Consider the following 57387-nt stretch of genomic DNA (forward strand, 5'->3'; position numbering starts at 1 on the left):
ATACCTAACGTACGGGGGCTGCTGCCTCTTTTCAACGTTCCAACCAGGCCGGTGATACCGAGCCCACGTGTCACCTGATACCCCCACTCCTCAAGCTTTCTCGCTACCAGATCGGCGGTTTGTCGTTCCTCGAATCCCAGTTCAGGGTACTGATGAATATGTCGACGGAGGGTTTGGCTTTCATCGGCATAGGGTTGGAAGGTCTCTAAGTTCGGCTCACGGTGCGGCATGTTCATTACCTCCTGTCCTTGGGATTGATGTCTTGGCGCTGAAGCGGCGAGTTGATACTGCGGGTTTCTCCGCTGACGCAGTCAGATATTCAGATTGATTGTTAGTCAAATATACCGTCTTCTTTGCCGCTGTCCGTGGGATTTTTCGTGACCAATACCGCAAAACAAACACTTGATTAACTTATAATTAACAATTAATAGGTATTGCGGAGGTGTTCGAAAGGAAGGGAATTTTTGGCGGTGCAGCCATAAGGCTGCGTCTGATTGACGCAGCCTTATGGAGTCAGACTTTGCTTTGACCTTTTTTCATGGTGTCTTTCAACTGGTTAATCAATTGACCACGGAAGTCACCCAACTTTGGCTTATCGCCTTCTAACCAGGGTAACGGGCGGCATAGTTCCATCGCCTTGATGCCCAACCGCGCCGTCAACAAACCGGCCCCTATCCCCTGTGCGGCCCGTGCAGACAACCGCGCCGCAATATCCTGCGACATCCAATCCATGCCCACTTCCCGCACCAGTTCAGATGCGCCAGCAAAGGCGATATTCAGCAACACCAGGCGGAACAGACGGATGCGGCTGAAATAGCCCAGTTCAATGCCATACAGGGCCGCAATGCGGTTAATCAGGCGGATATTGCGCCAGGCGATAAAGGCCATGTCCACCAAGGCCAGCGGACTGACGGCAATCATCAGCGTCGACTCTGCCGCCGAGCGGCTAATTTCGCGCCGCGCCTGATTATCCAGCACCGGTTGCACCAGCTTGGCATACAGCGCAACCACTTCGCGGTCGTTCTGGGTTTCGTGTAATGAAGCCTGCCAGCGTTGCAATGCGGGGTGCCCTTGATCCAAGCCGGCCTGACGCGCCAGCTTTTCACAAAACTCGCGCCCTCTCCCCAAGCCGTGGCTGTGCAGCAGCTCCCGAGCTTCGTCACGCTCCTCTGCACGTTGGCGTAGGCGGTATAGTCTGCGCCATTCCCCCACCACCGAACCGATACCGGCGAAGACGATCAGCCCACCGGCGATCCCGCCACCCAGCGCAATCCAATCCTGCTGCACCCAGGAGGTATGCACCCACTGGACACCTTGAGCCACCACGCTGACGCCAAACAGCATCAACCCGGCGTTAACCATTTTGCGCCACAGGCTGCGCTTGGGTTTCAACGCGGCGTTAACAATGCCTTCCGCGCGCCCTTCCTCTTCTTCCTGCTCCATCTCTGGCGCTGCCGGATAGAATTTCTCGGCCTGCTGTTCGTCAAACTCCAAGCCTGCGCGCAACACCGGTTCCTGTGGTGGCTGCAAAGGCTCGGCAAAATCGATACGCGGTTTTAACGGCTCGCTCATCGCAATTTATCTCCCAATAAAAACTCCATCACCGCGTCCAGACGGATATGCGGCAACGGACTATCAACGCTCATCATGCGTGGGCGGAACTGGTCAAAATGGAAACCTTGTTGCTGCCAGAACGCCGGGCCAGGCAGGCGCGCAGGTACTTCGCCAGGGAAGACCGTCAGTGGTGCGCCATCGTCCAGGCGGTGGCCTTTCAATGCCGGAATAGGCTGCCCATGATGATCGACAATGCCGCTTTCGGTCGCCTGTACCGAAGCCAGGCCGACACAGTCCATACTGATGCCTTCAAACGCGGCGTTCTGCCAGGCTTCCTGCACCAGTTGCTGTAACAGCGAAACCAGATTGGCGTGCTGGTCGGCGGTGATATGGTCCGCCTTGGTTGCCGCGAACATCAGTTTGTCGATGGTCGGCGAAAACAGGCGGCGGAACAGAGTGCGCTTGCCGTAGTGGAAGCTTTGCATCAACTGGGTCAGCGCCAAACGCATATCATTAAACGCCTGCGGCCCGCTGTTAAGCGGTTGCAGGCAATCCACCAGCACAATTTGGCGATCGAAACGCACAAAGTGCTCTTTATAAAACGCCTTGACGATCGACTGGCAGTAATAGTTAAAACGGGCGCGCAACATGCCCGCATTGGTATGTTTGTCCGCCTGTGCCAGGCGCGATTCCCCTGCCGCATCGACGTTTGGCCACGGGAAGAACTGCAACGCAGGCGCACCGGCCATATCACCAGGCAGCACAAAGCGCCCAGGCTGGATAAAGTGCAGCCCTTCGGCCTTACAGCGCAGCAGGTAGTCGGTATAAGCCTGGGCGATCGCCGCCAGCTTGTTTTCATCCGCCGGGGCCAGCGGATCGAGATCTTTGCACAATGCCAGCCAAGGCTCGGCCCAGCGTGCACGGTCGCCCTGCAACAACCCAGCCATCTGACGTGACCAGGCCAGGTAGTCCTGTTCCAGCATCGGCAAATCCAGCAGCCATTCGCCCGGATAGTCGACGATTTCCAGATACAGCGTGGAGGTTTCTTTAAAATGGCGCAGCAGTGAATCATTGGAACGGTAGCGCAGCGCCAGGCGGATTTCGCTGACGCCACGGGTTGGCGTTGGCCAACTGGGCGGATTGCCATACAGCTGCGCCAGGCCTTCATCGTAGGTGAAACGTTGGATACCGAGGTCGCGCTGAGGAATGCGTTTCACACCCAACAGCCTTTCTTCCCGCACAGGGGAAAACAGCGGCATACGCGCGCCGCTGTGAACATGGAGTAATTGATTGACCAATCCGGTGATAAACGCCGTCTTACCGCTGCGGCTCAAACCGGTTACTGCCAGACGCAGATGGCGATCCATTCCGCGATTGACCAGCGAAGTTAACTCATTTTGCAGTCGTTTCATTGTTCTCCTTGGCATAGCGCCCGAACGCCTTGTTCAGCCCTTTGCGAAACAGCGGTTCCAGCAACAGGGCCAACACGTAACGCAGCGGTTTGCGGCTGACGGTTTTCAGCAACCACGCGGTTGCCCCCGCCGGGCCATAACTCATTAGCGCTATGATGATGACTTTCGACAAGGTCTTCAACAATGCACCTACTCCCCATTTTGGTGAAGCGGTTTTTGGGGCATTAATCGCATAGGTTTTGCTCATGGTCGCTGCCCTCTGGCATATGTTGGGGTAAAAGTCGGTGCAATGCCTGACCTGCGGCGTACGCAGGCCCGTGCATCGTTAAGAGAGGTTACAGGTGGCGAAAGCGGCTCTGCACGCCAAAGGTGTCAGACGTGACGTAGCGTTCGACCTTGCGCAACTGCTGCTCACCACTGCTCAATTCATATTCCAGTTTATCGAGCAACTGGCGCGGTGTGGCCTGATGTTCATCCTGATACCGGCTGGCAGGAGCCTCCTCAAGCACGAAGACCAGGGCGATATAGGCGACCACCGTAATGAAAAACAGCCCGAAGAACAGCGACAGCACGGCAATCACCCGGATCAAACGCACGGGCACGTCAAAATAGTGGGCAAGGCCAGCGCATACGCCCTTCAGCATGCCTTCTTCAGGCACCCGGTACAGTTTTTTACTGCCTAACGTGTTGCCCTTGTATGAACCGCTGTCGTCGTTGTAGTAAGAACGATCGCGACGATCGCCATACTTTCCTCTGTCCTGGTCTCTGCGCATTACGACTGCCTCCAATTCGGGTGTTCCGCATCAAGAATGTCTTCCAACGCCTGAATACGATCGCGCATGCGTGAGGCCTGCTCCGCCAGCTGCGTCAGGCGTTGCATTTCCTGATGACTCAGTTGAACGCCGCTCTGTTGCCGGTTGCTGTAATGCAACCAAAGCCAAATCGGTGCGACAAACAACACAAAGATTGTCAACGGGATGGCAAGTAATAGAGCACTCATCTCAATTCCTTCTTATTGGCCGTAGTGTGGCGGCCACGCTGGGTGGCCGCTTAAGCATTATTCCGGGCGGTTCATCCTGGCTTTCATTGCCGCCAGTTGCTCACTGATGGCATCGTCCGCCTGCAGTTCGGCAAACTCCTGATGCAGGCTTTTCTTTTTGCCAATGCTGACGCTTTCCGCTTCGGCTTCCATATGGTCGATACGGCGCTCAAACTGTTCAAAACGCGCCATTGCCTCATCCAGTTTACCGCTGTCCAGCTGGCGACGCACATCCCGTGAAGAAGAAGCCGCCTGATGGCGCAGCGTTAATGCCTGCTGGCGTGCACGGGTTTCGGTCAGCTTGTTTTCCAGCTCGCCAATTTCACTCTTCATGCGGGCCAGCGTCTCTTCTACGGTAGCCACTTCCTGGCTCAGTGTAGCAAGCAGATCGGCCACTTTCTGTTTTTCGATCAACGCCGCACGGGCCAGATCTTCTTTATCTTTACGCAGCGCCAGTTCGGCTTTGTCCTGCCAGTCATTGATCTGGTTTTCACCCTGCTCAATGCGGCGCAGCAGCTGCTTTTTCTCCGCCAGGGCCCGCGCAGAGGTGGAGCGCACTTCAACCAGCGTGTCTTCCATTTCCTGGATCATCAAACGCACCAGCTTTTGCGGATCTTCTGCTTTATCAAGCAGAGTATTGATGTTGGCGTTCACGATGTCGGCAAAACGAGAAAAGATACCCATAATTTACTTCCTCTTGGTTCTGAAGGCGTCTGAAGCGCCGAGTTAAGTTATACAACTTGCCCAAAGAGTTAATCAAGAAGCGTGCCAACTTTTATTTCATTGAAATACAAAGACTATTTATTTTTGACTCTCACCACGCTTGCTGTAGAGTGAGTGTTTTCACCAAACATTGGCGAATTTCATCATGAGCGAACCGTTAGAGAACCTGTTGGGCGAGGCCAACGCCTTTGTGGAGGTGCTGGAGCAAGTTTCACAGCTAGCCAAGCTCAATAAACCGGTGCTGGTGATCGGTGAGCGCGGCACCGGTAAGGAGCTGATCGCCCATCGGTTGCACTATCTTTCCAACCGTTGGCAAGGGCCGTTTATCTCCCTCAACTGTGCGGCACTGAATGAAAACCTGCTGGACTCGGAGCTGTTTGGCCATGAGGCAGGCGCGTTTACCGGCGCACAGAAACGCCACCTTGGCCGCTTTGAGCGTGCCGATGGCGGCACCCTGTTCCTGGATGAATTGGCAACCGCACCAATGTTGGTACAAGAAAAACTGCTGCGGGTGATTGAATACGGCCATCTGGAGCGCGTGGGTGGCAGCCAACCGCTGCGAGTGGATGTCCGGCTGGTGTGCGCCACCAATGACGATCTGCCAGCGCTGGCCGCCGCCGGTAAATTCCGTGCCGATCTGCTGGACCGCCTGGCGTTCGATGTGGTGCAACTACCGCCGCTGCGCCAACGCCAGCAAGACATTATGCTATTGGCCGAGCATTTCGCCATTCAGATGTGCCGCGAGCTCTCGCTGCCGTTGTTCCCCGGCTTCAGTGAACATGCGCGGGCGACGCTGCTCGGCTACTCCTGGCCGGGTAACGTGCGTGAGCTGAAAAACGTGGTGGAGCGTTCCGTTTACCGCCACGGTTCAGGCCAGGATGAGCTGGATGAGATCATCATTAACCCCTTTGCCAAGCGCTCAGAGCCGCTTGATGAGGCAACTGTGTCGGCCAGTGATTTACCTGCATTGCCGCTGGATTTTAAAAGCTGGCAGCATCAGCAGGAGAAAAACCTGCTGGAGATGGCCTTGAAACAGGGCCGCTTCAATCAGCGTAAAGCCGCCGATTTGCTGGGGTTGACCTATCACCAACTGCGCGGCATGTTGAAAAAGTATGCTCTGCTGCAAGGTAGCGATGACGCAGAGAAGTGATGCCCCTCACCCTAACCCTCTCCCCAAGGAGAGGGAATCGATCGAGTTCATTGATTTTTCTGCGTAATATCTTGCCTCTCTTTTTTTACTCTCTACTTTCCGCAGACGTACGGGCCAACCACGCGCTTCGGACTGCTCCCTCGCCCTTTGGGAGAAGGTTGGGGTGAGGGGAAAGTTAAACCGACTGGGCGATCAGTTCTCGTAACCATTGATGCGCGGGATCGCGATGCGAACGCTCATCCCACAGCATTGCCAGCTCATAGCCTGGGATCTCCACTGGTGGCTCGGCAATCTGTATTTCAGGGCTATCGCGTACCAGGCGTTCGGGCAGCATCGCCACCAGATCCGTCTTGGCGATCACCGATTTCACAAACAGAAAATGCGGGACGGAAAGTACCACCCGGCGCGAAAGCCCAGCCTGCTCCAGCGTGTGATCGGTGATGCCGCTAAATCCCCCGCCGTTTGGCGAAACTACCACGTGCTCCAGTTGGCTGAATTGCGCCAGCGTCGGGCGAGCCGTCAACGCAGGATGACCGATACGGCCCACCAACACATACCTCTCCTTGAATAACACTCGTTGACGCATCCCTGATGGTGCGCAGTCCTGAGTATGAAAGGCCAGATCGATCTCCCCTTTCTCCGCCTGCCGGGCAATCCTGGTCGGTGCCAGTTCCAACACCGCCAATCGGCTGTTGGGGGCCGCCTGACGAAGCCGTGCCAATGCGGGTAACAGCACCGTAGATTCGCCATAGTCGGATGCGGCAACGCGCCAGGTGATATTCGCGCTGGCCGCCTCAAAAGGGCTGATGGGTGAAACGGTGTGTTCGAGCACTGCCAACGCCTGCCGCAAAGGTTCACGTAAAGCCTCCGCCCTGGCCGTTGGCCGCATTCCTCTTGGGCCAGGTAGCAGCAGCGGATCGTCGAAAAACGCTCTCAGCTTGGCCAGATGAGCACTTACCGAAGGTTGCGACAGCGACAACCGCTCCGCCGCGCGCGTAACATTCAATTCCATCAGCAACACATCCAACGTCACCAATAGATTGAGATCCAGTCTGCCGAAATTACTCATGCAAATACCTGTCATCATCTAAATCAATTTTAACTATACCTGGCGCTAACCTACTCTGTTGCTCTCTTTTCAGCAATGGAACTTAATGATGAATATTCTGCTGGTCTACGCTCACCCAGAAGCCCAATCGCTTAATGGCTCACTAAAAAACTTTGCGGTCAAACATCTGCAGGACGCTGGGCATCAGGTACAGGTTTCCGATCTGTATGCCATGAAATGGAAAGCCTCTTTGGATGGCGAAGACCGTACGGATCGGGATAGCGCTGCCCGGTTTAATCCGGCGATGGATTCCCGGATCGCTCTGGAGCAAGGAACTCAAAGCGCAGATATTGTGCTGGAACAGGAGAAGTTACTCTGGGCGGATACCCTGATCCTGCAGTTTCCACTGTGGTGGTTCTCCATGCCTGCCATCCTCAAGGGTTGGGTAGAGCGCGTGTATGCCTATGGTTTCGCGTACGGCGTCGGCGAGCATTCCGATACGCATTGGGGCGATCGTTATGGCGAGGGTACGCTGGCAGGGAAACGGGCTATGTTGCTGGTTACCGCTGGCGGTTGGGAGTCTCATTACAGCCCGCGCGGTATCAACGGCCCGCTAGAGGATATTCTGTTCCCTATTCACCATGGCATTCTGTATTACCCCGGTTTTGACGTGCTGCCCCCCTTTGTGGCGTACCGCACCGATCGCTTCGACGAAGCAGAATTCCCCAAGCTGTGCTCGGCGCTGGGCAAACGGCTGGACACGCTGGCAAGTACCGAGCCTTTGCCATTCCGTAAGCAAAACTTTGGCGATTATGATATTCCACAGTTGACGCTGCGAGAGGATATTGCCCCTGGTCGCTCCGGTTTTGCCGTTCACCTGAAATAGAGGCAAAAAAAAGCCAGCACCCGAGCTGGCTAAGTAAACACTGGAAGCAATGTGAGCAATGTCGTGCCTTCCACAAAGGGCCACAAGGTGTGGCCTTCCGTGAACTGCCAAATGATGATAATAGTTCTCAGTATCACCTGTAAAGCACTTTGTTGAGAATTTTTCTCATTACCACACTAAGCTTGGGTAATTATCCACCAGCACGCATTTCAGGCGGAGACCCACTCGCCAGAAAACAGCGGCAAGCTTAACCAAACCGCCGAAATTTCAACCATTTTGCTCAAGGAATTGGGCTGTTGGTCAGAGTGCGATACACTATCGTTATTGCTTAATAACCCATGAAGCGTCTATGCGTGGTTTACCTCTTTGGATAATGTCGCTCGGCTGCCTGGCAACTTCTGCCCTGGCCGCGACACCGGCTGTGCCCAGCGCAGCACCACCGCCAGCAGACATCCGCCAGAGCGGCTTTGTCTATTGCGTCAGCGGCATTCTAAATACCTTCAATCCCCAGATGGCCAGCAGCGGTCTGACGGTCGATACCCTGGCCGCCCAGCTTTACGATCGGCTGCTGGATGTTGATCCTTACACTTACCGCCTGATCCCGGAGCTGGCGGAAAGCTGGGAAGTACTGGACAACGGCGCTACCTACCGCTTCCACCTACGCCGGGATGTGCCTTTCCAGACCACCGCCTGGTTCCAACCCACCCGCAAACTGAACGCCGACGATGTGGTGTTCAGTTTTCAGCGGGTGTTTGACCAGAAGCATCCGTTCCACAATGTCAACGGCGGTGAATACCCGTACTTCGACAGTTTGCAGTTTGCCGACTCCGTGCAAAGCGTGAAAAAGCTGGATCAATACACCGTCGAGTTCCGCTTGCAGGCACCGGATGCGTCCTTCCTGTGGCATCTGGCGACCCATTATGCGCCGGTGCTATCGGCAGAATATGCCGATAACCTGGCGCTGGACGGGCTGCAGGAAATGATCGATCGTGAACCGGTCGGCACCGGCCCATTCTTGTTGAACGAATACCGCTCCGGGCAATATATCCGTCTGGCGCGTAATGACGTTTACTGGAAAGGGAAACCGCGTATGCCGCAGGTGGTGATCGACATGGGGGCCGGGGGAACAGGCCGCCTGTCCAAATTGCTGACCGGCGAGTGCGATGTGCTGGCCTATCCCGCCGCCAGCCAGCTTTCTATCCTGCGTGACGATCCGCGCTTACGTCTGACCCTGCGCCCAGGGATGAATATCGCCTATCTGGCCTTCAATACCCGCAAACCGCCGCTGGATAACCTGAAGGTGCGCCAGGCCATTGCGTTAGCCATTAACAACCAGCGCCTGATGCAATCGATCTATTACGGCACCGCAGAGACCGCCGCCTCGATCCTGCCGCGCGCCTCCTGGGCCTATGATAATGATGCCCACGTCACCGAATACGATCCGGCCAAGGCACGAGAAATGCTGCGCGAAGCCGGCGTAGGGCCATTGGATATGAAGCTGTGGGTGCCGACCGCATCGCAATCCTATAACCCCAGCCCGTTGAAAACCGCGGAGCTGCTACAGGCGGATTTGGCTCAGGTCGGCATTAATCTCACTATCGTGCCGGTAGAGGGCCGCTTCCAGGAAGCCCGGCTGATGGAGATGAACCACGATCTGACGCTCACCGGATGGTCAACCGACAGTAACGATCCGGACAGCTTTTTCCGTCCGCTACTGAGCTGTGCGGCAATCCGTTCGCAAACCAACTATGCTCACTGGTGTGATCCTGCTTTTGATGAAAAGCTGCAGGATGCCCTGCTATCGCAGCAGCTGTCGCAGCGTATCGATCATTATCAGCAGGCGCAGAAGATCCTCGAACAGCAACTGCCGGTATTGCCGCTGGCCTCCTCTTTGCGTTTGCAGGCCTACCGTTATGATATTAAAGGACTAGTGTTGAGCCCGTTCGGCAACTCATCATTTGCCGGGGTGTACCGTGAACCGGCGGAGGTCGCGAAAAAGTGATTATCTTTACCTTACGCCGCATCCTGTTGCTGCTGATCACGCTGTTCTTCCTGACGCTGGTCAGCTTCAGCCTGAGCTACTTTACTCCACGTGCGCCGCTAAACGGTGCCGCCCTGCTGGATGCCTATCAGTTCTATTTCGTCAGCCTGCTGCACTGGGACTTTGGCGTTTCCAGCATCAATGGCCAGGCGATCAGCGAACAGCTGCGCGAAGTGTTCCCGGCCACCATGGAACTGTGCATTTTAGCCTTCACGATGGCACTGTTTATCGGCATTCCGCTGGGCATTATTGCCGGTGTGATGCGCGGCAAGTGGCAGGATACCGCCATCAGTACCTTCGCCCTGCTGGGCTTTTCCATTCCGGTATTCTGGCTGGCGCTGCTGCTGATGCTCTTCTTTTCACTGCATCTTGGCTGGCTGCCGGTGTCGGGCCGTTTCGATCTGCTGTATCAGGTCAAACAGGTCACCGGTCTGGCGCTGCTTGACGCCTGGCTGTCTGACTCGCCTTATCGCAACGAGATGATTGCCAGTGCGCTGCGCCATATGGTGCTGCCGATTGCCGCTCTGGCGGTGGCCCCGATCACCGAGGTGATCCGCTTGATGCGCATCAGCACCGACGATGTTCTCAACCAGAACTACATCAAGGCCGCCGCAACCCGTGGCCTGTCGCGCTTCACCATTATCCGTCGTCACGTGTTGCACAACGCGTTACCGCCGATCATCCCGAAACTCGGTCTGCAATTTTCTACCATGCTCACGCTGGCCATGATCACCGAGGTGGTGTTCAGTTGGCCAGGCCTGGGGCGCTGGCTGATCAATGCCATCCGCCAACAGGACTACGCGGCCATCTCCGCAGGCGTAATGGTGATCGGCACGCTGGTGATCACCATTAACGTGCTGGCCGACATTCTGGGTGCGGCGACCAACCCGCTGAAACATAAGGAATGGTATGCCCTTCGATAACGTATACCGCGAAAAGAAAATGCCTAGTCCGCTGCTCTATACCTGGCGGATTTTCTACGGCGACACTTTGGCGATGATTGGTTTTTATGGGGTACTCGGCCTGCTGTTTCTTTCCCTGTTCGGCAGCTTGCTGGCACCTTATGCCCTTGATCAGCAGTTCCTGGGGTATCAGTTACTACCACCGTCCTGGTCACGCTACGGTAACGTGTCGTTCTTCCTGGGTACCGACGATCTGGGCCGCGATATCCTCAGCCGTTTGCTGACCGGTGCCGCCGCCACCTATGGTTCGGCACTGATTGTTACCATCGCTGCCGCCGTCTGCGGCGTGATCCTGGGCGTGTTTGCCGGGGTCACCCATGGCCTGCTGTCTGCGATGCTCAACCATATTCTCGATACCCTGCTCTCAATCCCTTCACTGTTGCTGGCGATTATCGTGGTGGCATTCCTCGGGCCGAAGCTGGAACACGCTATGCTGGCCGTTTGGCTGGCACTGTTGCCACGGATGGTGCGTACCATCTACAGCGCAGTGCACGATGAATTGGAAAAAGAGTACGTGGTCGCTGCCCGTCTGGATGGGGCTTCAACGATGCAGATCCTGTGGTACGCCGTGGTGCCGAACATTGCCGCCGTACTGATCACCGAATTCACCCGCGCGCTGTCGATGGCCATCCTGGATATCGCTGCGTTGGGCTTCCTCGATCTCGGGGCGCAATTGCCTTCCCCGGAATGGGGAGCCATGTTAGGTGACTCGTTGGAGCTGGTCTATGTCGCGCCTTGGACCGTGATGCTGCCCGGTGCCGCTATTCTGATCAGCGTATTGCTGGTTAACCTGTTGGGCGACGGAATACGCCGCGCGATCAATGCGGGAGTGGAATAATGCCGTTACTCGATATCCGCAATCTGACGATTGAATTTATGACCGCCGAAGGGCCGGTAAAGGCCGTCGATCGCGTCAGCATGACACTGACCGAAGGTGAGGTGCGCGGTCTGGTAGGCGAATCCGGCTCAGGAAAAAGCCTGATCGCCAAAGCCATATGCGGCGTGACCAAAGATAACTGGCGTGTCACCGCCGACCGCTTCCGTTTTGACGATATCGACCTGTTGCAGCTCAGCCCGCGTGAACGGCGCAAACTGGTGGGCCACAACGTTTCGATGATCTTCCAGGAGCCGCAATCCTGCCTTGACCCTTCCGAAAGCATTGGCCGCCAGTTGGCCCAGGCCATTCCAGGCTGGACTTACAAGGGCCGTTGGTGGCAGCGCTTTAACTGGCGCAAACGGCGGGCGATAGAGCTGTTGCACCGCGTCGGTATCAAGGATCACCTCGATATCATGGGCAGCTTCCCTTACGAGCTCACCGAAGGGGAATGCCAGAAAGTGATGATCGCCATTGCGTTGGCCAATCAGCCAAGATTATTGATTGCCGATGAGCCAACCAACGCCATGGAACCCACCACGCAGGCGCAGATCTTCCGCCTGCTGGCGCGCCTGAACCAAAACAACAACACCACCATCCTGCTGATCAGCCACGATTTGCAGATGATGAGCAAATGGGCTGACAGGGTTAACGTGCTGTACTGCGGCCAGACGGTGGAGAGCGCGCAATGTGAAGATCTGCTTGCCGCCCCTCATCATCCTTATACCCAGGCGCTAATCCGCGCCATGCCGGACTTTGGCCGCTCACTGCCGCATAAGAGCCGCCTGAATACGCTGCCGGGAGCAATCCCCTCATTGGAGCATCTGCCGATCGGCTGTCGCCTGGGGCCACGCTGCCCGTATGCACAAAAGCAATGCATTGAAACCCCGCGCCTGCGCCCGGTGAAAAATCACCTGTTCGCCTGCCACTTCCCGCTGAACATGGAGGAGCAATAACATGGAAACGCTGTTGGAAGTGCGCAACCTGACCAAAACCTACCGCTACCGCACCGGGCTGTTCCGCCGCCAGCATGTGGAGGCGGTCAAGTCTGTCAGCTTTACCCTGCGTGAGGGCCAGACGCTGGCGATCATCGGTGAGAACGGCTCGGGTAAGTCAACTCTGGCGAAGATGCTTTCCGGCATGGTGGAACCCTCCTCGGGTGAAGTGCTGATCGACGACCATGCGTTGGCCTATGGCGATTATCGCTACCGCAGCCAGCGTATCCGCATGATTTTCCAGGATCCGAGCACCTCGCTCAACCCACGTCAGCGCATCGGTCAGTTGCTTGATGCACCGCTACGTTTGAATACCGAGTTGGAAGCCGCAGAACGGGAGGTACGGATCAATCAGACCCTGCGCCAGGTGGGGATGCTGCCGGACCACGCTTATTATTACCCGCATATGCTCGCCTCCGGGCAGAAACAGCGCGTGGCGCTGGCACGGGCGTTGATCCTGCAGCCAAAGGTGATTGTTGCCGACGAGGCGCTGGCTTCGCTGGATATGTCGATGCGTTCGCAGATCATCAACCTGATGCTGGAGCTCCAGGAAAAACACGGGATTGCCTATATTTATGTGACGCAGCATCTGGGCATGATGAAGCATATCAGCGACCAGGTGATGGTGATGCATGAAGGGGAAATTGTGGAACGTGGCAGTACCGCCGAAGTGCTGGCGGCACCGCTGCACGATCTCACCAAGCGGCTGATCGCCAGCCATTTTGGCGAAGCGCTCACTGCCGACGCCTGGCGACGTGACGGCGGCAGGTTTTAAATAAACCCGTTCAGCAAAACGCCCCTCGCCCTTCCCCAAATGGCGAGGGGTATCCTGTTAGCTCCTGTATCAGTGCCACAGATTAGCTTCTGTACCCGATCACCACACCGAACTGGTTCCCTCCCCCTTTTTTGACGGTTAGGGTGAGGAGAAATAGCGAATACCAAGATCCCATCCTGTTATTAATAAGCACTTAATGCCCAATAAATAACCCGGCACCACCATAAAAATAATTGACATGTTTTTTAAGCAATGATAGCTTGACTAAAAAACAACCAACGGGATTAGGTTTTATACTTAATTACTTACTAGGAATATCCATTCATGATATCAATGTAACGCTGGGGTATTAGTTATTAATACTCCCACAATAATTCGGACTAAATGCTATATGATTGCAGACAAGGTAAGACTAGGTTTTCTGATTATGTTGCCGTTACTTTTCAGCGAAATATCATTCGCCAAAGAGCCAACCCGCATAGAGAGTGAACTAGGTATGCAAAGTACTTTCTCTCTTGGTAACAATGGATTCATTGGATCTATTAGCGAGGCCGAAAAGTTATATCTGGCTATATTACAACTAGATAATGCCCATGAAGCCTTTATGCGGTTAGCAACATCCAGCACATCAACCCCAGAAAGTAAGCTCTACGCAATCTGCGGATTGAAAAAACTGGGACAAGCTCTCCCTACAACACCAGAGTTTAGTGGAAATTCAAGCCGGGAGGTCACCGTGTTAAAAGGAGATATTTTAAGGACAGTCAGATTTAATGAGATATATGACTCGATTAAAGTACATGGTTGTTAAATAACCTTACAAAGGAGTGTGTAATGAAAAATATCAGCGTAGAAGAAATAAGGTTAATCCACGGCGGGATGAATCTAGATGGTGCGCGTGAGTCTACTAACGTGTATGACCAACGTGGCACAGATAAAGGTTCCTATATCGATGCTAACGGTTCCTGTTGGCCTCCTGGCACCAGTTCAGCAACGATGTATCCAAATGGTGGTGGTTCAAATTATACTAGTAACAATCCAAACTACGGTAATTAAGACCTACGCCACTTGCATGTAATTGGTGAGTGGCTTTTTTCCTCCACTAACTCGCAAATGAAAATCGCACTCCTGCCACAGGAAGATATATTCACCTCCATCCAGAAATTAATTATCAATTAACACTACCTTATCTCACTAATCGTTTATGTGAGGATATTATTTATGTTAATCCAGGCAAAGAGCAAAATATCCCACTGATAAAAAATACCCACCACTAACGCTCCTCACGACTGATGATCATCCTGGCCACTCGCTTTTCTGGTCATGGTAATCACAGAGCGTGATAGTGTCAGACCAAGAAATACAGTGTTTCCTGAGTATTCTCAATAAATACCAAGAATCATCCAATTGATTATAAAGCCAGTCTGTTATTATAATGGCACGCTCTTAAGAAATTTATTAAATATCGGTAAGCACGGATTTATTCTCATTAATTACCACAAGGATATATTGTGAAAAAGCTCAATACCTCAGAAGCAACAAAAATTGTTGGTGGCCATCAATACATTTGCACTATTTACTATGAAAAACGGAGTTCCGGGGAGTGTTTTCGCGTAGAGCATTGTAAAGACAAGTTCGGTTCTAACGAGGATCTTATTCATAGTCGCATCAGTTGTGAAAACATGCAGTAATTGTTACTGCTGCACGAATCTCGTGTAATCACTATACTCCTGTTATTATAATAATTTACTGTTATGATCTCGATTGATTATCTGCAATTGCATGGTAATCAATCAAGTACCATTAAGGATATGTTGTGAAAAAGCTCAAGACCTTAGTTGCGTCAAAGATTGTTGGCGGCGTTAGTTATGTTTGCGAAATCCGTAATGTAGCATATACACCTGACATTTGTTATCGCGAAACGACTTGTAAAGACAAGTTCGGTAATATTAAAGATCTTACTCGAGTCGCTATTATTTGCCAAAAACCGTGATAATTGCCAGTAACTGGCACTAATCTAGCGTCATCACTACCATGGCACGGCATCGTTATGCCGTGCCATTATGCAGAATTTTGTCAAGATCATACCATTCCAGTAAACGCCTAATTACCAGCCATGTTATGGGGCAGCGCCAGTTGAAGCCCGGAGGATGGCATCTTGGCACTCATCAACCCTACTGCAATATATTTTATTCCTTTACGCTATTAATTAGCACTTAACATTATTTTATCTCACCAATCAAATCGGTGAGGATATCCACTAGGTTGAACTATGCAAACAACAGGATATCGCGCTGATGAACAATGTCCACCACCAACGCTTCTCGCAACTGATGCTCATCCTTGCCGCTGGCTTCTCTATTTATGGCCATGGCCTATGCAGCCATGACTGACACCTGCTGCGCGGTTTTTTACCCTGCCACCGTTGCCGATTGCAATGGTGGCTTGTTGTATTGATGAAGGATTTTATCCGATGGAACATCGCCTAGCCCCTTCCCTGTGGTACCACGAAACCCAGCGCAGCTCTGGCGACAGTTCGCCACTCGAGCCTGGCGCTGCAAGCCTGCGGGAGCGTTTTTTGTTGGGCCTGGGCACGTTTACCGATGAGGAATTGAATACCACGCTCAGCCATCGCCTTGCCGTTTTTACCGCATCCTCGGCCTGCTATCCGGTACTGTTCCCCGATCGGGTCAGCATTTCGCGTGAAGTGACATTGTCACATTACGATCGTCTGTCGACAGCCTTGACTGTGGCGCAGGTCACCGGCGTGCAATCGCTTTGCAGCCATTACGCCGCTCGCCTCGCCCCCTTGGACAGCCCAGATGCTACGCGGGAAAGTAATGTCCGTCTGGCACAAATCACCCAATACGCCCGCCAACTCGCCAGCCAACCGACACTGATTTGCTCCAAGGCGTTACAACAGCTCGGCGAAGTTGGCCTGAGCACGCAAGATATTGTGACCTTTTCACAAATCATCGGTTTCGTTAGCTATCAGGCACGGGTGGTCGCCGGTATTGCCGCGCTGGCAGGCAGGCCCGCCGTGGTGCTGCCAGGTTTTCCCCAGACCGAAGATGCCGATCCAGCGGGATTTACCTGCACGGAACTGTTATGGCAAGCCCGCCTGCCGCAGATCGTTGTCGAGCAGGCTCAGGCCCGGCAGCTCGACATTCTGGACCAAAGCCACCCTGACGCCCGCAGCGAGTCTTATTACCTGCTGTTGGCCCACGACGCGCCTGCCCTGCATGAACGCAATACGGTATTTAACAGCATTACCCACCACGCTGACGGGCTATCTCCACGCCTTAAGGCTTTGGTTGCTCTGGTGACATCACGCATTAATGGCAGCAATTACTGTGTCGCCGCGCTAGCCAATAAGCTTGCCGATCGGGAGTTGGCACTGGCATTAGTGGCTGGGATTGATAACGCGCTTGAGCTGGCCGACGATCCCGTGGCCGCTGCCGTGATAAGCGTAACGGCCGAACTGACGCGGACGCCTGAGAAATTCACGGCGCAAAGCGTGCAGCCGCTGTTCAACAGCGGGCTGGATCGATCGCAGGCATTGGACGTTATCTTGACTAGCGCGCTATACGCCTGGGAAAACCGGCTACGTTACAGTCTTGGCGATACGGTGGAAATCAATCTAGCGCAATAACCACACCTGAGCCGCATCAAAAAAGTGCTGTGCCAGCGGTGTGGCCCTGGCTGGCTCGGCGATCACCAAGGCGGCATGACGCGGCATCGGCGCAATGGCAATGCTGCGCCGCTGCAACTGTGGCATCATTTCCATCTGCAAATTACCGCCGGGGAACACCCCGCATCCCAAGCCGACAAAAATCCCCTGTAGCAGTTGGAAGATCGAGGTAGTTTCCATCCGGGTATGCAGCGTCAAGCCCGCCTCACGAAACTGCTGATCCAGGTAACGACGGAAGTAACGCGTCGGTTCAGCCAGGCATAAAGGCAACTCCGCCACGGCTGCCAGCGTCAGTGGGCTTTCCCCCACCAGCTCGGGGAAATGCTGAGGATGAAATACCAGATCGATGCCACTATCGGCCAAGGACTGCGACTGGAAATGCAGCTCTTTGAGCGTCGGCAGTTCAAAGAAACCGATGCCGATATCCACCGTGTGCGCAGTCAGCGCTTCCAACAACTGATCGGCGCTCAATACCGCTACGCGATAGTCCAACTGCGGGTAACGCTCGCTGACCGCCTTCAACATCTGCGCTAACGAAATACTGCACTGCGGCACGGTGCCGATGCGCAACGTCCCGTTCAACCCGTGTTTCAGCGACTCCACTTCCAGCTTCAGACCCTGATAAACGGAAACAATTTCCCGTGCCCAGGCCAGCACCCGCTCACCTTCGGCGGTGAAACCTTCAAAGTTGTTGCCACGGTTAATCAACGAAACTCCGAGCTCTTTTTCCAGGTTTTTCAGTCGCATGGATAAGGTTGGCTGGCTGACAAAGCTGGCCTCTGCGGCGCGGCCAAAGTGGCGTTCCCGCTCAAGATTACACAGGTAGATCAGTTGCTTAATATCCATGTATTGGCCCGGAAAATGGTTTCTGCGTGAAGTATATCATTTGCTACAGCCTTGCTGGCAGCGGCGATAGGTGTCGTCTATCCCATCATTGCTCTATTCGATTAGACGCCTGGCCTTTCCCCCCCTAGACTTGCCACATAAATACTCAAAATGCTTAAAAAAGCATTTACCTTTTAGCTACATTAATCACCTGCGAAGAAAATCATGAAATTTAAACCGTCAATCAAGCCTTATCGCGGCGCGGCGGGCGGCTGGGGCTCATTGGAAGCCACCACCCGCTATGTGTTCGACAGCAAACAGGCGCTGAAAAATCTGCGCAACCTGATGCGCGTTAACAAGGCGCGCGGTTTCGACTGCCCCGGCTGTGCCTGGGGTGATGACAACCACAGCACCTTCAGCTTCTGCGAGAACGGAGCCAAAGCCGTCAGTTGGGAAGCCACTCGCAATGCGGTTGAACCGGCCTTCTTTGCGGCCCACAGCGTCAGCACCCTGCGCGAGCAAAGCGACTACTTTCTGGAGTATCAAGGCCGGTTGACGCACCCGATGCGCTACGACGCCAAAACCGATCGCTATCAGCCCATCACCTGGCCGGATGCCCTGAAACTTATCGCCAGCCATATCCAGGCAATGGATAACCCCAACCAGATTGAGCTATACACCTCAGGCCGCGCCAGTAACGAAGCCTCCTACCTTTATCAACTGTTTGGCCGGATGCTGGGCACCAGCAACTTCCCGGACTGTTCCAATATGTGCCACGAAGCCAGTGGCGTTGGGCTTAAGCAGAGCATCGGCGTCGGCAAAGGCACCATCCGTATGGATGACTTCGAGCAGGCCGACGCAATTTTTGTGTTTGGCCAAAACCCCGGCACCAACCATCCACGTATGCTGCACAGCCTGAAACACGCGGCCAGCCGGGGAGCGCGCATCGTCAGTTTCAATACCCTGCGCGAACGCGGGTTGGAAAGGTTTGCCGATCCGCAAAACCCAATCCAGATGCTGACGCCCAAATCCTCCCCTATCAGCTCGGCCTACTTCCAGCCCAACCTGGGTGGCGATATGGCAGCGGTGCGCGGCATGGTGAAGGCACTGCTGGAAATCCACCGTCAGCGGATAGCCGCTAACGAGCCAGGACTGTTCGACCAGCCATTTATCGATCGGCATTGCGTAGGGATCGAGGATTATCTGGCACAGGTGGATGCCACCTCATGGCAACAGATCACCACGCAATCCGGGTTGAGTGAAACCCAGCTGCACCATGCGGCTGCGATTTACCAAGGCGCAGAGCGTGTTATCTGCACCTGGGCGATGGGCGTCACGCAGCATAAGCACTCAGTACCAACGGTGCGCGAAATCACCAACCTGCAACTGTTGTTTGGTCAATTGGGCAAGCCAGGCGCGGGTTTATGCCCGGTACGTGGTCATAGCAACGTGCAAGGCAACCGCACCATGGGCATTGATGAGAAAGCGCCCAAAGCGCTGCTCGATAGTCTGGAACAACACTTTGGCTTTAGCCCACGCCGCGAGATCGGCCACAATACGGTCGAAGCCATTGAAGCGATGCTGCGTGGTGAGGTCAAAGTGCTGATTGCCCTCGGGGGTAATCTGGCAGCGGCGGCACCGGATACGGAGCGTACCGCCCAAGCCCTGCGCCGTTGTGATTTGACGGTGCATATCAGCACCAAGCTGAACCGCAGCCATCTGATCACCGGTAAAGACGCGTTGATCCTGCCGACGCTGGGGCGTACCGAGCTGGATATGCAGGCCAGCGGCCCGCAATACATCACGGTGGAAGATTCCTTCAGCATGGTGCACGCCTCCGAAGGCATCGGTAAACCGCTGGCCGACACCCAGCGTTCTGAAACCGCGATTGTCTGCGGCATTGCCGACGCGGTGCTGGGCAACCAAAAGTTGGATTGGCTGGAGCTGGCCGACGATTATTCACTGATCCGCCAGCATATCCAGGCCACCATTCCCGGCTTTGATGATTTTAACCAGCGCTGTGAGCAACCAGGAGGGTTCTATCTGGGCAACGCCGCTGCCGAATTACGCTTTGCAACCCAGAGCGGCAAAGCCGAGTTCAGTGCCGCTCCGCTACCCGAGACGCTGTTCCCGCAAATCGGGGCGGAAAAAGCGCCGTTCGTGCTGCAAACCCTGCGTTCACACGATCAGTACAACACCACCATCTATGGACTGGACGATCGCTATCGCGGCGTTTACGGCCAGCGCGAGGTGCTGTTTATTCACCCCGAAGATTTGGCCGATCTTGGCCTGCAGGATGGGGAGTTGGTGGAAATCGAAACCTTATGGAACGATGGCGTAACCAGAAAGGTCAGCGGCTTCAAGCTGGTCAGCTACGATATCCCACGCGGTAATCTGGCAGCCTACTATCCTGAAACCAACCCGCTGGTGCCGCTGGCCAGTTTTGGTGATGGCACCGGCACGCCGACCTCCAAATCAGTTCCCGTCGCCATCCGCCGCTGCGCTCAGACACCTACATTGCGTATTGTTTAGTCTATTAAGAAAAGCTCCAGATACTCAGTCTCAACCCTACTTCATCAGATGGTTGAGACTGAAAATGTTCACTTTTAAATGAAACAATAGCTAACGCTCAGGGAATGCATTCACGCCGGTAAGCTTGGCCGTTAAGGACCATAATTTTAATGCCTCTGCAGGGTCAATCGCATATTCGCAAACGCCCACAAATGGCTCATCATAATCAGATGCCAGACCGGCCACATCACAATCCTCACAGTAAAGTCCTCCGAGACCGTCCAGCAAAGGACTTGTAGCAGCCCATACCTCAGTGGCAGCCCCTTGGGCTGGGGACTTAAAACTGGGATCGATGGGGTTACCCTCCAAATCCAGCCAACCTTCTCCGATCATTTCCTCATTTGTCAGGTGACGCTGCAGTGGAGTAAATATTTTACCCGGGTGCAGTGAGAAAGCATGAATATCCCGGCTTTTACCATAATTATCCAGTTGAAGCGCAAATAGAATATTGGCCGTTTTTGACTGACCATATGCGAGCCATTTGTCGTAACCTTCAGTAAACTGAATATCGTCCCATCGGATGGGTGAATTATGATGACCAGCGGATGAAACGCAAACCACCCTGCCGCCGGGACGTATGTTATTCCAAATGAGATTTACCAGAACATAGTGTCCAACGTGGTTGGTTGCAAACTGGCATTCCCACCCCGGGCCGACTCGACGTTCTGGACAGGCCATAATACCTGCATTGCAAATGACATAGTCAAAAACATAGCCGTTAGCAGCAATGATAGAGGCCAGATTGCTAACCGATAAAAGGTCTGAAAGTTCGATCGGCAATACTGTAATATTGGCAAGCTCATTGAGCGCTTTTGATGCGTTCTCGATGTTGCGAGCAGCCACAAAAACGTGCACACCTGCGGAAGAAAGCGCTTTTGTCGCTTCCAAACCCAAGCCTGAGTGCCCGCCTGTAATTAGCGCCGTCTTACCCTTGAGATTAAGACCGGAAAGAACATCAACAGCGGTGGTTAACTTACCGAACCCTGATTGGATTGATTCTTGTACTCTCATGATCCCCCCTTACCCTTAGTAGTCTGATGAAGGTAACACCCAGGCCCTTGGCACTACGGCTTTTTCTTGCGGACTGCATGATTATCGCGAGCCATCGTCGGAAAAGCGTGACGTTTGGCTTGCCCGCAAGGGGTGATTCGCGTAAAACTGTCAGCCGCAAATCTTGCCACTCACAACCCATTCACTGGACGATATGTTTCAAGATAACCCGCTGCTGGCGCAGCTTAAACAGCAACTTCACTCTCAAACCCCGCGTGTTGAAGGCGTAGTAAAAGGGACTGAGAAAGGTTTTGGCTTTTTAGAAGTCGACGGTCAGAAAAGTTACTTCATTCCGCCGCCGTACATGAAAAAAGTCATGCATGGGGATCGTATCGTCGCCACCCTGCATACCGAAAAAGAGCGCGAAATCGCTGAGCCGGAAGCCCTGGTTGAGCCTTTCCTGTCGCGCTTCGTTGGCCGGGTGCAGAAAAAAGACGATCGTCTGTCGATTATCCCCGATCATCCGTTGCTGAAAGACGCGATCCCATGCCGTCCGGCGCGTGAAGTCACCCATAACTTCCAGGCCGGTGACTGGGCTGTTGCAGAAATGCGCCGTCATCCGCTGAAAGGCGATCGCACTTTCAATGCCGACCTGACTCAGTTCATCACCGATGGTGAAGATCACTTTGCCCCATGGTGGGTCACGCTGGCGCGTCATAATCTTGAAAAAGAAGCGCCAGAGATGGTCGCGATCTGCGAACAAGAGAGCGCCCTGGTCCGTGAGGACCTGACCGCGCTGGACTTCGTCACCATCGACAGCGCCAGCACCGAAGATATGGACGATGCGCTGCACGTGCAAGACAACGGTGATGGCTCGCTGCTGTTAACCATCGCCATTGCCGATCCTACCGCCTATGTCGAGCAGGGCAGTAATCTGGATGATATCGCCCGCACGCGCGCGTTCACCAACTACCTGCCGGGCTTCAATATTCCGATGTTGCCGCGCGATCTGTCCGACAACCTGTGCTCGCTGCGCCCGAATGAGCGCCGCTCGGTGCTGGCTTGCCGCGTGACTATCGCCGCAGACGGTGCACTGGGCAACGATATCCGTTTCTTCGCCGCCGAAATCGAGTCCAAAGCCAAACTGGTTTATGACGAGGTTTCTGACTGGCTGGACGGCGTCGCGGGCTGGCAACCACCGAGCGAGAATATCGCACAACAGATCACCTTGCTTAAACAGGTTTGCGATGCACGCAGCGTCTGGCGCCATCAGCATGCGCTGGTGTTCAAGGATCGCCCTGACTACCGCTTTGTCCTCGGCGAGAAAGGCGAAGTGCTGGACATCATTACCGAACAGCGCCGCACCGCCAACCGTATCGTTGAAGAGTGCATGATAGCCGCCAACGTCTGTGCCGCCCTGGTGCTGCGTGATCGTTTGGGCTTTGGCATCTATAACGTGCATAACGGCTTTGATCCGGCTCTGGTTGAGCAAGCGGTCGCCGTATTGCAGACCAACGGCGTTGAAGCCGATGCCGAGAAGCTGCTGACTCTGGAAGGATTCTGCGAACTGCGCCGTCACCTCGACTCGCAGCCAACCCAGTTCCTGGACAGCCGTATCCGCCGCTTCCAGACCTTTGCCGAGATCAGCACCACCCCTGGCCCGCACTTCGGTCTGGGGCTGGAGGCGTACGCCACCTGGACCTCACCGATCCGTAAGTATGGCGATATGGTCAACCATCGTCTGCTGAAAGCCACTATCAGCGAGCAGGCGGTGGAAAAACCGCAGGACGACGTCACCGTGCAACTGACCGAGCGTCGCCGCCTGAACCGCATGGCAGAGCGTGACGTCAGTGATTGGCTGTATGCCCGTTTCCTCAAAGACATTGCCGGAACCGATGAGCGCTTCAATGCCGAGATCATCGACGTGACCCGGGGTGGCCTGCGCGTACGCCTGCTGGACAACGGCGCGGTGGCCTTTATCCCTGCTCCGTTCATCCACGCAGTTCGCGACGAGATGGTAAGCAGCCAGGAGACCGGTACCGTGCAGGTGAAGGGCGAAGTCATTTATCGCCAAAGCGATAGTTTGCAGGTGACCATTGCCGAAGTCCGCATGGAAACCCGCAGCGTGATCGCCAGACCGGTAGCCTAACGTCTCCGGTTTGCTATCTGGGCGATACTTCGGTATCGCCTTTTTTATGCCCGCAACAACCTATTCCTCCCCCGCATAGCACGCTTCTTTCACCAAACTCCAACTGAGTTCACATTTCTTATCCGACCAGCCGCCGTCCGCGTTTAAACCTCCTACGTTTAATGAGTCGTTAATTTTTTGACGTACTCACAAACTAAAAAATCACCTTTCTACCTCGGCACAACAAGGAGTTGCGGAACATGAAAAACGTCAAGTCAGCCATAATCTGGCTCGCGGTGGCGCTGGTCGGTGCCTTCGCTTTCGGCATGCTGGCCTTGAGCCGCGGGGAGCACGTCAACGCTGTCTGGCTAGTGGTAGCTTCCGTCGCCTGCTACAGCATTGCCTACCGCTTCTATAGCCGGTTTATTGCCAAGAACGTCTTTGAGCTCGATGATCGTCGGTTAACGCCTGCGGAGCGCCATAATGATGGCCTGGACTATGTGCCGACCAACAAGTGGGTACTGTTTGGCCACCACTTTGCCGCCATTGCCGGTGCAGGCCCACTGGTTGGGCCGATCCTGGCTGCGCAGATGGGCTTCTTACCCGGCACCATCTGGATCCTGGTTGGGGTAATGCTGGCCGGTGCGGTGCAAGATTTCCTGATCCTGTTTATCTCCACCCGCCGCGACGGACGTTCGCTGGGGGAAATGGCCAAGCAGGAGTTAGGCGCTTTTGCCGGTGTGGTAACCATGCTGGGTGCACTTGGGGTGATGATCATCATCCTCTCGGCACTGGCGTTGGTGGTCGTAAAAGCGCTGGCAGACAGCCCCTGGGGTCTGTTCACCATTGCTGCCACCATTCCGATTGCGCTGTTTATGGGCGTTTACATGCGTTTTATCCGCCCAGGCAAGATTGCCGAGGTTTCGCTGATCGGCTTTGTGCTGATGATGATGGCGATCATCTACGGTGGTAACATCGCCATGCACCCATACTGGGGGCCGTTCTTTACCCTGCACGGCACCACCCTGACCTGGGTGTTGGTGATTTATGGTTTTGTCGCCTCGGTGCTGCCGGTGTGGTTGCTGCTGGCTCCGCGTGACTATCTTTCTACCTTCCTGAAAATTGGCGTGATCGTTGGGCTGGCGGTGGGCATCGTGTTCGCGATGCCGGAAATGAAAATGCCGGCGGTATCACGCTTTATTGATGGCAGCGGCCCGGTGTTTGCCGGCTCACTGTTCCCGTTCCTGTTTATCACCATCGCCTGCGGCGCAATCTCCGGTTTCCACGCCCTGGTTTCCAGCGGCACCACGCCGAAGCTGGTTGAGCGTGAGAGCCATATCCGCTTCATCGGTTACGGCGGCATGCTGATGGAGTCCTTCGTGGCCATCATGGCGCTGATTTGCGCTTCGGTGATCGACCCTGGCGTCTATTTTGCCATGAACTCACCGGCGGCACTGATCGGCACCACGGTGGAAAGTGCTTCACAGGTGATCAACAGTTGGGGCTTTATGGTCACCCCGGAAACGCTGACACAAATTGCCAACGATGTGGGCGAGAAGTCGGTGCTATCCAGGGCGGGTGGCGCGCCAACCTTTGCCGTTGGCATGGCTCATATCATCAGCGAGGTGTTTAACAGCCGGGCAATGATGGCCTTCTGGTATCACTTTGCCATTCTGTTTGAAGCCCTGTTTATCCTCACTGCGGTGGATGCAGGCACCCGCGCCTGTCGCTTTATGGTACAGGATCTGGTTGGCGTAGCCATTCCGCGGCTGGCGAACAACCGTTCCTGGTTCGGCAACCTGGCCGGCACCACCGTGGCCGTGGCCGGTTGGGGTTTCTTCGTTTATCAGGGCGTCGTGGATCCGTTAGGTGGGATCAATACGCTGTGGCCGCTGTTCGGCATTGGTAACCAGATGCTGGCCTCAATGGCGCTGATCCTGGGCACCGTGGTGCTGTTCAAGATGAAGAAACAGCGTTACGCCTGGGTGACCATTCTGCCGACCGTATGGCTGTTTATCACCTCGATGACGGCGGGCTGGCAGAAGATTTTCCATGAGAAACCGAGCATCGGCTTCCTGGCGCAGGCAAAAAAATTCTCTGCCGGGATTGAATCGAACACGGTTATCGCCCCGGCCAAATCCATTGCGGATATGCAGACCATTGTGTTTGCCAATCAGATTAACGCCGCGCTTTGTGCCTTCTTTATGCTGGTTGCGGTGACGATGCTGGTTTCGGCCTTCTTCGTGGTGCGCCGCGCGTTGAGTTCCAAAACGCCAACGGTACGTGAAAGCGTGATCGTGCTGCGTGAAGAGGCCGGGCGTGTCTAACTGAACGGGCGCAGCACGCGGTGCCCTACAGGGTGAGCTGATTGAAACTGGCTCATCAAATGCCTACAAGGGCGGCCAGGTGCCGCCCTTGTCAATGCACTTTAGCTTATCAACGTTGTGCCGAAAGCTCCCTGCCAATCCTGTTCAAACTTCTCTACCGCCGCCTGCACCGCCGGGGCGGAAATAAACTGCTCTGCCACATCCACCGGTAGAGTGATCGACTGACAGCCCGCCAACAGACACTCCAACGCCTGACGTGGCGTTTTGAAGCTGGCCGCCAGCACCTTGGCGTGAGGAGCATGCAGCGATAACAGTTGTTGCAACTCGTGTACCATTTCAACGCCGTCGCCACCCTGTGCGTCCAGACGGTTAACGTAAGGTGCCACATACTCTGCCCCGGCCAAGGCCGCCAGCAGCCCCTGACCCGCGCCATAAACGGCAGTTCCCAAGGTGGGGATCGACATGGATTTCAGCTTCTTGATTGCCGCCAGCCCTTCTGCGGTGGTGGGGATCTTCACGACCAACCCCGGCACACGCTGGTTCAGCAGGACGGCTTCGGCAACCATGCGTTCCGCGTCGTTGGCCATCACCTGGGCAAACAGCTTGCCGGTTCCGCCCAACGCATCACGCAAGGCCGGTAGCACCTCCCAGATCGGCTTACCTTCTTTGGCCACAATACTTGGGTTGGTGGTCACGCCGTGCAGCGGCAAGACGCGCGCCAAACGTTTCACTGCGCTGACGTCGGCAGTATCGAGATACAGTTCCATAACCTTCTCCTGATTCTTTTGTGGGCAGATTCAAACTCTGAACATAATAAGTGATAAAAGCCCTCATCATTTGATTAAAATCAAACCAACTTTCATTCGAAACGCATTTAATTTACGTAAGAAGATTTTAAACTTCACAGGTGACGAATGCTTTTCAATCTACAGCGCTACTCAACTCATGACGGCCCAGGCATCCGCAGCGTGGTGTTCCTAAAGGGCTGCTCACTTGGCTGCCGCTGGTGCCAGAACCCGGAAAGCCGTTCGCGCCAGCAGGAGCTGCTGTTTGATGAGCGCCTGTGTCTGGCGGCCTGTACATTGTGCAGTGAGAGTTGCCCGCACGCTATCACCCGCGTTGACGACAACACCCTGAGCCTGCAACGTTCGTTACTGACCGACGCCGATTATGACGCATTAAACGGTTGTTGCCCAACCGGCGCGCTGAGCGTCTGTGGCACGGCACTCAACATTGATGCGGTCATGGCCGAAGTGTTGCGCGATAAGCCTTACTATCTGCGTACCGGCGGTGGTCTGACGCTGTCCGGCGGCGAGCCGTTCATGCAGCCAGAGGCCGCCGTAGCGTTGCTCAAACGTGGGCGCGAGGCAGGCATCCATACCGCCGTAGAATCTTGCCTGCACACGCCCTGGTCCTATATTGAACCGTCTCTGCCCTGGCTGGATCTGATGCTGGCAGATCTGAAGCACGTTGACGAAGTTCGCTTCAAGCAATGGACCGAAGGCTCCGCCAAAAGGGTGATGGATAACTTCCGCCGCCTGGCCGCCGCTGGCACCCAAATCACCGTGCGGGTGCCGTTAATTCCCGAGTTTAACGCCGATCGCGACTCGATCCGCGCCATTACCGACTTTGCTGCCGATGAGATCGGTGTCAAAGAGATCCATTTTTTACCGTACCACACGCTGGGGATGAATAAATACCATCTGCTCGGTGCGCCTTATTACGCTTCCCGTACCCCATTAGACGACCCCGAACTGCTGGCCTATGCCGAAGATTACGCCAGCGCCAAAGGTCTGACCGCCATTTTGCGAGGATAACACCATGACAACGCTGGATCTGACTACCCTGACCGAACGCACTCTGGCGCACAAGAACGCGCTTATCCATATCGTCAAGCCGCCGGTTTGTACCGAACGCGCACAGCACTACACCGAAACTTACCAGCAGCATCAGGATAAGCCGCTGCCGGTAAGGCGAGCCATGGCGTTGGCCAACCATCTGGCCAAACGGAGTATCTGGATCAAGAATGATGAGTTGATCATCGGTAACCAGGCTAGCCAGCTACGTGCCGCACCAATCTTTCCGGAATATACCGTCAGCTGGATCGAAAGCGAAATTGACGAGCTGGCCGATCGTCCCGGTGCCGGTTTCTCCGTCAGCGAGCGGGATAAAGCGGTGCTACACACCTTGTGCCCATGGTGGCGTGGTCAGACCGTGCAGGATCGCTGCTACGGCATGTTCACCGATGAGCAAAAAGCCCTGCTGGCTAGCGGTATCATCAAGGCCGAAGGCAACATGACGTCTGGCGATGCGCACCTGGCGGTCAACTTCCCGCTGTTGCTGGAAAAAGGTCTGGATGGCCTGCGTGAAAAAGTGTCTGAGCGCCGTGATCGCCTGCACCTGACCGACTGGGACGATCTGCATAAGGAACAGTTCCTCAAGGCTATCGACATCTCGCTAGACGCTCTCAGCGAGCATATCCTGCGCTTTGCCCTGTTGGCCCGTGAGATGGCCCAGGAAGAGCAACGCATCTGGCGGCGTGAAGAGCTGTTGACCATGGCAGCCAACTGCGAACTGATCGCCCATCAACCGCCACAGACCTTCTGGCAGGCACTGCAACTGTGCTACTTCATCCAGCTATTCCTGCAGATCGAATCTAACGGTCACTCGGTGTCCTTTGGCCGCCTCGACCAATATCTGTATCCTTGGTATCGCCGTGACGTGGAGTTGCAGCAAAACCTGCCGCGTGAAAAAGCCATCGAGATGCTGCACAGCTGCTGGCTGAAATTGCTGGAAGTGAACAAGATCCGTTCCGGCTCGCACTCCAAAGCCTCTGCTGGCAGTCCGCTGTACCAGAACGTCACCATCGGCGGCCAGAAGTTGGTCAATGGCCAGCCTTGTGACGCGGTCAACCCACTCTCTTACACCATTCTGGAATCCTGTGGCCGTCTGCGCTCAACACAGCCCAACCTCAGCGTGCGCTATCACGCCGGGATCAGTAATGACTTCCTCGACGCCTGCGTGCAGGTGATCCGCTGCGGCTTCGGCATGCCGGCGTTTAACAACGATGAGATCGTGATCCCCGAGTTTATCAAGCTGGGCGTCGAACCGCAGGATGCCTACGATTATGCCGCTATCGGCTGTATCGAAACCGCCGTTGGCGGCAAGTGGGGCTACCGTTGTACCGGGATGAGCTTTATCAACTTTGCCCGCGTGATGTTGGCAGCACTGGAGCAAGGGCGCGACGCCACCTCCGGCAAGATTTTCCTACCGCAGGAACTGGGGCTGTCTCAGGGCAACTTTAGCCAGTTTGACCAGGTGCTGGATGCCTGGGATACGCAGATCCGCTATTACACCCGCAAATCAATTGAGATTGAGTGCGTAGTCGATACCGTACTGGAAGAGAATGCTCACGACATTGTGTGCTCGGCCCTGGTGGATGATTGCATCGAGCGCGGCAAGAGTGTCAAACAAGGCGGTGCGAAATATGACTGGGTGTCCGGCCTACAAGTTGGGATCGCCAACCTGGGTAACAGCCTGGAAGCGGTACGCAAGCTGGTGTTCGATCAGGGGATCATTGGTCAGCAGCAGCTGGCTCAGTCCCTGGCAAACGACTTTGCTGGCCTGGACGGCGAGCAACTGCGTCAACGCTTGATCAACGCTGCGCCAAAATACGGCAACGATGTGGATGATGTCGATCAGCTGCTGGTACGCGCCTACCAAACCTATATCGACGAGCTGAAACAGTATCACAACACCCGCTTTGGTCGCGGGCCAATCGGCGGCACCTACTATGCGGGCACCTCCTCCATTTCGGCCAACGTCCCGTTTGGTGCTGCCACCATGGCCACGCCAGACGGCCGTAAAGCGCATACGCCATTGGCGGAAGGGGCCAGCCCGGCTTCCGGCACCGACCATCTTGGCCCAACGGCAGTGTTCAACTCGCTGAGCAAACTGCCCACCGAGTCGATTCTGGGCGGCGTGTTGCTTAACCAGAAGCTGAACCCGTCAACGCTGGAGAACCCGCGAGACCGCGAAAAACTGATGCTGATGCTGCGCACATTCTTCGAGGCTTACCATGGCTGGCACGTGCAGTATAATATTGTGTCACGGGAAACGCTGTTGGCGGCGAAGCAACATCCTGACCAATATCGCGATTTAGTGGTACGCGTGGCTGGATATTCTGCCTTCTTTACCGCATTATCCCCAGATGCGCAGGATGACATTATCGCGCGTACCGAACATACTCTTTAATCAGTGAATCGTTGCGGTCACCCTTTGGTGGCCGCCTATCAGGCCGCTATGAATTCAAGACAACAGACCATTTTGCAGTTGGTGAATGACCGCAGGCGCATCAGCGTCGGGGAACTGGCGCGCGCCTCTGGTGTTTCTGAGGTGACGATCCGCCAGGATCTCAATCTGTTAGAAAAACGCAGCTATCTTAAACGCGTTCACGGCTCCGCCGTTGCGCTGGAAAGCGACGACGTCGATGCCCGCATGATGTCCAACTTCACGCTTAAACAGAAGCTGGCACAATATGCTGCATCGCTGGTCAACGATGGCGAAACCATCTTTATCGAGAGCGGCAGTGCCAACGCCCTGCTGGCCCGCTATCTGGCCGAGCGCAAGCGCGTCACGCTGATCACCGTCAGCCATTACATCGCCCATCTGCTGAAAGAGACCGACTGCGAAGTGATCGTGCTCGGCGGTATGTATCAGAAGAAGAGTGAAACCTTGGTCGGTCCGTTAACCCGCATGTGTATCCAGCAGGTGCACTTCAGCAAGGCGTTTATCGGGGTGGATGGCTATCACGCGGAAACCGGCTTCACCGGCCGCGACATGATGCGTGCCGACGTGGTCAATGCGGTGTTAGCCAAAGGCGTGGAGAACATTGTGCTGACCGACTCGTCAAAATTCGGCCAGATCCAACCCAATCCATTGGAGCCAATGGGCCAGATTGGGCGGGTGATCACCGATTCACGTATCGCCAACGACTACCAGCAATTGCTCAAGCGCCAAGGTATCAAGTTGGATCTGGTTAACGATTAGCGGCTGCGGGGCCGTCCGGCCCCGCGGTGAGGTTACTGCCCGTAATAGGCGTGCGCACCGTGCTTGCGCAGATAGTGCTTGTCCAGCAGGGTCTGCTGCATATTGCCCAACCCTGGCGCTAGCTGGCGCGAGAAGATCCCCATATAGGCCAACTCTTCCAACACGACGGCATTATGCACCGCGCTGTCAGCGTCTTTGCCCCAGGCAAATGGACCGTGGGAATGCACCAGCACCGCCGGTATCTGCGCAGCATCCAACCCGCGCTCTCTGAAGGTTTCGACGATCACCTGCCCGGTTTCCCATTCATAACGGCCGTTGATCTCTTCGTCCCGCATTAGCCGGGTACAGGGAATATCGCCATAGAAGTAGTCGGCATGTGTCGTTCCCCAGGCGGGGATGGCTAACCCGGCCTGTGCCCAAATGGTGGCATGGCGCGAGTGGGTGTGAACAATCCCGCCCGCGGCAGCAAAGTTGAGGTACAGCACCCGGTGGGTATCCGTATCGGATGAGGGTTTTTTATTCCCCTCCACCACCTTGCCGCTCTCCAGTTCCACCACCACCATATCGTCACGGCTCATGGCATCATACTCGACGCCGGAAGGTTTGATCACCATCAGCCCCTGCTGGCGGTCTACGGCGCTGACATTGCCCCAGGTAAAGGTCACCAAATGATGGCGCGGCAGTTGAAGGTTGGCTTCCAGCACCTGTTGTTTGAGTTCGTTGAGCATGATCTTGTCCTTGTGGCTTGGTCTGCGACTATTGTCAGCAGGCATGCCATAAGGCGGTATGGGATAGATCGCTAAAGACCACGTAGAGTTCTGCTGGATACACAAAGAGGTGCGGCAACTGATTCGGAATAATCGCCTGCCGACCCGGAATAAATTAAGACTATTTCCCTATTTATCCCACACCAGACATTTATACTGAATTAAGGCGCAAGATCGCCCTGATTTTTTTTATTGCCCTATTTTGTGCAATAAATACCATTTTTTATTTCAAGGTTGTCTGGAAGGCGGCGCCAGGCCAGTTTGCTGGTTACTGCCTATACTTGAGCTGTACCATGCCAGCAAAGTAGTTCCATATAGCCGATGCTAAGGAGAACTCATTATGATCATTAATCAACGTTTTACCACCGCCGCCGTGGTGATTACCCTGGCCCTGTCGCTGAGTGCCTGTTCGAATATGTCTAAGCGTGACCGCAACACGGCAATTGGTGCCGGTGCAGGTGCGGTAGGCGGTGCGGTACTGACTAACGGCAGCGCCTTGGGGACCATCGGGGGAGCCGCTGTTGGTGGCATCATCGGTCACCAGGTGAGCAAATAAACCACGGTTTGCGGATACCTCTGCCAATAGGCTAGCAAAAGCTTTGTGCTTTGACGTCTAATCGAAAATACTTTCAGGTCTATTAACACGTTGTTTTTGACGAGCGCTGCCGCAGTAATCCCACTACGGCAGCGTTTATCCGTATTCTCAACCGCCAGCCAGTTTTACCTTCATTCCCTTGGCTTCCAGCAGTTGCTTGAGCAGATCGCGTTTGTCGCCCTGGATCTCGATCACGCCCTCCTTTACCGAACCGCCACAGCCGCATTTCTTTTTCAGTTCAGCAGCCAGTTTATCCAGTGCCGTATCTTCCAGATCGACACCGGTGATCAGGCAAACCCCTTTGCCTTTTCTGCCACTGGTCTGGCGTTGAATACGCACGATACCATCGCCTTTGGCGCGCTCTGGCTTGGTTTCTTCCTGCTTGATACGCCCGCTATCGGTGGAGTACACCAGGCGGCTATTATCATCATTCATGCTGGTTCCTTAAGCCAGTGAGGCTCGAATAGCGCTGAGCGCTGCCGCTGGATCGGCGGATTGCGTAATCGGACGGCCGATCACCATATAATCAACTCCGGCGGCCAGAGCCTGTACCGGTGTCATCACGCGGCGCTGATCGCCTGCGGCACTGCCTTCAGGGCGAATACCTGGGGTAACCAGTTGGAACTGGTTGCCACAGGCGGCTTTCAGACGTGAAGCTTCCTGTGCAGAACAAACCACGCCGTCCAGGCCACAGTCGCGTGTCAGGCGAGCCAGTCTTTCCGCCTGCTCTGCCGGGCTGAGTTCGATCCCGATAGCACGCAGATCTTCCGCCTCCATGCTGGTGAGAACGGTGACGGCAATCAATAGCGGTGCATCTGCGCCATAAGGCAGCAACGCCTCTTTGGCGGCATTCATCATGCGAGCCCCCCCGCTGGCATGTACGTTCACCATCCATACACCCAACTCTGCCGCAGCGGCTACGGCATGCGCCGTGGTGTTTGGAATATCGTGGAATTTCAAATCGAGGAACACCTCAAATCCCCGCTGATGCAAATCGCGCACGATCCCAGGCCCGAACAGGGTGAACATCTCTTTACCCACTTTTAGTCGGCAATCTTGCGGATCGATGTGGTCGGCAAAGGCCAATGCGGCGGAACGGTCGGCGTAGTCCAATGCCACGATGATGGGCGATGATTTTAAGCCATTGTTATTTGAGTTATTTTCAGACTTCATAGCTTCTACCTTGTGTGAAATGGACATGATGAGTGAGCCGCCAGCAAAACTGACCGCCGCATTCTACATGCCAGACAGCGGAAATCCCAGTCACGCAACCCGCTGCCGTTACGTAATGTTAACGCAGCGTTGGTCATTGACTGTCAATAACATCCTGCGCCCTTAACCTAGGGCAAGTAAAACGCGGTAAAGAAGCGTAAATTATCAATCAAATTATTTGATTGATACACTCAAACCTATCCGGTTTCATACGGTTATAAATGCTTTATTATTCAACCAATAGAAAGCGGAAACACTTTCATCCTTAACGCAAGCCTGGAGAAAATCATGAAAACCATCAAATATTTTGCAGCCGCTACCATTCTGACCCTGACCTCATTTGCCAGCGTTGCCGCGGAGCCAGTCAGCCAACAGCAGGCACAAAGCCTGACCGAGGTTGGCGTAGTTTCTGCCGGCGGCGTTACCACGCTGAGCAGCCTGGAAGCCAAGCTGGCAGCCAAGGCCGAAGCCCAAGGCGCTAGCAGCTACCGCATTGTCGCCGCCGGTGGTAACAACATGCTGCACGGCAACGCGATCATCTATAAATAAGTCAAACGGGCGCAGCAGCGTCCCTACGACCCGCACTCTGGCACCAACTGGCGACAGACATACAGTACCAATTGTCGCAGCCAACGATGAGCCGGATCCGCCTCGGCACGTGGGTGCCACAGCTGCGATATCGTAATCGGCCTGGTGGTTACCGGTAGTTCAAAAGCCCAGAGTGTCGCTACGGCCCCCTCTTTATTTTCCACCGGTTGGTTGATAAGGAATGAGGCCGGCACCAACGCCACCAGATCGGAAGCCTGAGCCACGGCTAAGGCTGCCGGGAAACTCGGCACCACGGCGGCAATGTTGCGTTGCAAACCCAATTCAGCCAGTGCCTCGTCTACCGGCCCATTTGAACGCTCCCGCCGGGAGGCAACAACATGGCTCAAAGCGGCATATTGGCTGGCCGTCACCGCCGGCTCCTGCGTCAACGGATGCCCCACTCGTACCACGCCAACGAAGCGATCCCTGAACAGCGCCTGTAGGCGTATTTCCGGCCCCATAGTTCCCAAGACACCAATCTCAAGATCAACCAGACCTTCACGCAGATGCTTTGAGGTTTTCTCGGGCTTGGGCGAAAAACGCAGGCGTACCAAAGGCGCTGCCTTCGCCGCTGCCGCAATCAGTGAAGCTCCAAATGCCTCCACAAACCCCTCATTGGCTCGAATGATAAAGGTTCGCTCCAGCGTGGCGAGGTTCAATTCTGTGGCCGAAGGGCGCAGCACAGAGCGCGCCGCAAATACGGCATTTTGCGTACGCTCCCTCAGCTCTTCGGCATAGGGCGTCAACACCATGTGCCGCCCGGCGCGCACCAGCAAGGGGTCTTCGGTAACGGTGCGTAGCCGGGTGAGCGTGCGGCTCATGGCCGAAGCGCTGAGGCCAAGACGACGCGCAGCACCAGCCACGCTGGCCTCAGCGAGCAGCGCATCAAGGGCAATAAGTAAATTAAGGTCGGGTTCAGTCATGGCTCATAGTATCTCGACCGGAAAAATGAGGAAAGACAGCTGTTGCAGATTATGAAAGCGTGGCGCGTTTGCTTAGTTTATTTATGTTACATATTTATTAAATTTTCATTACATACTAGACAGATCTGCACGGCTGACTTAGCTTGATGGTAACCTCCCGCGTAAAAGGCAGCAAAATGAGCGAGATATCGACACTGACCATCAAAATCCCTCTGGCACTGAAAGAGCAAATCAAGGCGACTGCCTTGGAGAACCAGCTTTCATTGAGTGCCGAGGTTTGCCAACGGCTGGAAAACAGCTTCGAAATCCCGGCCAAAGCCAACAAGAAAGCGGCCCCGCTGCATCATGACGATATCGATAATCAAGGCACCGAAGAGGAGATTGAACAACCTCTTAGCCAGAAAGAGCTGAAGAAGCTGCGTCAACTGTTGAAAGGCGGCGCGAAAGGCAGCAAGAAGAAATAAGGCTAAATGAATTTGTGGTCGATGAGCATTATCGATGTGCTATGCCCCTCACCCTAACCCTCTCCCACAGGGAGAGGGAACCGATCGAGTAGGTCTGAAAATTCAGTGACGCACCTTGGATGAGGTGACGGTCGAGTTTGCCGAGATGATCTCTTTACTTCCAAAAAAGCAGGGGTTAACCGCCCCCTCTCCCTGTGGGAGACCGATCGAGTAGGTCTGAAAATTCGGTGACGCATCTTGGATAAGGTGATGGTCGAGTTTGCCGAGATGATCTCCATACTTCCAAAAAAGCAGGGGCTAGCAGCTCCCTCTCCCTGTGGGAGACCGATCGAGTAGGTCTGAAAATTCGGTGACGCACCTTGGATGAGGTGATGGTCGAGTTTGCCGAGATGATCTCTTTACTTCCAAAAAAGCAGGGGCTAGCAGCTCCCTCTCCCTGTGGGAGACCGATGAGTAGGTCTGAAAATTCGGTGACGCACCTTGGATGAGGTGACGGTCAAGTTTGCCGAGATGATCTCTTTACTTCCAAAAAAGCAGGGGTTAACCGCCCCCTCTCCCTGTGGGAGAGGGTTGGGGTGAGGGAAAGATTATTGCCCGTCCAGCCCGCGTATCGGTTTAACCGAAGACCAGGCCCGGCACGAAGGACAATGCCAGTAAAGTGAATGGGCGGTAAAGCCGCATTTGTGGCAACGGTAACGTGGCTTGGTGCGGATCTGCTCACCCACCATGTCCCGTAGCAACAGCAGGCTTTCTTTGGCACGCCCGTCTTCTGCATCTGCCAGATGGTAATCCATCAGGCGATAAAACACGCGCATGGTCGGATGGCGCTGCAACTGGCGATTGATATACACCTGCACCACATCGCTCCCTTCCCGCTGTTCGATCACTTCCGCCAGCATCAGTTCCGCCGTAGCACCGGTATTCTCCGCCACACAACGTTTGAGGAAGTCCGCCCAGTCTTGTTGTTGTTGAGGCAAATGCTGGTAGCATTCCTGCAGCATCGGTAACGCTTCGCTGACCAGCTCTTTGTCTTGATCCAGTACGCGCGTCAAGGTTTCTACCGCCTTGGCATACTCCTCTTGCGCCATGAAGATACGCCCAACCATGATCGACACGCGAGCGCACTGTTTATCCGCCGAGGCCGCACGCTTGAGCAGGCCCATCGCCTTATCCAGATCGTCGCTGCCCATCGCCTGCAGCGCCAGCTCACAATAAAAATGCGCGATCTCGACGCGCTGCTTTTCCTTACCCAGCTTGACCAGCTTTTCTGCCACTTCGATGGCTTTCTGCCAGTCGCTGGTCGCCTGGTGGATCACCAGTAACTGCTGCAGCGCTGAAACGCGGAAGTCTTCTTCATTGATTAACTGGCTGAACATGTCTTCGGCACGGTCATATAACCCGGCGGCCATATAGTCACGCCCCAGTTGCTGTATCGCCAGCAGACGCTGTTCGAAGGTCAGAGAAGCACTTTCCATCAAAGCCTGATGGATGCGGATGGCGCGATCGACCTCACCACGAGAACGGAACAGATTGCCCAACGTCAGGTGAGCTTCAACGGTATTGCTGTCCTCTTTCAACATGTCGAGAAACAGATCGACCGCTTTATCCTGCTGGTTGGAAAGCAGGAAGTTAACCCCAGCCACGTATTCACGCGACAGGCGGTTGGCTTCCTGTTGTTTATCCTGCTGAGCACTTCTGCGCCCCATGTACCAACCGTACGCGGCAGCTACAGGCAGCAACAGAAACAGCAGCTCTAACATAACAGATTATTCCTTGCTGACTGCGGGCAACGGTGCCGGCTCGACAGGTGCTTCGAGCTGCAGTTCCAGCCTTTTGATTTTCCGCTCTGCGCGCCCAAGAGCGATGCGAGTGCGCAGATAAAACAACCCACAGATAATCCAACCCAGCACAAAGCCAGCACCAAACAGGGTGGCCAACAGGGTAGACACCGGATATTCGCCTTGAGCAACCAAATAGTTAAACGTCACCACCTGGTCGTTATGCGCGCCCAGCGTGACTGAAGCCACGAAAATCACCAGAACCAATAAAAAAATCAGTAAATATTTCACATTCTTTCCCGCAATGCCGAGTGAATCGGATGAACTCTACCCTTAAGGCCACAAACCGCAACCCAACACGATGATTGCAGCCCACGGGTAATTGCCTTTTAAGTGGCGTCCCTGTTACTTAAGTTAGCATTTCCCGTCGCAGCAGGGAAACCCTGGCAAACGATAAAACCACAGATCTGTTGGGATATTCAGCAAGAAATGCAGCGTCTGAGCAAATTAATGAGAAAGCTTCTCAAAATCACGGGATTGATAAGATATGGGGACGAAAGTACAGATTGCAATGCAGGGTAAAAATCAGCGTTGATGCGGCCCCGGGTTGGAGCCGCCAAAATGTGACAACGTAATGTCAAGCTTTAATCAACTTACCCGGGGGGGAAGTCACTTCTCGCGTTCCCGCTCGCCGATTTCCTGTTGCTCCTGCGGTGGAATGGTGAGTGGCCCAAACCAACGCTGAGTCAACCAACTGGCCAGGGTAACCAGCAGCCAGCTAATGACAATCGCCATCGCCAGATCCCGCGGCCAATGCATGCCGAGCATCAAACGGCTCACCATCACGCCAAACGCCCAAACCATCAGCACCGCTACGGTTTTATAGTGCCGCCGTGGCCACAATAGCCCGACCCCCAACAATGCCCACGTAGCAGCAAACATCGTGTGGCCTGAAGGGAACGAGAAGCCGGTTTCAAACTGCCAGTGTTTGCTCAACCATTCCGGCACCAAAACCTGGTCTAGCAACTGCTCTTTGACCAGGGCGCTACGCTGCTTCCTGTCCAACGAGTAGAAGTATTTTTCATCAATCTGATGGCTCGACTCCAGCCACATGACAAACGGCCGAGGTGCCTGCACTTGCTCTTTAATGGAAGATTTGACCGCCTGACCAATCCCTATTGCCGCAGACAGCAGGATGAACAGCCCCACAGCCGGTTTCAGCCTAAAGCGCAGACACCACAGAAACCAGGCCGACAGGATCAGGCTGGTGAGAATACCCCAGGGCGCAGTGACAGTTTCCGTAACCCAGAACAGCGCTTTTAACAGGTCGTCATTGCCGCCGGGTTGCCAGTGCCAGCCAACAAGCCAGACCGTCAGCGGCAGTAACATCAGCACAATCGCTCCGACCGCCGTGCGTTTTACTATCTTTAACATCCGGTAATCCTTCCACTGTGGGTCCCGCAGTGTAACAATCTTGCAATCTCAGCAAAACAAGAAAAATTAGGCAGATAACTCACCTATTGTAGCAATAGGGGCGCTAAAACGCCGGATGCTGCTTTGCTGAGCACCGCTCGGCCAGAAGTTATGGCAAAATAGCCGCTAATGTATGAAAGAGCGATCGTCGCCGTCTGTTTTAATGCTGGTCAGTCCCCTGTTCCAGTCGTAGGATGCACGCAGCGATTTGACAGGTAGTGTTTTTGGAGAGTGACATGCAGCTTAAACGTGTGGCGGAAGCCAAACTGCCAACACCATGGGGTGATTTTCTGATGGTGGGGTTCGAAGAACTGGCCACCGGGCAGGATCATCTGGCACTGGTTTTCGGCGATATTACCGGCGAAACACCGGTCCTCTCACGGGTTCATTCCGAATGTCTGACCGGTGATGCACTGTTCAGCCTGCGCTGTGACTGCGGTTTTCAACTGGAAGCCGCGTTGGAACAGATAGCCGAGGAAGGCCGTGGCATTCTGCTGTATCACCGCCAGGAAGGCCGTAATATCGGTCTGTTGAACAAGATACGCGCCTATGCCTTGCAGGATAAAGGGGCGGACACGGTGGAGGCCAACCATCAGCTAGGCTTTGCCGCCGATGAGCGTGACTTCACCCTGTGCGCCGATATGTTCAAGCTGCTGGGGGTTGATGCGGTGCGCTTGCTGACCAATAACCCAAAGAAGGTCACTATCCTGAGCGAGGCAGGCATTAATATCTCTGAACGCGTGCCGTTGATCGTTGGCCGTAACCCGAAGAACGAACGTTATCTGGCCACCAAGGCCGCTAAAATGGGCCACTTGCTGGACAAAAAATAATAACAAGGGCGCCAGAAGGCGCCCTTGTTCTCTCTACAGCATTTTACGGATAACGTAGTGCAGGATGCCGTCGTTCTGGTAATAAGTCAGCTCATTGCCGGTATCAATGCGGCAACGGGTATTCACCACCACCTGCCGGCCATCGGCATAGGTGATATTAACCGGCACCGTCTGGCCGGGTTTCAACGCCTGCAAACCACTCACGTCGATCAGTTCCTCCCCCGTCAAACCCAGCGTTTTGCGCGTTATTCCCTGCGGGAATTCCAGCGGCAAGATGCCCATACCGATCAGGTTGGAACGGTGGATACGCTCAAAGGATCCCGCGATCACCACTCGTACCCCCAATAAACGAGGGCCTTTGGCTGCCCAGTCGCGGCTGGAGCCGGAGCCATACTCTTTACCGGCGATCACCGCCAGTGGCACCTGCTCCTGCTGATACTGCATGGCGGCATCATAGATCGCCATCTGGTTCTGCGAAGGCAGATGGCGGGTATAACCGCCCTCCACGCCCGGAACCATTTCGTTACGGATACGGATGTTGGCAAAAGTGCCCCGCATCATCACTTCGTGGTTACCACGGCGCGAGCCGTAGGAGTTGAACTCTTTCACCTCCACGCCACGCTCGCTCAGGTAGCGACCCGCCGGGCTGTCACGCTTGATGTTACCCGCAGGCGAGATATGGTCAGTGGTCACCGAGTCTGCCAGGATTGCCAGAATACGTGCGCCGTGAATATCCTGCACCGGCTCCGGTTGCGCCTGCATGGTACTGAAAAATGGCGGATGGCGAATATAGGTAGAATCGGCTTGCCATTCGTAGGTCGCGGAACCGGTCACCTGGATCGCTTGCCAACTGGCATCGCCATCAAACACTGCACCATATTCCTTATGGAACATTTCGGTGCTTACCTCGGCCACGGCTTGAGCAATCTCCTGGCTGGTAGGCCAGATATCCTTCAGATAGACCGGTTTCCCGTCGCGACCTACGCCCAACGCATCTTTGGTCAGGTCAACCTTCATGTTACCTGCCAGCGCATAGGCAACCACCAGTGGCGGCGAAGCCAGCCAGTTGGTTTTTACCAGCGGATGGATGCGCCCTTCAAAGTTACGGTTACCGGATAGTACCGCCCCTACGGTAAGATCCCCTGCCTTGATTGCCTGCTCAATCGGCTCGGGCAACGGGCCAGAGTTACCAATACAGGTCGTACAACCGTAGCCAACCAGGTTAAAGCCCAATTGCTCCAGGTACGGCGTCAGTTTGGCGCGGTCGAAGTATTCGGTCACCACTTTGGAACCGGGCGCCAGTGAGGTTTTCACCCAAGGCTTGGTCTTCAAGCCCTTTTCAACGGCCTTTTTGGCCAACAGGCCAGCGGCCATCATCACGCTCGGATTGGAGGTGTTGGTACAGGAGGTAATGGCTGCGATCACCACCGCGCCGGTACACAGTTCGTGGCTCTTGCCACCCAGCGTGAAACTTTTCACTTCCTGCTTATCTTTCTGACCGCCAATTTCCAGCTCGGTCGCGGCGGTGAATGCCGTTGGCACCTGCGGCAGCGCGACGCGGTCTTGAGGACGTTTTGGCCCTGCCAGACTAGCCTCAACCGTCGACATATCCAGCGACAGCGTACTGGTAAACACCGGTTCATCGCCTGGATGACGCCACATCCCCTGAGCCTTGGCATAAGCTTCCACCAGCGCAATCTGCTCTGCGCTACGTCCACTTAACTTGAGATAGCCCAGCGTCACGTCATCTACCGGGAAGAACCCACAGGTTGCCCCGAACTCTGGCGACATGTTGGCAATGGTTGCACGATCCGCCAGCGGCAAATCGGCCAACCCATCACCATAAAACTCAACAAACTTGCCGACGACGCCGTGCTTACGCAGCATTTGGGTAACGGTCAGCACCAGATCGGTGGCGGTGATGCCCTCTGACAACCTACCGCTGAGTTTAAAGCCCACCACATCCGGGATCAGCATGGAAACCGGCTGGCCCAGCATGGCGGCTTCGGCCTCAATACCACCAACGCCCCAGCCCAGGATACCAAGACCGTTGATCATGGTGGTGTGGGAGTCGGTACCCACCAGGGTATCGGGGTAAGCAATACGTTGGCCATTCTCTTCGGTATGCCAAACGGTTTGCCCCAGATACTCCAGGTTCACCTGATGGCAGATGCCCGTGCCGGGCGGCACCACGCGGAAACGGTTGAAGGCCTTTTGCCCCCAGCGCAGGAAAGTGTAGCGTTCATGGTTACGCTCCATTTCGATACGCACGTTTTCACCAAAGGCGTCCTCGTCGCCAAACTCATCGACGGTAACCGAGTGGTCAATGACCAGATCGACCGGTGACAGCGGATTCACCTGGTCGACTTTCCCACCCAGGCGCAGCACCGCCTCGCGCATTGCCGCCAAATCCACCACGGCAGGCACGCCGGTGAAGTCCTGCATCAGCACCCGCGCCGGGCGATAAGCGATTTCTCGATCGGCATGGCCGGTCTGCAACCAGCCTACGATCGCTTTCAGATCGTCAACCCGTACCGTATCACCATCCACATGGCGCAACAGGTTTTCCAGTAACACTTTCATCGATTTCGGCAGCCGGTCAATATCCCCTAACTGTCTGGCCGCCAGCGGCAAACTGTAATAGTGATACTCACTACCCAGTGCTACCAGCCTATCCATACTCGTTTTACGAAGATCGGACGACATAGCTCCTCCATTTTTTATTATGTCAAACCAGGGTGATTTCTGAGGTGTTATTTAAAGATAACACAAACCCCATGTAACGTTTTGATAACAACACGTTTTGAACATAACGATAGGCAAGAGCAATCAAAAGCGGCAAGCCATTGGCAAGTCAATGAGTTAGCAGGCGTCAGCCAAAGAAAAACCGCCTATTGGCGGTTTAGATTGTTTCACGTGGTTCAAGTTAACGGCCTATTTGGTCGGTAGCAAAATGTCCTTGAACATGGCTTCAATTTCTTCATTGGTGCGCAAGGCTACGGCGGTATCGACCACGTCACGCGTCAGATGTGGTGCAAAGCGTTGGATAAAATCGTACATATAGCTGCGCAGGAAGGTACTGCGGCGGAAACCGATCTTGGTGGTGCTATAGGTAAAGATATCGCGGGCATCCACCATCACCAAATCCGGATCCTGCACCGGATCGACCGCCATGCTGGCGATCACGCCGACCCCCAGACCCAGGCGTACATAAGTCTTGATCACGTCGGCATCGGTAGCGGTAAACACGATGCGCGGCGTCAACCCCGCCCGGTTAAACGCCGTATCCAGCTCTGAGCGCCCGGTAAAGCCGAAGGTATAGGTGACGATAGGATACTCTGCCAGCTCTTCAATGGTGATGTGGCTCTTGCCCGCTAACGGGTGATCGGGCTTCACGACCACCGCCCGGTTCCAGTGGTAGCACGGCAGCATGATTAAATCGTCGTACAGGTGCAGCGCTTCGGTGGCGATGGCAAAGTCTGCCGAGCCTTTGGAAACCGCTTCGGCAATCTGCGTTGGCGAGCCTTGGTGCATATGCAGCGACACGCGCGGGTAACGCTCGATAAAACCTTTGATCACATTAGGCAAGGCATAGCGTGCCTGGGTGTGGGTGGTTGCCACATACAGCGAACCTTTGTCCGGGTAAGTATGCTCCCCAGCGACGGCCTTGATGGCCTCCACTTTGGACAGCACTTCGCGAGCAATGCGGATAATCTCCTGACCAGCAGGCGTCACTTGGGTAAGGTGCTTGCCACTACGGGCGAAAATCTGGATGCCTAGCTCATCCTCCAGCATCCTCACCTGCTTACTGATACCCGGTTGCGAGGTATAGAGACCTTCAGCCGTGGAAGAAACGTTGAGGTTATGATTCACCACTTCTACAATGTAACGAAGTTGTTGCAATTTCATATTTTAATACCATCCTAGGTTAAAACACTGCGGCCTGCCGCAGCCAGGTATCTCGGTGTTGCCCGGTATGCTTAATTATCACAAGCCTTAAACACAGTGATTTCGCCCAGATGCTGATGAAAACGCCGTTGCTAATAAGCTTTATTCATAAAAAAATATTTTATATAACCATTATATCATGTCACGGCACCAAGTATAGATCCGCTTCACAAGATGATAACGATCTTGTCGCTTGATTATCAACGCCGAGACTTGCCGATAAAAATAAGAAAAAAGCAGAGAAGAATAGATCCGCCAGCCGATTTTCGCCAATAAAAAACCAGCTCAGTGAGCTGGTTTTTTGGTGTTGCCTGGTGTCCGGGCTACTTCTTGCCTTCAACCCATTTGCCATCAACGAAGAATGCAGACCAGCCGGTGGCCTTGCCGTCCTTCTCTGATGAGACATACTGTTGCTTGGTTTTACGGCTAAAGCGCACCATCGTCTTGTTGCCTTCGGGATCGGCCACCGGCGCATCGGCCAGATAGCGCAATTTCTCCGGTAAACGATCTTTGAAGCGCAGCAACTCTTCCACTAACGGCGCACGGGTTTCGCGCGATTTAGGGAAGGTGTTGGCCGCCAGGAACACGCCAGCCGCCCCATCACGCAGCACAAAGTAGGCGTCCGATTTCTCGCACGGCAACTCTGGCAGTGGGACCGGATCCTCTTTCGGCGGAGCAACTTCACCGCTGCGCAGGATCTTACGGGTGTTCTTGCAGTTATCGTTGGTACAGCCCATGTACTTACCAAAGCGCCCCATTTTCAGGTGCATTTCGGAACCACATTTCTCACACTCCACGATCGGGCCGTCGTAACCTTTCAGGCGGAATTCACCCTGCTCGATTTCGTAGCCGTCACAGGCCGGGTTGTTACCGCATACGTGCAGCTTACGCTGGTTGTCGATCAGGTAGCTGTCCATCGCGGTACCACACTTCTGGCAACGGCTACGGGCACGTAGGGCGTTGGTTTCTGCATCATCCCCTTCCAGGATGTTCAGCACTTCCGCTTCCGGCACCAGGTTGATGGTGGTTTTACAGCGCTCTTTCGGCGTCAACGCGTAGCCGGAACAGCCGAGGAACACCCCGGTGCTGGCGGTACGGATGCCCATTTTGCGACCACAGGTCGGGCAGTCAATGCTGGTCATCACCATCTGGTTCGGGCGCATGCCGCCCTCTTCAGGATCTTTCTCTGCGGTTTCCAGCTGCTCGCTGAATTCGGCAAAGAATTCGTCCAGCACCGCTTTCCATTCCGCCTGGTTGTTGGCAACCTGATCCAGGCCATTTTCCATACGTGCGGTAAAGTCGTAATTCATCAGCTCACGGAAGTTTTCTTCCAGGCGATCGGTGACGATCTCACCCATTTTTTCCGCGTAGAACCGGCGGCTCTCTACCCGCACATAGCCACGATCCTGAATGGTCGAGATGATCGAGGCATAGGTAGATGGACGGCCAATCCCGCGTTTTTCCAACTCTTTAACCAGTGAGGCTTCACTGTAACGTGCCGGCGGCTTGGTAAAGTGCTGGCTCGGGATCAGTTTTTGCAGATCCAGCTCGCTGCCCACTTCCACAAACGGCAAGGTGCGATCTTCATCGCCCTTACGCAGCGCAGGCATCACCTTGGTCCAGCCATCGAAACGCAGCGTACGGCCTTTGGCACGCAGCAGGAAGTCGTCGGCTTTCACCGTCAACGTGGTGGAGTCGTATTGCGCCGGTGTCATCTGACAGGCGACGAACTGACGCCAGATCAGCTGATACAGTTTCTGCGCATCCGCTTCCATATCCTTCAGTTGTTCAGCCAATACGCTGACATCGGAGGGACGGATCGCTTCGTGCGCTTCCTGTGAGTTTTCTTTGCTGCTGTATTGGTTAGGCGCCTTCGGCAGGTACTTGTCGCCGAAGTTGTCACCGATATAACCGCGCACCATGTTGACCGCATCCTGGCTCAGGTTGGTGGAGTCGGTACGCATATAGGTGATATGACCGGCTTCATACAGACGCTGCGCCATCATCATGGTCTTCTTCACGCCGAAGCTCAGACGGGTACTGGCAGCCTGTTGCAGCGTGGAGGTGATGAACGGCGCACCCGGTTTGCTGCTGGTCGGTTTGTCTTCACGATCCAGCACCGTATAACGGGCTTTTTCCAGCAGGTTAAGCGCGGCATGAGTCTGCTCACGGTTAACCGGTTTGAATGGCTTATCGTGGGCGTGGGTGACTTCCATCTGCAGCGCGATTTCGCCTTTCGCCAACAGATCGGCATGCAGTTCCCAGTACTCTTCGGGGACGAACGCCTTGATATCGCGCTCACGCTCCACCACCAGTCGTACCGCAACGGACTGCACCCGGCCAGCGGACAGGCCACGGGCAATTTTTTTCCACAGCAGTGGTGACACCATGTAGCCCACCACGCGGTCCATAAAGCGACGCGCCTGCTGTGCGTTGACCCGATCGATATTCAGCTCACCTGGCGCTTGGAACGCCTGCTGGATCGCGTTCTTGGTGATTTCGTTAAACACCACGCGGCTAAAGCGTTTGTCGTCCCCACCGATCACTTCCCGCAGGTGCCAGGCGATGGCCTCCCCTTCGCGGTCAAGGTCGGTTGCGAGGTAAATGTGGTCAGCATTTTCGGCTAACGATTTTAACTCGGCGACCACTTTTTCCTTACCAGGTAAAATCTCATAGTGCGCTTCCCACCCGTGGTAAGGATCGACGCCCATGCGATTGACCAGCGCGGTCTTTTCATCTTTCTTGACTTTCTTTTTGGCTTTATCTTTGGCTTTGTCTTCGGTTGACTCAGCGCTCTTTTTGCTAGCTGAGCCACTGGTCGGCAAATCACGGATATGACCGACGCTGGACTTCACCACGTAGTCATTACCTAAATATTTATTAATAGTTTTGGCTTTTGCCGGGGACTCAACTATTACGAGAGCTTTGCCCATAATTACCTTTACCTGAATTTAATACTTCTAAAAAGAAGCCATTTGTCTCGCCGTACCGCGGCAATTCGTATCTCTTATTTATATTGCGGTACTCTGGCAAGAGATCAACCTGTTTTTTTCTAATGGTTGCCTAACTGGTCAACCTGAACGCATTTCACCAGTCTAACCTGTACACGTCAAACCCCAGAAGCCAGGCCAGCTATGACCTGCGTTGAGCGTAAACAAATCCTTCCACCGGAAGCCGCAAAATCCCACACTCTACCTGATAACAAACGCGACGCAACTTAATTAGCGCGGAAAACCTCATTTCGCCACGGACGGTCAAATCACTGGCCGTCCAGACGGCAATTAAACCTTAGCTGGTTTGCGGACAAACGCGAACCCGCGCTAGAATACGCTCAGAATTTTCGTTTGCAGGAGAAATAAATGCGTAACCATACTCAGCCGATCGAACGAGCAGATCTGCTTACTGAAGCAAATAACATCATCCGCCAACATGAAGATTATATGCACGGCATGGTGGCCACCGACGTTGAGCAGAAAGGCAGCGTGTTGGTTTTCCGCGGCGAGTTTTTTTTAGATCCCGAGGGGCTGCCAACGGCAAAAACCACCGCCGTATTTAATATGTTTAAGCATCTGGCCCATGTGTTTTCCGAGAAATATCATCTGGTGGATTAACCATTAAAAACGGGGCCATCTGGCCCCGTGTAATCATAACCTTGCAGGCTTACAACAGCGGTTTCTCACCGCGTTGCCACCAACGCAACAGCAGGCGATCGGCGCTCTCTGCCGCACTGCCGGTAAAGCGATCGATCAGGCGTTTACGGCGGGCATAGCGCACCCCCACCACCTCATGGTTTTCCATCTCGGCAATCAGCAGATCGTCGCTGGTGCCGACCGCGTCAACCAGCCCTTTATCTTTCGCCTGAGTGCCATACCAATGCTCACCGGTGGCGACCTCTTCGATAGCCAATGAAGGGCGTTGCTGATGAACAAACTGCTTGAACAGCTCGTGGGTTTCGTTCAGATCTTCTCGGAATTTTTCCCGCCCTTGTTCGGTATTTTCACCAAACAGAGTCAAGGTGCGTTTGAACTGGCCAGCGGTGTGCAATTCCACATCGATGTTGCTCTTTTGCAGCAAGCGATGGAAGTTGGGGATCTGCGCAACCACGCCGATCGAACCAATGATGGCGAACGGTGCCGCCACAATGCGGTCGGCCACGCAGGCCATCATGTAACCGCCGCTAGCCGCGACCTTATCCACCGCCACCGTCAGGCGGATACCGCCCTTGCGCAAGCGATCCAGCTGTGAGGCTGCCAGACCATAACCGTGCACCACCCCACCTGGGCTCTCCAAACGCAGCAACACCTCGTCCTTGGCGGTGGCCACCGCCAATACGGCAGAGATCTCTTCACGCAGTGAGCTGACCTCATGGGCATCCATACTGCCCTTGAAATCTAGCACGTACAGGCAAGGTTTGACTGCCTCTACTGCCCCCGCCTTGGCACGCTGCTTTTTCAGCTTGTCGTCGGCCTTGTTCTGCTTTTTGAACTGTTTGCTCCAGGCCTTCTGCTCAGCAGCCCCCATGCGGGCAAGGCGCATTTCCCGTTGCATTTCACGATATTGCTCACCCAGGTCGGTAAGCTGTAGTTCCCCTTTCTGCTGACTCTTGCGCTGCCCGAGGCTCACCGCCAGTAACACCAGCGCGGCAATAGCAATCACCACCGTGGCGACTTTGGCCAGAAAAAGGCCATAAACAGATATAAACTCCACAGGTACCGCCTTTATTTACAGTTTGTTAGTGTGACTCTGTTCATTTTAGCCAATCACCAGCAGGGCTGTCGCGGCTAAATGAAAATTCCTGGTTTTCTCCTGTCACTATGGGGTTATCCGCAACGGTAACCAAGCCGCTATTGTACCGTTTTTGTTACAAAAGAATGCCGTTTCTGTGGGTTACTCATTGAAAATGCGATCCATTTCAGGCATATAACAGACATTATTCATTAAATTGCTGACAAAAATTCGCTGCGGATCGCCATTGTGGTTGAGCAACCCTGCTCCTGCCAGCGATCCGCTATCTACCCAAGCTCCCAGCCATAGCGCGGGAGCCGCCAACCAGGCGCGAGGAACTATTGTGCATTACCAACCTAAGCAGGATCTGCTCGAACAACGAATTATTCTGGTCACCGGGGCGGGCGACGGTATCGGCCGTGAAGCGGCGCTGACCTACGCTCGCTACGGCGCACAGCTGGTGCTGCTTGGCCGTACGGAAAGCAAACTGCAGGCCGTTCAGGCCGAAATTGCCGCCATCTCCAGCGCCCCGACTCATATCGTTACGCTGGATTTGTTACACACCACGCCAGAGCAGTGCCAAACCCTGGCGGAAGAGTTGGCCACCAAAGTGCCACGTCTGGACGGCGTGTTGCAAAATGCCGGTCTGTTGGGCGACATCGCCCCAATGGCCGAACTTTCGATGACCATGTGGAACGAAGTGATGCAGGTCAACGTGAATGCCACCTTCATGCTTACCCAGGCGCTGCTGCCGTTACTGCTGAAATCGAATGCGGGATCGTTGGTGTTCACCAGCTCCAGCGTTGGCCGTACCGGCCGTGCCGGCTGGGGGGCCTATGCCGTTTCCAAGTTTGCTACCGAAGGGATGATGCAGGTATTGGCTGATGAGTATAAAAACCGTAACTTGCGGGTAAATTGCATCAATCCGGGCGGAACTCGCACCAAAATGCGTGCATCTGCATTCCCACAGGAAGATAAAAACAAGCTGAAAACACCGGCCGATATCATGCCGCTCTATCTGTATTTGATGGGCGATGACAGCCGCCGTAAAACCGGCATGAGCTTCGATGCTCAGCCCAACCGTAAACCCGGCGCCGCCGAATAAGGAAGCTTTTAACATGGCTGAAGATCGTCACCAACAACGCCAGCAACGGCTGAAAGAACAGGTGGATGCCCGCATTGCCGCCGCGCAGGAAACCCGTGGTCTGTTGCTGGTCTTTACCGGCAATGGCAAAGGCAAGACCACCGCTGCATTCGGCACCGTCACCCGTGCCGTCGGCCACGGGATGAAGGCCGGAGTGATCCAGTTTATCAAAGGCCAGTGGCCTAACGGCGAGAAAAACCTGCTGCAACAGCACGGCGTGGAATTTCAGGTGATGGCAACCGGCTTTACCTGGGAAACCCAGGATCGGGAAAGCGATACCGCCGCCTGTCAGGCCGTCTGGCAACACGGTAAGCGGATGCTGGCCGACAGCAGCCTGGATCTAGTGCTGATGGACGAGTTGACCTATATGGTCACCTACGGCTATTTAGAGCTGTCAGAGGTGCTGGAAGCCCTTGAGCAGCGTCCTGCACACCAGACGGTGATTATCACCGGGCGTGGCTGTCATCGCGATTTGCTGGAGCTGGCGGATACCGTGACGGAGATGCGGCCGGTGAAGCACGCGTTTGAAGCGGGGATCAAGGCTCAGCAAGGTATTGACTGGTAACTGAATAACCCGTGGTCAAGCCAGAAGGCAAGGCCACGGTGATAAATTTAGCTACGCTTGGAAGACTTGGCCGGTTTACCCGGTTTGCTGCTGCCTGGTGCACCACGACGGCTGCCGGGAGCAACCTGGCTGTGACGTTTTACCGCACGGCGGATCTGGTTGGCCTTCACACGGCGACGATCGCGTTCTACCGGCAGTTTGCTGACGGTTTCCGGCGGCAGTTCCACCAGCTCACGCAGATAGTTGATCGCCTTGAGATCCAGCTCGGTATAGCCGCCACGAGGCAAGCCTTTTGGCAGATCGATATCGCCGTAACGCACGCGGATCAAACGGCTTACCTGCACGCCAACGGCTTCCCACAGGCGACGCACCTCACGGTTACGGCCTTCGGTCAGCGTGACGTTGTACCACTGGTTGATCCCTTCGCCACCCTGGAAGGTGATGGTGCGGAATGCCGCCGGGCCATCTTCCAGTTGGACACCTTTGCTCAGTTGCTTGAGCTTTTCGTCGTCGATCTGGCCGAACACGCGCACGGCGTATTCGCGCTCGACTTCGCGGCTTGGGTGCATCAGGCGGTTAGCCAGTTCACCATCAGTGGTAAACAGCAGCAAGCCTGAGGTATTGACGTCCAAACGCCCTACCGCTACCCAGCGAGAACCGCGCAGTTTTGGCAGGCGATCGAAGACCGTTGGGCGACCTTCCGGATCGCTACGGGTACAGAGTTCACCTTCCGGCTTGTAATAAGCCAGCACACGGCAAACCGCTTCTTCGGATTCTTTGATCGAGACAACGTGACCGTCCAGACGAATTTTCATCCCGGCAACCACTTCAACGCGGTCGCCCAGTTTGGCGATCTTGCCGTCGACGCTGATGCGACCCGCCTCAATCATGGTTTCTATTTCACGACGCGAGCCATGGCCGGCATTCGCTAATACTTTCTGTAACTTTTCGCTCATTGAGCAACCTCTAGTGTCGCCTTCACAGGCGTCGGGGGGACTTTACCGCTACTCTCAGCAAGGAGAGACAGCCGCAAAGATTAGCACTTGGTCAAAACCAACCGCTTATTATACAGGCTTTATCCCTCCTTGGCACTGACTTCGTCCGGCAGTTTAGCGGAAAGGCGCTGGATCGCCCGCCCCTTCACGGATCACTTCCGGGGAGGACTCGGTCAAATCAATAACTGTGGTTGGCTGCTGGCCCAGGAAACCACCGTGGATCACCAGATCCACCTGCTTGCCAAGGTGTTCGCTGATCTCTTCCGGATCGGATTCGGCAAAATCATTGCCTGGCAACATCAGCGTGGTCGACATCATCGGCTCATTGAGCACTTCCAGCAATGCCAGAGCGATCGGGTTGGATGGCACACGCAGGCCGATGGTTTTACGCTTGTCATTCATCAGGCGACGAGGCACTTCTTTGGTCGCTTTCAGGATGAAGGTGTAATTGCCCGGCGTATTGTTCTTGATCAGACGAAACGACGAATTGTCCACATAGGCATAGGTCGACAGCTCGGACAGATCGCGGCACATCAGCGTGAAGTTGTGGTTGCCGTCCAACTGGCGAATACGGCAGATACGCTCCAAGGCCGCCTTCTCTTCAAGCTTGCAGCCCAGTGCGTAGCCAGAGTCTGTTGGATAGACGATCACGCCACCCTTGCGCAGCACCTCTACGGCCTGATTGACCAGGCGCGGCTGCGGATTATCCGGGTGAATATAAAATAGCTGGCTCATCTGTTACTCCTGAAAATGATGCACGCGCGCGACAACGCCCGCGTTAACTCAATCTATACCCGTCGTTTTTCAGCCGCAGCTTGAAATCCATCGGGTAAAACCAGGGTTGGTTAGGGCTGTGGCCAATCGCGCCAAACCGGTTCAACACCGCCGGGTAACCACAGTTTGCGCCCCAACTCAATCCACGAACAGGGCTGATGAAAATCCGAACCCTGAGACGCCAATAATTGATAGTCCTGCGCATATTTAGCCAACACCGTACGCTCATGGGGGGCTTGCTGACACTGCGCCACCTCCATCGCATCGCCGCCATGTTCGGCAAAATAGGCCAGCAGACGTTTCAGCCACTTGGCCGTCAGATCGTAACGGCCCGGGTGCGCCATCACCGCCTGGCCACCGGATTGATGAATGACATCAATGGCTTGTTCTATTGTACACCACTGTGGCGGAACATAGCCGATTTTCCCTTTGGCGAGATACTTCTTGAACACCTGCGCCATATTGTCAGCCATGCCCTGCTGCACCAGAAAACGGGCAAAATGCCCTCTGGTGACCGCCCCGTCCCCCGCCAGTTGTTGCGCTCCAGCATAGGCATCGGGAATGCGCGCTTTCGCTAACCGAACGCCGATTTCTTGCGCCCGCAGATTACGGCGCTCGGTCTGTTCGTCCAACAGTTTCAACAACGCCGGGTGGGCGATATCGAGCCCCAACCCAACAATGTGGATCTCATGGTTTTCCCACAGCGTAGAAATCTCCACGCCGTTAACCAGCTGCAAGGGCAAGGCAAGATCGGCTATCGCGGCCGCAGCCTCTGCCAATCCGCTGGTGGTATCGTGATCGGTAATAGCCAGCACGCCAACGCGCATCTCAACGGCTCGCTGCACCAGTTGAGTCGGCGTTAAAAAACCGTCCGAAGCGGTGGTGTGGCTGTGGAGATCGTACAGGGTAAAAGCGGAGGATTGTGGGCTGCTGTCTGTCAAAAGGGATATCCTGCAATGGCTTGGCCTTCTATCATACCCGTTATGGTTGACCGGACGGAAATGTATTCTGCCGCAAGCGCTGCCGATAGATTAATGATTTCACGCTAGCCGCTAACATATTGTGCAAAAAGAGAGTTGACATTGCCCCTTTGTTCCAGTTAACTAGTACACAAGTTCACGGCGATGACACTGGCCGTGTTAGATGAAAAAGTTGAATGAGTTAACAGAGAGCAACATGATGACTAGACACACTTCTCTTCTTCGCTGGTGGCGTACTTCCCAATCAAGGGTCGAGTAATCACGCATACCTGTCATCTGACACTGCAGATTCCCTAGGCCCGCTCATTACAGCGGGCTTTTTTATGGACAAGATTTGACTGGAACTACCGAAGATGAACATCAAACCACAGCTCAAACTACTCACGGCGCAGGCCGGTTACCGCAGCGATCCGACGGCGATTTTTCATCAGCTGTGCGGCGCTCGCTCTGCCACCCTGTTGCTGGATTCGGCGGAAATCAACAGCAAGCAAAACCTGAAAAGCCTGCTGATTGTCGACAGTGCCCTGCGCATTACTGCATTGGGTCGCAAGGTCAGCCTTCAGGCGCTGAGCGCTAACGGTGCGGCCCTGCTGCCACTGTTGGATGAAGCCTTGCCTGCCGGTGTTCAAATCCAGGCTCGCCCTAATGGCCGCGAGCTGACCTTCCCGGCAATTGATACGGTACAAGACGAAGATGCCCGCCTGCGTTCACTGTCGGTGTTTGATGCATTGCGCACGATGCTGACGCTAGTCGATGCGCCAGCCGATGAACGTGAAGCTATGCTGCTCGGTGGCCTGTTTGCCTATGACCTGGTTGCTGGCTTTGAAGACCTGCCAGAGCTGCGCCAAGACCAACGTTGTCCGGACTTCTGTTTCTATCTGGCGGAAACGCTGCTGGTGCTGGATCACCAACGCGGCGTAGCTCGTTTACAAGCCAGCGTATTTACCGGTGACAACGCTGAAACCCTGCGTTTGCAGCAGCGTCTCGAACAGCTTCAGGTGCAATTGCAACAAACACCAATCGCCATTCCTCATCAGAAACTGGAAGACATGCAGCTAAGCTGCAATCAGAGCGATGAAGAGTACGGCGCGGTAGTCAGCCAGTTGCAGCAGGCCATCCGCCACGGTGAGATTTTCCAGGTGGTGCCTTCTCGTCGCTTCTCTTTGCCTTGCCCTAACCCGCTGGCGGCTTACCAGACGCTGAAGGAAAACAATCCAAGCCCTTATATGTTCTTTATGCAGGACAACGAGTTCACGCTGTTCGGTGCCTCGCCGGAAAGCGCGCTGAAATATGAAGCCACCAGCCGCCAGATCGAAATCTACCCGATTGCCGGCACTCGTCCTCGCGGACGCCGCGCCGACGGTTCGCTGGATCTGGATCTCGACAGCCGCATCGAACTGGAAATGCGTACCGACCATAAAGAACTGGCCGAGCACCTGATGCTGGTCGACCTGGCCCGCAACGATCTGGCTCGCATCTGTGAGGCTGGCAGCCGCTACGTGGCCGACCTGACCAAGGTTGATCGTTACTCATTCGTGATGCACCTGGTTTCCCGCGTGGTCGGCAAGCTGCGTGGCGATCTCGACGTGCTGCATGCCTATCAGGCCTGTATGAATATGGGCACACTGAGCGGCGCACCGAAAGTGCGCGCCATGCAGCTGATTGCCGCCTCTGAAGGCACCCGTCGTGGCAGCTACGGCGGCGCTGTGGGCTACTTTACCGCTCACGGCGATCTCGATACCTGTATTGTCATTCGTTCCGCGTATGTTGAGGACGGTGTTGCCACCGTGCAGGCCGGTGCCGGTGTGGTGCTGGACTCGCTCCCGCAGGCGGAAGCCGATGAAACCCGTAATAAGGCACGTGCCGTGCTGCGAGCCATCGCCAGCGCGCACCAGGCCAAGGAGATTTTCTAATGGCCGATATCTTACTGCTCGACAACGTCGACTCCTTCACTTACAACCTGGTCGATCAGCTGCGTGCCAGCGGCCATCAGGTGGTGATTTACCGTAACCAGATTGCCGCCGAGGTCATCATCGCGCGCCTGCAACAGATGAAACAGCCTATTTTGATGCTGTCGCCAGGCCCAGGAACTCCAGCCGACGCCGGTTGTATGCCCGAGCTGTTGCAACGCCTGCGCGGCCAGATGCCAATCATCGGTATCTGTCTCGGCCATCAGGCGATTGTGGAAGCCTATGGCGGCCACGTTGGCCAGGCCGGTGAGATCCTGCACGGCAAGGCTTCGTCCATTACTCACGATAACCAGGGGATGTTTGCCGGTATGGCCAACCCGCTACCGGTCGCCCGCTATCATTCGCTGGTCGGCAGCAATATCCCTGAAGGACTGACCGTCAATGCTCGCTTCGGCGACATGGTGATGGCAGTGCGTCACGATGAACACCGCGTATGTGGTTTCCAATTCCATCCAGAATCCATTCTGACCACCCAAGGCGCGCGTTTGCTTGAGCAGACGTTGGCCTGGGCGCTGGCGAAATAATTAAGGGGAACCGACTATGCAACCTATTCTTGAAAAACTGTATCGCTCGGAGTCGATGAGCCAGGAAGAAAGCCAGCAGTTATTCAGCGCTATCGTGCGCGGTGAGCTGGAACCTAGCCAACTGGCGGCGGCACTGATCAGCATGAAGATCCGCGGTGAACGCCCGGAAGAGATCGCCGGGGCTGCCAAGGCGCTCTTGGCCGATGCTCTACCGTTCCCACGCCCGGACTATGCCTTCGCGGATATCGTCGGTACCGGCGGCGACGGCACCAACAGCATCAATATCTCTACGGCCAGCGCCTTTGTCGCCGCAGCCTGTGGGGTCAAGGTGGCCAAGCACGGCAACCGCAGCGTCTCCAGCCGTTCCGGTTCATCCGATCTGTTGGCGGCCTTCGGGATCCGCCTGGATCTGCCTGCGGAAGAATCCCGCAAGGCATTGGATGAACTGGGCGTGTGTTTCCTGTTTGCGCCGCAGTATCACAGCGGTTTTCGTCATGCGATGCCGGTACGCCAACAGTTGAAGACCCGCACGGTGTTCAACGTGCTCGGGCCGTTGATTAACCCGGCTCGCCCACCGTTGGCGTTAATTGGGGTCTACAGTCCGGAGCTGGTGCTGCCAATCGCCCAAACCCTGCGCGTATTGGGTTATCAACGCGCCGCCGTCGTGCACGGTGGCGGGATGGATGAAGTGGCGATCCACACCGCCACTCACGTGGCCGAGCTGAATGACGGCGAGATTGAAAGTTATCAGCTGACGCCCAAATCCTTTGGGTTGGACAGCCACCCGCTGGGCTCCCTGCTGGGTGGGTCACCGGAAGAAAACCGTGACATTCTGGCAAGGTTGTTACAAGGTAAAGGCGAGCCAGCGCACGCCGCGGCGGTCGCCGCCAACGTCGCACTGTTGCTGAAACTATTCGGACAGGAAGACCTGCGCCAGAACGCGCAGCAGGCATTGGAAATGATCCACAGTGGGCAGGCTTACCAGCGTGTCACTGCTTTGGCAGCAAGAGGATAAATGATGCAGGAAACCGTGCTCAACAAGATTGTTCGTGACAAGGCGCAGTGGGTCGCGGCACGTAAGCAACAACAGCCATTGGCCAGCTTTCAAAACGAAATCGTGCCAAGCGAGCGTAGCTTTTATCATGCACTACAAGGCACCAGAACGGCGTTTATTCTCGAATGCAAGAAAGCTTCCCCTTCCAAGGGGCTGATCCGCGAGAATTTTGACCCGGTGGAAATCGCCTCGGTGTATAAGGACTTCGCTTCGGCGATCTCGGTGCTGACCGATGAACAATACTTCCAGGGCAGCTTCGATTTTCTGCCGCTGGTAAGTCGCACCGTGACCCAGCCGGTGCTGTGTAAAGACTTTATGATCGACCCTTACCAGATCTATCTGGCACGTCACTACCAGGCCGACGCCATTCTGTTGATGCTGTCGGTGCTCGATGACGAACAGTACCGCCAACTTGCTGCGGTGGCACACAGCCTGAATATGGGCGTGCTGACCGAGGTGATAAGCGAAGAAGAATTACAGCGCGCGGTACAGCTCGAAGCCAAAGTGATTGGCATCAACAACCGCGATCTGCGCGATCTGTCTATCGATCTGGACCGCACCCGCACCCTGGCTCCTAGAGTGCCACATGGCGTGACAGTGATCAGCGAATCCGGCATCAATAACTACGGCCAGATCCGTGAACTCAGTCGCTATGCCAACGGATTTCTGATCGGCAGCGCGTTGATGTCGGAAACCAACCTGCGCAGTGCAGTACGCCGCGTGATACTGGGCGACAACAAAGTCTGCGGCCTGACCCGGCCACAAGATGCCGCTGCTGCTTATCAGGCAGGTGCCAACTACGGCGGTCTGATCTTCGTTGGTCGTTCCCCGCGTAACGTGGACATTGCCCGCGCCAGGGAAGTGATCGCCGGCGCGCCGTTGAAATACGTGGGCGTTTTCTGTGATGCGCCGATCGACACGGTAGCGCAAACTGCTGAGCGCCTTGGTCTGTATGCGGTGCAGTTGCACGGTGCGGAAGATCAGGCTTATACCAACTCGTTGCGCGCCGAGCTGCCAGCCACCTGTCAGATCTGGAAAGCC

52 protein-coding genes and 1 other annotated feature (2 of these 53 running past the window's edge) are annotated in these 57387 nt (G+C 55.0%); of the genes, 27 read left to right on the plus strand and 25 right to left on the minus strand.

The window, feature by feature from the left end; genetic code table 11:
- The 7 genes from ABIE29_RS07560 to pspA all read right to left on the minus strand — a co-directional run.
- Positions 1-230, minus strand: the 5' end (the start) of a protein-coding gene (locus ABIE29_RS07560) for a M20 aminoacylase family protein (protein WP_429617715.1). The gene continues 958 nt to the left of window position 1, outside the view; only the first 230 of its 1188 coding nucleotides appear in the window; the start codon lies at positions 228-230; the stop codon falls past the left edge of the window.
- 283 nt (positions 231-513) lie between these two features.
- On the minus strand, positions 514-1572 hold the full coding sequence (locus tag ABIE29_RS07565; RefSeq protein ID WP_024529301.1) for a YcjF family protein: 1059 nt from the start codon (positions 1570-1572) through the stop codon (positions 514-516).
- Positions 1569-2966 (minus strand): YcjX family protein, encoded by a 1398-nt coding sequence (locus ABIE29_RS07570; protein ID WP_021806545.1) that lies wholly within the window; start codon positions 2964-2966, stop codon positions 1569-1571. Before ABIE29_RS07570 ends, ABIE29_RS07565 begins: the two co-directional genes overlap by 4 nt.
- Positions 2947-3213, minus strand: coding sequence for a phage shock protein PspD (pspD, locus tag ABIE29_RS07575; RefSeq protein ID WP_024487070.1), 267 nt, complete (start codon positions 3211-3213; stop codon positions 2947-2949). The genes ABIE29_RS07570 and pspD overlap by 20 nt, the downstream gene beginning before the upstream one ends.
- Before the next feature lie 88 nt (positions 3214-3301).
- On the minus strand, positions 3302-3739 hold the full coding sequence (gene pspC / locus ABIE29_RS07580; protein ID WP_074423379.1) for an envelope stress response membrane protein PspC: 438 nt from the start codon (positions 3737-3739) through the stop codon (positions 3302-3304).
- Positions 3739-3966 (minus strand): envelope stress response membrane protein PspB, encoded by a 228-nt coding sequence (gene pspB / locus ABIE29_RS07585; protein ID WP_021182064.1) that lies wholly within the window; start codon positions 3964-3966, stop codon positions 3739-3741. Before pspB ends, pspC begins: the two co-directional genes overlap by 1 nt.
- Positions 3967-4023: 57 nt before the next feature.
- On the minus strand, positions 4024-4689 hold the full coding sequence (gene pspA / locus ABIE29_RS07590; protein WP_429617717.1) for a phage shock protein PspA: 666 nt from the start codon (positions 4687-4689) through the stop codon (positions 4024-4026).
- Between the two features lie 184 nt (positions 4690-4873).
- On the opposite strand from pspA, the gene pspF reads away from it, so the two are divergent.
- Entirely contained in the window at positions 4874-5878 is a 1005-nt protein-coding gene (pspF, locus tag ABIE29_RS07595) for a phage shock protein operon transcriptional activator (RefSeq protein WP_429617719.1), read from the plus strand.
- A 175-nt stretch (positions 5879-6053) separates the two neighbouring features.
- On the opposite strand, the gene ABIE29_RS07600 is transcribed toward pspF, so the two are convergent.
- Positions 6054-6947: a LysR family transcriptional regulator gene (locus ABIE29_RS07600; protein ID WP_429617720.1), complete on the minus strand. Its 894-nt coding sequence runs from the start codon at positions 6945-6947 to the stop codon at positions 6054-6056.
- A gap of 88 nt (positions 6948-7035) precedes the next feature.
- Here ABIE29_RS07600 and ABIE29_RS07605 point away from each other — a divergent pair, with 88 nt between their 5' ends.
- The 9 genes from ABIE29_RS07605 to ABIE29_RS07645 all read left to right on the plus strand — a co-directional run bounded on the left by ABIE29_RS07605 (position 7036) and on the right by ABIE29_RS07645 (position 17108).
- Positions 7036-7812 carry an NAD(P)H-dependent oxidoreductase gene (locus tag ABIE29_RS07605; RefSeq protein WP_429618062.1) on the plus strand — a complete coding sequence of 259 codons (777 nt, stop codon included), beginning with the start codon at positions 7036-7038 and terminating at the stop codon, positions 7810-7812.
- A 349-nt stretch (positions 7813-8161) separates the two neighbouring features.
- Positions 8162-9814 carry an ABC transporter substrate-binding protein SapA gene (gene sapA / locus ABIE29_RS07610; protein ID WP_429617721.1) on the plus strand — a complete coding sequence of 551 codons (1653 nt, stop codon included), beginning with the start codon at positions 8162-8164 and terminating at the stop codon, positions 9812-9814.
- Positions 9811-10776 carry a putrescine export ABC transporter permease SapB gene (sapB, locus tag ABIE29_RS07615; RefSeq protein ID WP_429617723.1) on the plus strand — a complete coding sequence of 322 codons (966 nt, stop codon included), beginning with the start codon at positions 9811-9813 and terminating at the stop codon, positions 10774-10776. Before sapA ends, sapB begins: the two co-directional genes overlap by 4 nt.
- Entirely contained in the window at positions 10763-11653 is an 891-nt protein-coding gene (gene sapC, locus ABIE29_RS07620; RefSeq protein ID WP_429617725.1) for a putrescine export ABC transporter permease SapC, read from the plus strand. Before sapB ends, sapC begins: the two co-directional genes overlap by 14 nt.
- Complete coding sequence (gene sapD, locus ABIE29_RS07625) at positions 11653-12645, plus strand: putrescine export ABC transporter ATP-binding protein SapD (protein WP_021806551.1); 993 nt, start codon at positions 11653-11655, stop codon at positions 12643-12645. The genes sapC and sapD overlap by 1 nt, the downstream gene beginning before the upstream one ends.
- Before the next feature lies 1 nt (position 12646).
- Positions 12647-13459: a putrescine export ABC transporter ATP-binding protein SapF gene (gene sapF, locus ABIE29_RS07630; RefSeq protein ID WP_024529292.1), complete on the plus strand. Its 813-nt coding sequence runs from the start codon at positions 12647-12649 to the stop codon at positions 13457-13459.
- 391 nt (positions 13460-13850) lie between these two features.
- A complete protein-coding gene (mchS3, locus tag ABIE29_RS07635) occupies positions 13851-14267 on the plus strand; it encodes an MchS3 family protein (RefSeq protein ID WP_429617726.1) in 417 nt (138 codons plus the stop codon).
- A 23-nt stretch (positions 14268-14290) separates the two neighbouring features.
- Entirely contained in the window at positions 14291-14512 is a 222-nt protein-coding gene (locus ABIE29_RS07640) for a hypothetical protein (RefSeq protein ID WP_429617727.1), read from the plus strand.
- A 1417-nt stretch (positions 14513-15929) separates the two neighbouring features.
- On the plus strand, positions 15930-17108 hold the full coding sequence (locus ABIE29_RS07645; protein WP_429617728.1) for a CMD domain-containing protein: 1179 nt from the start codon (positions 15930-15932) through the stop codon (positions 17106-17108).
- Here the strand turns inward: ABIE29_RS07645 and ABIE29_RS07650 are convergent.
- Complete coding sequence (locus ABIE29_RS07650; protein WP_429617730.1) at positions 17097-17993, minus strand: LysR family transcriptional regulator; 897 nt, start codon at positions 17991-17993, stop codon at positions 17097-17099. The genes ABIE29_RS07645 and ABIE29_RS07650 overlap by 12 nt on opposite strands.
- A 204-nt stretch (positions 17994-18197) precedes the next feature.
- Between ABIE29_RS07650 and ABIE29_RS07655 the strand changes: the two genes are divergently transcribed.
- Positions 18198-20504, plus strand: coding sequence for an FdhF/YdeP family oxidoreductase (locus ABIE29_RS07655; protein WP_429617732.1), 2307 nt, complete (start codon positions 18198-18200; stop codon positions 20502-20504).
- A 90-nt stretch (positions 20505-20594) separates the two neighbouring features.
- On the opposite strand, the gene ABIE29_RS07660 is transcribed toward ABIE29_RS07655, so the two are convergent.
- Entirely contained in the window at positions 20595-21554 is a 960-nt protein-coding gene (locus ABIE29_RS07660; RefSeq protein ID WP_429617733.1) for an SDR family NAD(P)-dependent oxidoreductase, read from the minus strand.
- Between the two features lie 193 nt (positions 21555-21747).
- On the opposite strand from ABIE29_RS07660, the gene ABIE29_RS07665 reads away from it, so the two are divergent.
- Together ABIE29_RS07665 and ABIE29_RS07670 are read left to right on the plus strand one after the other, a co-directional pair.
- On the plus strand, positions 21748-23682 hold the full coding sequence (locus tag ABIE29_RS07665; protein ID WP_429617735.1) for an exoribonuclease II: 1935 nt from the start codon (positions 21748-21750) through the stop codon (positions 23680-23682).
- A 239-nt stretch (positions 23683-23921) separates the two neighbouring features.
- Positions 23922-25988 (plus strand): carbon starvation CstA family protein, encoded by a 2067-nt coding sequence (locus tag ABIE29_RS07670; RefSeq protein WP_429617737.1) that lies wholly within the window; start codon positions 23922-23924, stop codon positions 25986-25988.
- 101 nt (positions 25989-26089) lie between these two features.
- Here the strand turns inward: ABIE29_RS07670 and fsa are convergent, their stop codons facing one another.
- Positions 26090-26755, minus strand: a complete 666-nt coding sequence (gene fsa, locus ABIE29_RS07675) for a fructose-6-phosphate aldolase (protein WP_429617739.1) — start codon at positions 26753-26755, stop codon at positions 26090-26092.
- A 147-nt stretch (positions 26756-26902) separates the two neighbouring features.
- Between fsa and ABIE29_RS07680 the strand changes: the two genes are divergently transcribed.
- From ABIE29_RS07680 to ABIE29_RS07690, 3 genes are read left to right on the plus strand one after another with little or no spacing between them, the layout of a single operon-like run.
- Positions 26903-27805 (plus strand): glycyl-radical enzyme activating protein, encoded by a 903-nt coding sequence (locus ABIE29_RS07680; protein WP_429617741.1) that lies wholly within the window; start codon positions 26903-26905, stop codon positions 27803-27805.
- A gap of 4 nt (positions 27806-27809) precedes the next feature.
- The gene (locus ABIE29_RS07685) at positions 27810-30242 is read left to right on the plus strand and encodes a formate C-acetyltransferase/glycerol dehydratase family glycyl radical enzyme (protein ID WP_429617743.1); all 2433 of its coding nucleotides are present in this window, start codon (positions 27810-27812) and stop codon (positions 30240-30242) included.
- Between the two features lie 48 nt (positions 30243-30290).
- A complete protein-coding gene (locus ABIE29_RS07690) occupies positions 30291-31037 on the plus strand; it encodes a DNA-binding transcriptional regulator YciT (RefSeq protein WP_429617745.1) in 747 nt (248 codons plus the stop codon).
- A gap of 32 nt (positions 31038-31069) precedes the next feature.
- Here ABIE29_RS07690 and araD read toward each other — a convergent pair whose 3' ends face one another.
- Positions 31070-31765 carry an L-ribulose-5-phosphate 4-epimerase gene (gene araD, locus ABIE29_RS07695; RefSeq protein WP_429617747.1) on the minus strand — a complete coding sequence of 232 codons (696 nt, stop codon included), beginning with the start codon at positions 31763-31765 and terminating at the stop codon, positions 31070-31072.
- Positions 31766-32141: 376 nt separating this feature from the next.
- Here araD and osmB point away from each other — a divergent pair, with 376 nt between their 5' ends.
- Positions 32142-32360: an osmotically-inducible lipoprotein OsmB gene (gene osmB, locus ABIE29_RS07700; RefSeq protein WP_429618063.1), complete on the plus strand. Its 219-nt coding sequence runs from the start codon at positions 32142-32144 to the stop codon at positions 32358-32360.
- Between the two features lie 147 nt (positions 32361-32507).
- Here osmB and yciH read toward each other — a convergent pair whose 3' ends face one another.
- On the minus strand, positions 32508-32834 hold the full coding sequence (gene yciH / locus ABIE29_RS07705; RefSeq protein ID WP_429617749.1) for a stress response translation initiation inhibitor YciH: 327 nt from the start codon (positions 32832-32834) through the stop codon (positions 32508-32510).
- 9 nt (positions 32835-32843) lie between these two features.
- A complete protein-coding gene (pyrF, locus tag ABIE29_RS07710) occupies positions 32844-33572 on the minus strand; it encodes an orotidine-5'-phosphate decarboxylase (RefSeq protein WP_429617750.1) in 729 nt (242 codons plus the stop codon).
- Between the two features lie 327 nt (positions 33573-33899).
- Here pyrF and bhsA point away from each other — a divergent pair, with 327 nt between their 5' ends.
- Positions 33900-34160 (plus strand): multiple stress resistance protein BhsA, encoded by a 261-nt coding sequence (gene bhsA / locus ABIE29_RS07715; RefSeq protein WP_429617752.1) that lies wholly within the window; start codon positions 33900-33902, stop codon positions 34158-34160.
- Positions 34161-34183: 23 nt separating this feature from the next.
- Here the strand turns inward: bhsA and ABIE29_RS07720 are convergent, their stop codons facing one another.
- Entirely contained in the window at positions 34184-35122 is a 939-nt protein-coding gene (locus ABIE29_RS07720) for a LysR family transcriptional regulator (RefSeq protein WP_429617753.1), read from the minus strand.
- Between the two features lie 176 nt (positions 35123-35298).
- Here ABIE29_RS07720 and ABIE29_RS07725 point away from each other — a divergent pair, with 176 nt between their 5' ends.
- Positions 35299-35586, plus strand: a complete 288-nt coding sequence (locus ABIE29_RS07725; RefSeq protein WP_429617755.1) for an Arc family DNA-binding protein — start codon at positions 35299-35301, stop codon at positions 35584-35586.
- A gap of 587 nt (positions 35587-36173) precedes the next feature.
- Here ABIE29_RS07725 and lapB read toward each other — a convergent pair.
- The 3 genes from lapB to pgpB form a co-directional block, all read right to left on the minus strand.
- Positions 36174-37346, minus strand: a complete 1173-nt coding sequence (lapB, locus tag ABIE29_RS07730) for a lipopolysaccharide assembly protein LapB (RefSeq protein ID WP_121606975.1) — start codon at positions 37344-37346, stop codon at positions 36174-36176.
- Between the two features lie 6 nt (positions 37347-37352).
- Positions 37353-37655, minus strand: a complete 303-nt coding sequence (locus tag ABIE29_RS07735) for a LapA family protein (protein ID WP_024486501.1) — start codon at positions 37653-37655, stop codon at positions 37353-37355.
- 378 nt (positions 37656-38033) lie between these two features.
- A complete protein-coding gene (gene pgpB / locus ABIE29_RS07740; protein WP_429617757.1) occupies positions 38034-38798 on the minus strand; it encodes a phosphatidylglycerophosphatase B in 765 nt (254 codons plus the stop codon).
- A gap of 275 nt (positions 38799-39073) precedes the next feature.
- On the opposite strand from pgpB, the gene ribA reads away from it, so the two are divergent.
- Entirely contained in the window at positions 39074-39667 is a 594-nt protein-coding gene (ribA, locus tag ABIE29_RS07745; RefSeq protein WP_429617758.1) for a GTP cyclohydrolase II, read from the plus strand.
- A gap of 33 nt (positions 39668-39700) precedes the next feature.
- Here the strand turns inward: ribA and acnA are convergent, their stop codons facing one another.
- The 3 genes from acnA to topA form a co-directional block, all read right to left on the minus strand.
- A complete protein-coding gene (acnA, locus tag ABIE29_RS07750; RefSeq protein ID WP_429617760.1) occupies positions 39701-42373 on the minus strand; it encodes an aconitate hydratase AcnA in 2673 nt (890 codons plus the stop codon).
- A gap of 228 nt (positions 42374-42601) precedes the next feature.
- Positions 42602-43576, minus strand: a complete 975-nt coding sequence (gene cysB / locus ABIE29_RS07755; RefSeq protein WP_248947249.1) for an HTH-type transcriptional regulator CysB — start codon at positions 43574-43576, stop codon at positions 42602-42604.
- Between the two features lie 362 nt (positions 43577-43938).
- Entirely contained in the window at positions 43939-46548 is a 2610-nt protein-coding gene (topA, locus tag ABIE29_RS07760) for a type I DNA topoisomerase (RefSeq protein ID WP_429617762.1), read from the minus strand.
- Positions 46549-46974: 426 nt separating this feature from the next.
- Between topA and ABIE29_RS07765 the strand changes: the two genes are divergently transcribed.
- Complete coding sequence (locus tag ABIE29_RS07765; protein WP_429617764.1) at positions 46975-47226, plus strand: YciN family protein; 252 nt, start codon at positions 46975-46977, stop codon at positions 47224-47226.
- Between the two features lie 49 nt (positions 47227-47275).
- Here ABIE29_RS07765 and sohB read toward each other — a convergent pair whose 3' ends face one another.
- A complete protein-coding gene (gene sohB, locus ABIE29_RS07770; RefSeq protein ID WP_429617765.1) occupies positions 47276-48322 on the minus strand; it encodes a protease SohB in 1047 nt (348 codons plus the stop codon).
- Between the two features lie 361 nt (positions 48323-48683).
- Between sohB and ABIE29_RS07775 the strand changes: the two genes are divergently transcribed.
- Both ABIE29_RS07775 and cobO read left to right on the plus strand, forming a co-directional pair.
- Positions 48684-49445, plus strand: a complete 762-nt coding sequence (locus ABIE29_RS07775; protein ID WP_429618065.1) for a YciK family oxidoreductase — start codon at positions 48684-48686, stop codon at positions 49443-49445.
- A gap of 13 nt (positions 49446-49458) precedes the next feature.
- Entirely contained in the window at positions 49459-50049 is a 591-nt protein-coding gene (gene cobO / locus ABIE29_RS07780; protein WP_021806577.1) for a cob(I)yrinic acid a,c-diamide adenosyltransferase, read from the plus strand.
- Positions 50050-50096: 47 nt separating this feature from the next.
- On the opposite strand, the gene rluB is transcribed toward cobO, so the two are convergent.
- From rluB to rnm, 3 genes are all read right to left on the minus strand, one after another.
- Positions 50097-51005 (minus strand): 23S rRNA pseudouridine(2605) synthase RluB, encoded by a 909-nt coding sequence (rluB, locus tag ABIE29_RS07785; protein WP_115158867.1) that lies wholly within the window; start codon positions 51003-51005, stop codon positions 50097-50099.
- Between the two features lie 153 nt (positions 51006-51158).
- A complete protein-coding gene (locus tag ABIE29_RS07790) occupies positions 51159-51779 on the minus strand; it encodes an L-threonylcarbamoyladenylate synthase (protein WP_173409218.1) in 621 nt (206 codons plus the stop codon).
- 110 nt (positions 51780-51889) lie between these two features.
- Positions 51890-52759 (minus strand): RNase RNM, encoded by an 870-nt coding sequence (gene rnm / locus ABIE29_RS07795; RefSeq protein ID WP_429617767.1) that lies wholly within the window; start codon positions 52757-52759, stop codon positions 51890-51892.
- Positions 52760-53018: 259 nt separating this feature from the next.
- Positions 53019-53123 (plus strand) — a sequence feature (Trp leader region).
- A 28-nt stretch (positions 53124-53151) separates the two neighbouring features.
- Here rnm and ABIE29_RS07800 point away from each other — a divergent pair.
- The 4 genes in view from ABIE29_RS07800 to trpCF are tightly spaced (at most 16 nt apart) and all read left to right on the plus strand, a layout consistent with a single transcriptional unit that may run on beyond the window.
- Complete coding sequence (locus ABIE29_RS07800) at positions 53152-54711, plus strand: anthranilate synthase component 1 (RefSeq protein WP_429617768.1); 1560 nt, start codon at positions 53152-53154, stop codon at positions 54709-54711.
- A complete protein-coding gene (locus tag ABIE29_RS07805; RefSeq protein WP_024529256.1) occupies positions 54711-55292 on the plus strand; it encodes a glutamine amidotransferase-related protein in 582 nt (193 codons plus the stop codon). The genes ABIE29_RS07800 and ABIE29_RS07805 overlap by 1 nt, the downstream gene beginning before the upstream one ends.
- A 16-nt stretch (positions 55293-55308) precedes the next feature.
- Positions 55309-56307, plus strand: a complete 999-nt coding sequence (trpD, locus tag ABIE29_RS07810) for an anthranilate phosphoribosyltransferase (protein ID WP_429617769.1) — start codon at positions 55309-55311, stop codon at positions 56305-56307.
- 3 nt (positions 56308-56310) lie between these two features.
- A protein-coding gene (gene trpCF, locus ABIE29_RS07815; protein ID WP_429618067.1) for a bifunctional indole-3-glycerol-phosphate synthase TrpC/phosphoribosylanthranilate isomerase TrpF crosses the window boundary here: on the plus strand, positions 56311-57387 show its 5' portion. It continues 285 nt past the right edge of the window; 1077 of the gene's 1362 nt are visible here — the first part of the coding sequence; it begins with the start codon at positions 56311-56313; the stop codon falls past the right edge of the window.

Origin of the sequence: Serratia sp. 2723 (genome assembly GCF_050434425.1) — a bacterium.
GTDB lineage: Bacteria > Pseudomonadota > Gammaproteobacteria > Enterobacterales > Enterobacteriaceae > Chania.

What these genes read in the sequence shown, in the direction of transcription:
- ABIE29_RS07565 (WP_024529301.1), bottom strand. Translation starts at nt 1,572, where the DNA reads ATGAGCGAGCCGTTAAAACCGCGTATCGATTTTGCCGAGCCTTTGCAG.
- ABIE29_RS07570 (WP_021806545.1), bottom strand. Translation starts at nt 2,966, where the DNA reads ATGAAACGACTGCAAAATGAGTTAACTTCGCTGGTCAATCGCGGAATG.
- pspD (WP_024487070.1), bottom strand. Translation starts at nt 3,213, where the DNA reads ATGAGCAAAACCTATGCGATTAATGCCCCAAAAACCGCTTCACCAAAA.
- pspC (WP_074423379.1), bottom strand. Translation starts at nt 3,739, where the DNA reads ATGCGCAGAGACCAGGACAGAGGAAAGTATGGCGATCGTCGCGATCGT.
- pspB (WP_021182064.1), bottom strand. Translation starts at nt 3,966, where the DNA reads ATGAGTGCTCTATTACTTGCCATCCCGTTGACAATCTTTGTGTTGTTT.
- pspA (WP_429617717.1), bottom strand. Translation starts at nt 4,689, where the DNA reads ATGGGTATCTTTTCTCGTTTTGCCGACATCGTGAACGCCAACATCAAT.
- pspF (WP_429617719.1), top strand. Translation starts at nt 4,874, where the DNA reads ATGAGCGAACCGTTAGAGAACCTGTTGGGCGAGGCCAACGCCTTTGTG.
- ABIE29_RS07600 (WP_429617720.1), bottom strand. Translation starts at nt 6,947, where the DNA reads ATGAGTAATTTCGGCAGACTGGATCTCAATCTATTGGTGACGTTGGAT.
- ABIE29_RS07605 (WP_429618062.1), top strand. Translation starts at nt 7,036, where the DNA reads ATGAATATTCTGCTGGTCTACGCTCACCCAGAAGCCCAATCGCTTAAT.
- sapA (WP_429617721.1), top strand. Translation starts at nt 8,162, where the DNA reads ATGCGTGGTTTACCTCTTTGGATAATGTCGCTCGGCTGCCTGGCAACT.
- sapC (WP_429617725.1), top strand. Translation starts at nt 10,763, where the DNA reads ATGCCCTTCGATAACGTATACCGCGAAAAGAAAATGCCTAGTCCGCTG.
- sapD (WP_021806551.1), top strand. Translation starts at nt 11,653, where the DNA reads ATGCCGTTACTCGATATCCGCAATCTGACGATTGAATTTATGACCGCC.
- sapF (WP_024529292.1), top strand. Translation starts at nt 12,647, where the DNA reads ATGGAAACGCTGTTGGAAGTGCGCAACCTGACCAAAACCTACCGCTAC.
- mchS3 (WP_429617726.1), top strand. Translation starts at nt 13,851, where the DNA reads ATGATTGCAGACAAGGTAAGACTAGGTTTTCTGATTATGTTGCCGTTA.
- ABIE29_RS07640 (WP_429617727.1), top strand. Translation starts at nt 14,291, where the DNA reads ATGAAAAATATCAGCGTAGAAGAAATAAGGTTAATCCACGGCGGGATG.
- ABIE29_RS07645 (WP_429617728.1), top strand. Translation starts at nt 15,930, where the DNA reads ATGGAACATCGCCTAGCCCCTTCCCTGTGGTACCACGAAACCCAGCGC.
- ABIE29_RS07650 (WP_429617730.1), bottom strand. Translation starts at nt 17,993, where the DNA reads ATGGATATTAAGCAACTGATCTACCTGTGTAATCTTGAGCGGGAACGC.
- ABIE29_RS07655 (WP_429617732.1), top strand. Translation starts at nt 18,198, where the DNA reads ATGAAATTTAAACCGTCAATCAAGCCTTATCGCGGCGCGGCGGGCGGC.
- ABIE29_RS07660 (WP_429617733.1), bottom strand. Translation starts at nt 21,554, where the DNA reads ATGAGAGTACAAGAATCAATCCAATCAGGGTTCGGTAAGTTAACCACC.
- ABIE29_RS07665 (WP_429617735.1), top strand. Translation starts at nt 21,748, where the DNA reads ATGTTTCAAGATAACCCGCTGCTGGCGCAGCTTAAACAGCAACTTCAC.
- ABIE29_RS07670 (WP_429617737.1), top strand. Translation starts at nt 23,922, where the DNA reads ATGAAAAACGTCAAGTCAGCCATAATCTGGCTCGCGGTGGCGCTGGTC.
- fsa (WP_429617739.1), bottom strand. Translation starts at nt 26,755, where the DNA reads ATGGAACTGTATCTCGATACTGCCGACGTCAGCGCAGTGAAACGTTTG.
- ABIE29_RS07680 (WP_429617741.1), top strand. Translation starts at nt 26,903, where the DNA reads ATGCTTTTCAATCTACAGCGCTACTCAACTCATGACGGCCCAGGCATC.
- ABIE29_RS07685 (WP_429617743.1), top strand. Translation starts at nt 27,810, where the DNA reads ATGACAACGCTGGATCTGACTACCCTGACCGAACGCACTCTGGCGCAC.
- ABIE29_RS07690 (WP_429617745.1), top strand. Translation starts at nt 30,291, where the DNA reads ATGAATTCAAGACAACAGACCATTTTGCAGTTGGTGAATGACCGCAGG.
- araD (WP_429617747.1), bottom strand. Translation starts at nt 31,765, where the DNA reads ATGCTCAACGAACTCAAACAACAGGTGCTGGAAGCCAACCTTCAACTG.
- yciH (WP_429617749.1), bottom strand. Translation starts at nt 32,834, where the DNA reads ATGAATGATGATAATAGCCGCCTGGTGTACTCCACCGATAGCGGGCGT.
- pyrF (WP_429617750.1), bottom strand. Translation starts at nt 33,572, where the DNA reads ATGAAGTCTGAAAATAACTCAAATAACAATGGCTTAAAATCATCGCCC.
- bhsA (WP_429617752.1), top strand. Translation starts at nt 33,900, where the DNA reads ATGAAAACCATCAAATATTTTGCAGCCGCTACCATTCTGACCCTGACC.
- ABIE29_RS07720 (WP_429617753.1), bottom strand. Translation starts at nt 35,122, where the DNA reads ATGACTGAACCCGACCTTAATTTACTTATTGCCCTTGATGCGCTGCTC.
- ABIE29_RS07725 (WP_429617755.1), top strand. Translation starts at nt 35,299, where the DNA reads ATGAGCGAGATATCGACACTGACCATCAAAATCCCTCTGGCACTGAAA.
- lapB (WP_121606975.1), bottom strand. Translation starts at nt 37,346, where the DNA reads ATGTTAGAGCTGCTGTTTCTGTTGCTGCCTGTAGCTGCCGCGTACGGT.
- pgpB (WP_429617757.1), bottom strand. Translation starts at nt 38,798, where the DNA reads ATGTTAAAGATAGTAAAACGCACGGCGGTCGGAGCGATTGTGCTGATG.
- ribA (WP_429617758.1), top strand. Translation starts at nt 39,074, where the DNA reads ATGCAGCTTAAACGTGTGGCGGAAGCCAAACTGCCAACACCATGGGGT.
- acnA (WP_429617760.1), bottom strand. Translation starts at nt 42,373, where the DNA reads ATGTCGTCCGATCTTCGTAAAACGAGTATGGATAGGCTGGTAGCACTG.
- cysB (WP_248947249.1), bottom strand. Translation starts at nt 43,576, where the DNA reads ATGAAATTGCAACAACTTCGTTACATTGTAGAAGTGGTGAATCATAAC.
- topA (WP_429617762.1), bottom strand. Translation starts at nt 46,548, where the DNA reads ATGGGCAAAGCTCTCGTAATAGTTGAGTCCCCGGCAAAAGCCAAAACT.
- ABIE29_RS07765 (WP_429617764.1), top strand. Translation starts at nt 46,975, where the DNA reads ATGCGTAACCATACTCAGCCGATCGAACGAGCAGATCTGCTTACTGAA.
- cobO (WP_021806577.1), top strand. Translation starts at nt 49,459, where the DNA reads ATGGCTGAAGATCGTCACCAACAACGCCAGCAACGGCTGAAAGAACAG.
- rluB (WP_115158867.1), bottom strand. Translation starts at nt 51,005, where the DNA reads ATGAGCGAAAAGTTACAGAAAGTATTAGCGAATGCCGGCCATGGCTCG.
- ABIE29_RS07790 (WP_173409218.1), bottom strand. Translation starts at nt 51,779, where the DNA reads ATGAGCCAGCTATTTTATATTCACCCGGATAATCCGCAGCCGCGCCTG.
- ABIE29_RS07800 (WP_429617768.1), top strand. Translation starts at nt 53,152, where the DNA reads ATGAACATCAAACCACAGCTCAAACTACTCACGGCGCAGGCCGGTTAC.
- ABIE29_RS07805 (WP_024529256.1), top strand. Translation starts at nt 54,711, where the DNA reads ATGGCCGATATCTTACTGCTCGACAACGTCGACTCCTTCACTTACAAC.
- trpD (WP_429617769.1), top strand. Translation starts at nt 55,309, where the DNA reads ATGCAACCTATTCTTGAAAAACTGTATCGCTCGGAGTCGATGAGCCAG.